The organism is Streptomyces subrutilus (assembly GCF_008704535.1).
Lineage (GTDB): Bacteria > Actinomycetota > Actinomycetes > Streptomycetales > Streptomycetaceae > Streptomyces > Streptomyces subrutilus.
Map to the genome: position 1 here is coordinate 1,247,584 of NZ_CP023701.1, position 56,335 is coordinate 1,303,918.

The 56,335-nt window shown below is 74.1% G+C and carries 49 protein-coding genes and 2 pseudogenes (2 of these 51 running past the window's edge); 22 read left to right on the forward strand and 29 right to left on the reverse strand.

The window, feature by feature from the left end:
- The 3 genes from CP968_RS05350 to CP968_RS05360 form a co-directional block, all read right to left on the reverse strand.
- A protein-coding gene (locus CP968_RS05350; RefSeq protein ID WP_150516888.1) for a lysophospholipid acyltransferase family protein crosses the window boundary here: on the reverse strand, positions 1-159 show its 5' end (the start). It extends 828 nt beyond the left edge of the window; the window shows 159 of its 987 coding nt (coding positions 1-159); the start codon lies at positions 157-159; its stop codon lies off the left edge, out of view.
- Positions 156-1,034 carry a GNAT family N-acetyltransferase gene (locus CP968_RS05355; RefSeq protein WP_208835978.1) on the reverse strand — a complete coding sequence of 293 codons (879 nt, stop codon included), beginning with the start codon at positions 1,032-1,034 and terminating at the stop codon, positions 156-158. Before CP968_RS05355 ends, CP968_RS05350 begins: the two co-directional genes overlap by 4 nt.
- A gap of 120 nt (positions 1,035-1,154) precedes the next feature.
- Positions 1,155-2,417 (reverse strand): extracellular solute-binding protein, encoded by a 1,263-nt coding sequence (locus CP968_RS05360; protein ID WP_189828882.1) that lies wholly within the window; start codon positions 2,415-2,417, stop codon positions 1,155-1,157.
- Between the two features lie 165 nt (positions 2,418-2,582).
- Between CP968_RS05360 and CP968_RS05365 the strand changes: the two genes are divergently transcribed.
- A complete protein-coding gene (locus tag CP968_RS05365; RefSeq protein WP_150516891.1) occupies positions 2,583-2,801 on the forward strand; it encodes a dodecin in 219 nt (72 codons plus the stop codon).
- A 122-nt stretch (positions 2,802-2,923) separates the two neighbouring features.
- Here CP968_RS05365 and CP968_RS05370 read toward each other — a convergent pair whose 3' ends face one another.
- Entirely contained in the window at positions 2,924-3,415 is a 492-nt protein-coding gene (locus CP968_RS05370; RefSeq protein ID WP_150516892.1) for a phosphatase domain-containing protein, read from the reverse strand.
- A 74-nt stretch (positions 3,416-3,489) separates the two neighbouring features.
- On the opposite strand from CP968_RS05370, the gene CP968_RS05375 reads away from it, so the two are divergent.
- Entirely contained in the window at positions 3,490-4,479 is a 990-nt protein-coding gene (locus CP968_RS05375) for an MsnO8 family LLM class oxidoreductase (protein WP_150516893.1), read from the forward strand.
- Between the two features lie 10 nt (positions 4,480-4,489).
- Positions 4,490-6,973 carry an excinuclease ABC subunit UvrA gene (locus tag CP968_RS05380; RefSeq protein WP_150516894.1) on the forward strand — a complete coding sequence of 828 codons (2,484 nt, stop codon included), beginning with the start codon at positions 4,490-4,492 and terminating at the stop codon, positions 6,971-6,973.
- Between the two features lie 134 nt (positions 6,974-7,107).
- On the opposite strand, the gene CP968_RS05385 is transcribed toward CP968_RS05380, so the two are convergent.
- The 5 genes from CP968_RS05385 to CP968_RS05405 all read right to left on the reverse strand — a co-directional run bounded on the left by CP968_RS05385 (position 7,108) and on the right by CP968_RS05405 (position 13,334).
- The gene (locus tag CP968_RS05385) at positions 7,108-7,752 is read right to left on the reverse strand and encodes a hypothetical protein (RefSeq protein WP_229886214.1); all 645 of its coding nucleotides are present in this window, start codon (positions 7,750-7,752) and stop codon (positions 7,108-7,110) included.
- A 62-nt stretch (positions 7,753-7,814) separates the two neighbouring features.
- Positions 7,815-9,683: a stealth family protein gene (locus tag CP968_RS35300; protein ID WP_150516895.1), complete on the reverse strand. Its 1,869-nt coding sequence runs from the start codon at positions 9,681-9,683 to the stop codon at positions 7,815-7,817.
- 239 nt (positions 9,684-9,922) lie between these two features.
- A complete protein-coding gene (locus CP968_RS05395) occupies positions 9,923-10,669 on the reverse strand; it encodes a succinate dehydrogenase/fumarate reductase iron-sulfur subunit (RefSeq protein WP_150516896.1) in 747 nt (248 codons plus the stop codon).
- Entirely contained in the window at positions 10,666-12,627 is a 1,962-nt protein-coding gene (locus CP968_RS05400) for a fumarate reductase/succinate dehydrogenase flavoprotein subunit (RefSeq protein ID WP_150516897.1), read from the reverse strand. Before CP968_RS05400 ends, CP968_RS05395 begins: the two co-directional genes overlap by 4 nt.
- 2 nt (positions 12,628-12,629) lie before the next feature.
- Entirely contained in the window at positions 12,630-13,334 is a 705-nt protein-coding gene (locus CP968_RS05405; RefSeq protein WP_150516898.1) for a succinate dehydrogenase, read from the reverse strand.
- Between the two features lie 95 nt (positions 13,335-13,429).
- On the opposite strand from CP968_RS05405, the gene CP968_RS05410 reads away from it, so the two are divergent.
- On the forward strand, positions 13,430-14,305 hold the full coding sequence (locus CP968_RS05410) for a LysR family transcriptional regulator (RefSeq protein WP_150516899.1): 876 nt from the start codon (positions 13,430-13,432) through the stop codon (positions 14,303-14,305).
- A 14-nt stretch (positions 14,306-14,319) separates the two neighbouring features.
- Here CP968_RS05410 and CP968_RS05415 read toward each other — a convergent pair whose 3' ends face one another.
- A complete protein-coding gene (locus tag CP968_RS05415) occupies positions 14,320-14,964 on the reverse strand; it encodes a TetR/AcrR family transcriptional regulator (RefSeq protein ID WP_150516900.1) in 645 nt (214 codons plus the stop codon).
- A gap of 107 nt (positions 14,965-15,071) precedes the next feature.
- Here CP968_RS05415 and CP968_RS05420 point away from each other — a divergent pair, with 107 nt between their 5' ends.
- On the forward strand, positions 15,072-16,139 hold the full coding sequence (locus CP968_RS05420; protein WP_150516901.1) for an FAD-dependent monooxygenase: 1,068 nt from the start codon (positions 15,072-15,074) through the stop codon (positions 16,137-16,139).
- Positions 16,140-16,298: 159 nt separating this feature from the next.
- Here CP968_RS05420 and CP968_RS05425 read toward each other — a convergent pair whose 3' ends face one another.
- Positions 16,299-18,437, reverse strand: coding sequence for a putative bifunctional diguanylate cyclase/phosphodiesterase (locus CP968_RS05425; RefSeq protein WP_150521737.1), 2,139 nt, complete (start codon positions 18,435-18,437; stop codon positions 16,299-16,301).
- Between the two features lie 113 nt (positions 18,438-18,550).
- Entirely contained in the window at positions 18,551-19,375 is an 825-nt protein-coding gene (locus CP968_RS05430; protein ID WP_150521738.1) for an SAM-dependent methyltransferase, read from the reverse strand.
- Between the two features lie 900 nt (positions 19,376-20,275).
- On the opposite strand from CP968_RS05430, the gene CP968_RS35305 reads away from it, so the two are divergent.
- The 3 genes from CP968_RS35305 (at position 20,276) to CP968_RS05445 (ending at position 22,002) form a co-directional block, all read left to right on the forward strand.
- Complete coding sequence (locus CP968_RS35305; RefSeq protein WP_280116682.1) at positions 20,276-20,401, forward strand: hypothetical protein; 126 nt, start codon at positions 20,276-20,278, stop codon at positions 20,399-20,401.
- Positions 20,402-20,435: 34 nt separating this feature from the next.
- Entirely contained in the window at positions 20,436-21,206 is a 771-nt protein-coding gene (locus tag CP968_RS05440) for a bestrophin-like domain (protein ID WP_150516903.1), read from the forward strand.
- 202 nt (positions 21,207-21,408) lie between these two features.
- Positions 21,409-22,002, forward strand: coding sequence for a hypothetical protein (locus CP968_RS05445; RefSeq protein ID WP_150516904.1), 594 nt, complete (start codon positions 21,409-21,411; stop codon positions 22,000-22,002).
- A 155-nt stretch (positions 22,003-22,157) separates the two neighbouring features.
- On the opposite strand, the gene CP968_RS05450 is transcribed toward CP968_RS05445, so the two are convergent.
- A complete protein-coding gene (locus tag CP968_RS05450) occupies positions 22,158-22,658 on the reverse strand; it encodes a hypothetical protein (RefSeq protein ID WP_150516906.1) in 501 nt (166 codons plus the stop codon).
- Between the two features lie 363 nt (positions 22,659-23,021).
- Between CP968_RS05450 and CP968_RS05455 the strand changes: the two genes are divergently transcribed.
- The gene (locus CP968_RS05455; protein ID WP_150516907.1) at positions 23,022-23,684 is read left to right on the forward strand and encodes a class F sortase; all 663 of its coding nucleotides are present in this window, start codon (positions 23,022-23,024) and stop codon (positions 23,682-23,684) included.
- A gap of 46 nt (positions 23,685-23,730) precedes the next feature.
- Here the strand turns inward: CP968_RS05455 and CP968_RS05460 are convergent, their stop codons facing one another.
- Together CP968_RS05460 and lysX are read right to left on the reverse strand one after the other, a co-directional pair.
- Positions 23,731-24,630, reverse strand: a complete 900-nt coding sequence (locus CP968_RS05460) for a polysaccharide deacetylase family protein (RefSeq protein ID WP_150516908.1) — start codon at positions 24,628-24,630, stop codon at positions 23,731-23,733.
- Positions 24,631-24,766: 136 nt separating this feature from the next.
- The gene (lysX, locus tag CP968_RS05465) at positions 24,767-28,069 is read right to left on the reverse strand and encodes a bifunctional lysylphosphatidylglycerol synthetase/lysine--tRNA ligase LysX (RefSeq protein WP_150516909.1); all 3,303 of its coding nucleotides are present in this window, start codon (positions 28,067-28,069) and stop codon (positions 24,767-24,769) included.
- Between the two features lie 59 nt (positions 28,070-28,128).
- Between lysX and CP968_RS05470 the strand changes: the two genes are divergently transcribed.
- Complete coding sequence (locus CP968_RS05470) at positions 28,129-28,590, forward strand: universal stress protein (protein WP_150516910.1); 462 nt, start codon at positions 28,129-28,131, stop codon at positions 28,588-28,590.
- 61 nt (positions 28,591-28,651) lie between these two features.
- Here the strand turns inward: CP968_RS05470 and CP968_RS05475 are convergent, their stop codons facing one another.
- Positions 28,652-29,845 carry a CapA family protein gene (locus tag CP968_RS05475; RefSeq protein ID WP_150516911.1) on the reverse strand — a complete coding sequence of 398 codons (1,194 nt, stop codon included), beginning with the start codon at positions 29,843-29,845 and terminating at the stop codon, positions 28,652-28,654.
- A 302-nt stretch (positions 29,846-30,147) separates the two neighbouring features.
- Between CP968_RS05475 and CP968_RS05480 the strand changes: the two genes are divergently transcribed.
- On the forward strand, positions 30,148-30,705 hold the full coding sequence (locus tag CP968_RS05480; RefSeq protein WP_150516912.1) for a sigma-70 family RNA polymerase sigma factor: 558 nt from the start codon (positions 30,148-30,150) through the stop codon (positions 30,703-30,705).
- A gap of 215 nt (positions 30,706-30,920) precedes the next feature.
- A complete protein-coding gene (locus tag CP968_RS05485) occupies positions 30,921-31,385 on the forward strand; it encodes a hypothetical protein (protein ID WP_167536914.1) in 465 nt (154 codons plus the stop codon).
- 49 nt (positions 31,386-31,434) lie between these two features.
- Here CP968_RS05485 and CP968_RS05490 read toward each other — a convergent pair whose 3' ends face one another.
- The 4 genes from CP968_RS05490 to CP968_RS05505 all read right to left on the reverse strand — a co-directional run bounded on the left by CP968_RS05490 (position 31,435) and on the right by CP968_RS05505 (position 36,267).
- Positions 31,435-31,836 carry a hypothetical protein gene (locus tag CP968_RS05490; protein ID WP_150516914.1) on the reverse strand — a complete coding sequence of 134 codons (402 nt, stop codon included), beginning with the start codon at positions 31,834-31,836 and terminating at the stop codon, positions 31,435-31,437.
- 26 nt (positions 31,837-31,862) lie between these two features.
- Entirely contained in the window at positions 31,863-32,723 is an 861-nt protein-coding gene (locus tag CP968_RS05495; protein WP_150516915.1) for an Fpg/Nei family DNA glycosylase, read from the reverse strand.
- A gap of 174 nt (positions 32,724-32,897) precedes the next feature.
- Entirely contained in the window at positions 32,898-34,925 is a 2,028-nt protein-coding gene (locus CP968_RS05500; RefSeq protein ID WP_150521739.1) for a SpoIIE family protein phosphatase, read from the reverse strand.
- A 43-nt stretch (positions 34,926-34,968) separates the two neighbouring features.
- Entirely contained in the window at positions 34,969-36,267 is a 1,299-nt protein-coding gene (locus tag CP968_RS05505; protein WP_150516916.1) for a DUF6777 domain-containing protein, read from the reverse strand.
- A 188-nt stretch (positions 36,268-36,455) separates the two neighbouring features.
- On the opposite strand from CP968_RS05505, the gene CP968_RS05510 reads away from it, so the two are divergent.
- A complete protein-coding gene (locus tag CP968_RS05510; protein WP_150516917.1) occupies positions 36,456-37,910 on the forward strand; it encodes a lipase maturation factor family protein in 1,455 nt (484 codons plus the stop codon).
- On the opposite strand, the gene CP968_RS05515 is transcribed toward CP968_RS05510, so the two are convergent.
- Positions 37,896-38,879: an NAD-dependent epimerase/dehydratase family protein gene (locus tag CP968_RS05515; protein WP_150516918.1), complete on the reverse strand. Its 984-nt coding sequence runs from the start codon at positions 38,877-38,879 to the stop codon at positions 37,896-37,898. The genes CP968_RS05510 and CP968_RS05515 overlap by 15 nt on opposite strands.
- A 202-nt stretch (positions 38,880-39,081) precedes the next feature.
- Complete coding sequence (locus tag CP968_RS34015; RefSeq protein ID WP_167536714.1) at positions 39,082-39,255, reverse strand: hypothetical protein; 174 nt, start codon at positions 39,253-39,255, stop codon at positions 39,082-39,084.
- Positions 39,256-39,551: 296 nt separating this feature from the next.
- On the opposite strand from CP968_RS34015, the gene CP968_RS05520 reads away from it, so the two are divergent.
- Complete coding sequence (locus CP968_RS05520) at positions 39,552-40,094, forward strand: metal-dependent phosphohydrolase (protein ID WP_341873728.1); 543 nt, start codon at positions 39,552-39,554, stop codon at positions 40,092-40,094.
- 89 nt (positions 40,095-40,183) lie between these two features.
- On the opposite strand, the gene CP968_RS05525 is transcribed toward CP968_RS05520, so the two are convergent.
- Entirely contained in the window at positions 40,184-41,659 is a 1,476-nt protein-coding gene (locus CP968_RS05525; protein WP_150516919.1) for an SDR family NAD(P)-dependent oxidoreductase, read from the reverse strand.
- A 247-nt stretch (positions 41,660-41,906) separates the two neighbouring features.
- Here CP968_RS05525 and CP968_RS05530 point away from each other — a divergent pair.
- A pseudogene (locus CP968_RS05530) lies at positions 41,907-42,737 on the forward strand (DMT family transporter); the annotation flags it as partial.
- Positions 42,738-42,785: 48 nt separating this feature from the next.
- On the opposite strand, the gene CP968_RS05535 reads toward CP968_RS05530, so the two are convergent.
- Positions 42,786-44,093: a transglycosylase family protein gene (locus tag CP968_RS05535; protein ID WP_150516920.1), complete on the reverse strand. Its 1,308-nt coding sequence runs from the start codon at positions 44,091-44,093 to the stop codon at positions 42,786-42,788.
- A gap of 183 nt (positions 44,094-44,276) precedes the next feature.
- On the opposite strand from CP968_RS05535, the gene gndA reads away from it, so the two are divergent.
- The gene (gene gndA, locus CP968_RS05540; RefSeq protein ID WP_150516921.1) at positions 44,277-45,725 is read left to right on the forward strand and encodes an NADP-dependent phosphogluconate dehydrogenase; all 1,449 of its coding nucleotides are present in this window, start codon (positions 44,277-44,279) and stop codon (positions 45,723-45,725) included.
- 82 nt (positions 45,726-45,807) lie between these two features.
- On the opposite strand, the gene CP968_RS05545 is transcribed toward gndA, so the two are convergent.
- The 5 genes from CP968_RS05545 to CP968_RS05565 all read right to left on the reverse strand — a co-directional run bounded on the left by CP968_RS05545 (position 45,808) and on the right by CP968_RS05565 (position 48,641).
- Complete coding sequence (locus tag CP968_RS05545) at positions 45,808-46,074, reverse strand: hypothetical protein (RefSeq protein WP_150516922.1); 267 nt, start codon at positions 46,072-46,074, stop codon at positions 45,808-45,810.
- A 163-nt stretch (positions 46,075-46,237) separates the two neighbouring features.
- Positions 46,238-46,657 (reverse strand): aspartate 1-decarboxylase, encoded by a 420-nt coding sequence (gene panD / locus CP968_RS05550; protein WP_150516923.1) that lies wholly within the window; start codon positions 46,655-46,657, stop codon positions 46,238-46,240.
- Between the two features lie 64 nt (positions 46,658-46,721).
- Positions 46,722-47,444 carry a 4'-phosphopantetheinyl transferase family protein gene (locus CP968_RS05555; protein WP_150516924.1) on the reverse strand — a complete coding sequence of 241 codons (723 nt, stop codon included), beginning with the start codon at positions 47,442-47,444 and terminating at the stop codon, positions 46,722-46,724.
- A gap of 10 nt (positions 47,445-47,454) precedes the next feature.
- Positions 47,455-47,709, reverse strand: coding sequence for an acyl carrier protein (locus CP968_RS05560; RefSeq protein ID WP_150516925.1), 255 nt, complete (start codon positions 47,707-47,709; stop codon positions 47,455-47,457).
- Between the two features lie 74 nt (positions 47,710-47,783).
- The gene (locus tag CP968_RS05565) at positions 47,784-48,641 is read right to left on the reverse strand and encodes an aminoacyl--tRNA ligase-related protein (RefSeq protein WP_150516926.1); all 858 of its coding nucleotides are present in this window, start codon (positions 48,639-48,641) and stop codon (positions 47,784-47,786) included.
- Between the two features lie 468 nt (positions 48,642-49,109).
- On the opposite strand from CP968_RS05565, the gene CP968_RS05575 reads away from it, so the two are divergent.
- From CP968_RS05575 to CP968_RS05595, 6 genes and pseudogenes are all read left to right on the forward strand, one after another.
- Positions 49,110-50,234 (forward strand): phytanoyl-CoA dioxygenase family protein, encoded by a 1,125-nt coding sequence (locus CP968_RS05575; RefSeq protein ID WP_150516928.1) that lies wholly within the window; start codon positions 49,110-49,112, stop codon positions 50,232-50,234.
- Positions 50,216-51,511: pseudogene (locus tag CP968_RS34380) on the forward strand (DUF6271 family protein); the annotation flags it as partial. The gene CP968_RS05575 and the pseudogene CP968_RS34380, both read left to right, overlap by 19 nt.
- Entirely contained in the window at positions 51,485-53,302 is a 1,818-nt protein-coding gene (locus CP968_RS05580) for a condensation domain-containing protein (RefSeq protein WP_150521741.1), read from the forward strand. The pseudogene CP968_RS34380 and the gene CP968_RS05580, both read left to right, overlap by 27 nt.
- Positions 53,289-54,560, forward strand: coding sequence for an MFS transporter (locus CP968_RS05585; RefSeq protein WP_150516929.1), 1,272 nt, complete (start codon positions 53,289-53,291; stop codon positions 54,558-54,560). Before CP968_RS05580 ends, CP968_RS05585 begins: the two co-directional genes overlap by 14 nt.
- 222 nt (positions 54,561-54,782) lie before the next feature.
- Complete coding sequence (uppS, locus tag CP968_RS05590; RefSeq protein ID WP_268253268.1) at positions 54,783-55,550, forward strand: polyprenyl diphosphate synthase; 768 nt, start codon at positions 54,783-54,785, stop codon at positions 55,548-55,550.
- A protein-coding gene (locus tag CP968_RS05595) for an oxygenase MpaB family protein (RefSeq protein WP_229886216.1) crosses the window boundary here: on the forward strand, positions 55,547-56,335 show its 5' portion. 657 nt of this gene lie beyond the right edge of the window; only the first 789 of its 1,446 coding nucleotides appear in the window; it begins with the start codon at positions 55,547-55,549; its stop codon lies beyond the right edge, outside the window. The genes uppS and CP968_RS05595 overlap by 4 nt, the downstream gene beginning before the upstream one ends.

Sequence of the window (56,335 nt, forward strand, 5' to 3'; positions counted from 1 at the left end):
CGGCAGCAGCCGCACCGGCGGGGCGGCCAGGATGCCGGCCAGGAGCAGGGCGACGGCGGCGCCGAGGCGGAGCACGGCGAGCGGGACGGCCGCGGTGCGGCCCCCGTGGCCGGCGCAGGCCTCGGGGGTGCAGGGAGAGGTGGGCAGCCAGGCGTTCATGCGCCGGGGGCGAGCGCGAGGAAGTGCTTGAGGTAGCGGGGGTTGGTGCGGCGCAGCGAGAGCAGGACGTACAGGTCGGCGCAGCCGAACTCGGCGTCGAGGGCCGGTTCGCCGCAGACCCAGGCGCCCAGGCGCAGGTAGCCGCGGAGCAGCGGGGGGAGTTCCGTGCGGCCGGGGCGCGCCGCGTCGCGGGGTTCCCACGGGAGGTGGGGGGTGACGCGGTACTCGGCCGGGGCGAGGTTGCGGGTGAGGACGGTCTCCCGGGTGGCGGCGGCGAGGGCGCCGCCGTCGGCGAGCGGGATCGAGCAGCAGCCGGCGAGCCAGTTGTGCCCGGTGCGGACCATGTAGCGGGCGAGGCCGGCCCAGATCAGGGCGATGACGGCGCCGTTGCGGTGGTCGGGGTGGACGCAGGAGCGGCCGACCTCGACGAGGTCGGGGCGGATGGGCGCGAGGGCGGAGAGGTCGAACTCGGCCTCGGAGTAGAGGCGTCCGGCGACGGCGGCGCGTTGGGGGGGCAGCAGCCGGTAGGTGCCGACCACCCGGCCGGTCTCCTCGTCGAGGACGAGGAGGTGGTCGCAGTACGCGTCGAAGGCGTCGGCGTCGAGGCCCGGTTCGGGTCCGTCGAGCCGGGCGCCGAGTTCACCGGCGAACACCTGGTGGCGAAGGCGCTGGGCGGCCCGCACCTCGGCCTCGTCGCGGGCGAGGCGGACGGTGTAGCGGGGGCCCTGGCCGGGGGCGGTGCCCGCGGGGCGGGGAGGGGGGACGGGGACAGGGGTGCGATGGTCACGGCGGCTCCTGATCCGGGCACGGGGAGCCGGGTCGACAGGTGTGCGACCCGGCTCCTTACTTCTTCCGTGACCGGCTGGATTCGACATGACCGCGCAGCGGACCGCGGATGTGCGGACGCTGAACTCGCCGGTGGCGCGTCCGGGGCGCCGCTCCGCCGGGTCCGGGCCCCCGGTGTTCCGGCGGGGTCCGGGCCGCGGGCGCGGGGCTCAGCGGTCGGAGCTGAGGACCTTGCTGATGGTGTCGGAGGCCGTCTTGGCCGCCTGCTTGGGGTCTTGGCCGGTGAGCACGGCCGTCATGTACGGCTTGATCGGGTTCTTGCCCTCCAGCTCGGCCCAGCGGCCCGTGGGGGGTGTGGCCCGGCCCTGGGCCGCGCCGACGGCCATCGTGGCCGCGCCGTCGTTGCCCTCGACCAGGTGCGCGAGGGTGGTCTTGTTCGGTACGTAGCTCATCGTGCGGGCGAGTTCGGTCTGCCACTTCTCGCTGATCAGGGCGGTGATGACCTCGACGGCCCGGGCCCGGTGCGGGGTCTTGTCCGGGATGATCAGGTCGGAGCCGCCGGTGAAGACGGCGCCCGGCTTCTCCGCGGTCTTGCCGGGGATCGGGAAGAAGCCGAGCTTGCCCTTGAGGGCGGGGTTGGCCGCCTCGATCTCGGCGGCCTGGCTGGGCGTGCCGATGATCTGGGCGACCTGGCCGCGGGCGAAGACCTGCGCCTGCGGGGGCGTCTCCTCGTCGGCGTCCTTGGGGCCGTCGCCGAGGGCCTGGAGCTGCTTGTAGAACTCCATGCCCGCGAGGCCCTTGTCGTCGCCCAGCGTGCCGACCCACTGGCCGCCGGTCTCGACGGCGAGTTCGCCGCCCTCGTCCCATATGAACCCGGCCAGGACGTACCAGTTCTGGCCGGCGAGGTAGATGCCCTGCTGGCTGCCCTTGTCGAGCTTCTGTGTGGCCGAAATCCACTCCTGCCGGGTCTTGGGGCCGGGCTTCACGCCCGCGTCGTCGAAGAGGTCCTTGTTGTAGATGACCACGCGGTTGGCGGCGTACCAGGGCACGCCGTACTGGGCCCCGTTGATGCTGCCGGGGTCGGAGAGGCCCTTCAGCCAGTCCTTGCTGCCCCAGACGCGCAGGCCCTCCAGCGTGACCTCGGAGAGGCCGCCGGTCTCGATGTACTGGGCCACCTGGGTGTTGCCGACCTCGATGACGTCGGCGCTCTCCTTGCTCTTGCCTGCGAGGACGGCGTTGACCTTCTCGCCGATGCCCGTCCACTCCTGGATCTTGATCTCCAGGTCGATGTCGGGGTGTTCCTGTTCGAACGACGAGGTGAACTTGGTGATGAAGTCCTCCGAAGCGCTGCCCTTCATCAGCCAGAGCGTCACCTTCTGGGGGCCGTCGGCCGAACCGGCCAGCTGGCTGCAGCCCGTGAGGGCGGTCGCGGCGGCAAGGGCGGTACACGCGGCAAGGAAGCGGATCTTCACGAAAGTGTCACCTTCTGGGGATTGACTCAGATGGCTTGAAATTGGCATAGACCAATAGGCGGGTCAAGGGGTTTCGCTTCGAGACTCTTCCGGCAAAGTTCGCGGAGGCGGACGTACTGGGGCACCGTAGAACAAGGCAACTGCCACTCAGTGTCGGGAGACCCCATGTCCAACCACACGTACCGGGTGACCGAGATCGTCGGCACCTCCCCCGAGGGCATCGATCAGGCCATCCGCAACGCGATCGCCCGGGCGGGCCGGCACCTGCGCAACCTCGACTGGTTCGAAGTCGTCCAGGTGCGCGGGCACGTCGAGGACGGCGAGGTGGCGCACTACCAGGTGGGCCTCAAGGTCGGCTTCCGCCTCGACGACGAAACGCAGTAGTCGCAGCGCGGCACCCACGGCACCCACGGCACCCACAGCACTCGCGCAGCACGCCGGCGGGAGCGGCGGACGCGGCGCGGCAGGGCGGGCGGAGGGGCGGGCGCGGGCCCCCGGGGAGCCGCTCAGGTGCGGCCCTCGTCCTCCTGGGCGGACGTGAGCTCGGGCGCCTGCGCGGCCCAGTCCGCCAGGACCACCCGGAAGCCGGCCGCGCGCGCCGCCCGGCACACCAGCTCGTCGTCGTCCACCAGCATCCGCACCTCGCGGCCCTTCGCGATCCTCCGGAGCACCTCCAGCTTCGTCGTCCGGGCCGGCCGGCGGTCCTGGTCGCCGCGCATCCACACCCGCCCCTCGGGCAGGCCGTTGCGGTCGAGCCAGTCCGCCGTGTCGGCCCGGCAGCGCTCGGGGCGGCCCGTCAGGTAGACCACCTCGCAGTCGGCCGCGCTCGCCACCGCCAGCGCCACCCCGCGCGGCAGCGGCGGATCGGCCGGGGCCGCGCCGAAGAAGCCGTTCCAGTCGCGGGGCCGGCGCTCCAGGAAGTGCTGGCGGTGCGCGGTGTCGGCCAGCGTGTTGTCGATGTCGAAGACGGCCAGCGGTCTCGGGGTGCTCTCGCTCATCCGGCCAGCGTAGGCCGTGTCCGCGAAGCTGCCCGGCCCGGGAATCCCCGGCGCCGTACGGTGTTGACACCGGTGTGATCCGCACCGTCTCCGTCCTCGACCGCTCCCGCACCCTGGAGGGCCGGTCCGCCGCGTCCGCCCTGCGCGACACCGTCGGACTCGCCCGGGTGGCCGAGGACCTCGGCTACCACCGCTTCTGGGTGTCTGAGCACCACAGCGTCCCCGGCGTCGCGGGCTCCGCGCCCACCGTGCTGGCCGCCGCGGTCGCCGGCGCGACGCGGCGGATCCGCGTGGGCACCGGCGGCGTCATGCTGCCCAACCACCAGCCGATGGTGGTCGCGGAGCAGTTCGGCGTGCTGGAGGCGCTCTTCCCCGGCCGGATCGACATGGGGCTCGGCCGCTCGGTCGGCTTCACCGACGGCATCCGGCGCGCCCTGGGCCGCGGCGCCGGGGACGCCGACCGGTTCGAGGAGCAGCTCACCGAGCTGCTGGGCTGGTTCGACGGCGGCCAGACGGCCCACCCCGGGGTGCACGCCCGGCCCGCCGAGGGACTGGACGTACCGGCCTTCGTCCTGGCCACCGGCGCGGGCGCCGCCATCGCCGCCCGCGCCGGACTGCCCGTGGTCCTGGGCGACCTGCGCGACCGGGAGCGGCTCGCGGGGGCCGCGGACGCGTACCGCGCCGCGTTCCGGCCGTCCGCCCGCGCCGCGGAGCCGTACGTGGTCGTCTCCGGGACCGTGGCCGTCGCCGCGACCTCCCACGAGGCCCGCAGGATCCTCGTCCCGGAGGCGTGGGCCCTGGCCCGCTCGCGGACCCGGGGCAGCTTCCCCCCGCTGCGCCCCGCCGAGGAGGTGGAGGCCCTGGAGATGTCCCCCAAGGAGCGCGAGCTGTACGAGGGGGCGCTCGCCGGGCACGTCCACGGCACCGAGGAGGAGGTGGCCGCGCAGCTGTCCGAGGTCGCCGCCCTGACCGGCGCCGACGAGCTGCTGGTCACCGCCTCGACGTACGACCGGACGGCCCTGCTGGACTCCTACGGCAGGCTGGCCCGGATCACCGGCCTCTAAAATAGGACGAATGCACCAGCCCGCGGTTCAGCCGCCCGCACCCGGCCCGCACGCCCCGGGCCCCCGCCCCCACGATCCCTACGTCCGGGTCCGGGGCGCGCGGGAGCACAATCTGCGCGGGGTGGACGTCGACGTCCCGCGCGACGCGCTGACCGTCTTCACCGGCGTGTCCGGCTCCGGGAAGAGCTCCCTGGCCTTCGGCACGCTCTACGCGGAGGCCCAGCGGCGGTACTTCGAGTCGGTCGCTCCGTACGCCCGCCGCCTGATCCACCAGGTCGGCGCCCCGAAGGTCGACTCCGTCACCGGGCTGCCGCCGGCCGTGTCGCTGGAGCAGCGGCGCTCCTCCCCCGGCTCGCGCTCCTCCGTGGGGACGGTGACCCTGCTGTCGAACTCCCTGCGGATGCTGTACTCCCGGGCCGGCACCTATCCGCCGGGAGCGGAGCGGCTCGACTCGGACGCGTTCTCGCCCAACACCGCCGCCGGAGCCTGCCCTTCGTGCCAGGGGCTCGGCCGCATCCACCGCACCACCGAACACCTCATGGTCCCCGAGCCCGGACTGTCGATCCGTCAGGGTGCCATCGCGGCCTGGCCCGGAGCCTGGCAGGGCAAGAACCTGCGGGACGTGCTGGAGGCGCTCGGCCACGACGTGGACCGGCCGTGGCGGGAGCTGCCCGCGAAGGACCGCGAGTGGATCCTGTTCACCGACGAGCAGCCGGTGGTGACCGTGCACCCGGTCCGCGACGCCGACCGCATCCAACGGCCCTACCAGGGCACCTACATGAGCGCCCGGCGCTACGTCATGCGCACCTACGCGGACAGCAAGAGCGCGACCCTGCGGGCCCGCGCCGAGACGTTCCTCACCGACTCGCCGTGCCCCGCGTGCGCGGGGCGCCGGCTGCGGCCGGAGGCGCTGGCCGTGACCTTCGCCGGCTACGGGATCGCGGACCTGGCGGCTATGGCGCTGACCGACCTGGACGCCGTACTCGCCGAGGCACCGCCGTCCGGCGAGGCCGGACGGGTGCTGGCCGAGGACCTGCGGTCGCGGATCGGACCCGTCGTCGAGCTCGGGCTGGGCTACCTCGGCCTCGACCGCACCGCGCCCACCCTCTCCGCGGGCGAGTTGCAGCGGCTGCGGCTGGCGACGCAGCTGCGGTCGGGGCTGTTCGGGGTGGTGTACGTCCTGGACGAGCCGTCGGCGGGGCTGCACCCGGCCGACGCCGAGGCCCTGCTCGGAGTGCTGGACCGGCTCAAGGAGGCCGGGAACACGGTGTTCGTGGTGGAACACCACCTGGACGTGGTGCGGCACGCGGACTGGGTGGTGGACGTGGGGCCGCTGGCCGGGGAACACGGTGGTGAGGTGCTGTACAGCGGCCCCCCGGCCGGGCTGGCCGGGGTCGCGCGGTCGGCCACGGCCCGGCACCTGTTCGGGTCGGACGGCGCCGGAGGCGCAGCCGAGGACGGGCCGGCCCCCGGGGCGCGGCCGGTGCGGGAGGCGACCGGGTACGTACAACTGGTCGGGGCCGACCGGCACAACCTGCGCGACGTGGACGTGCGCTTCCCGCTCGGGGTCTTCACGGCCGTGACCGGAGTGTCGGGCTCCGGCAAGTCCACGCTCGTGGGCGAGGTGCTGGCGCGGGAGGTCGGCGAGCGGCTGACGGAGCCCGGCTTCCCCGTACGGCGGCTCGTGGAGGTGGACCAGAAGCCGATCGGCCGGACGCCCCGCTCCAACCTGGCCACGTACACCGGGTTGTTCGACGTGGTGCGCCGGCTCTTCGCGGCGACGCCCCGGGCGCGGGAGCGGGGCTGGAAGGCGGGACGGTTCTCCTTCAACGTGCCGGGCGGCCGGTGCGAGACCTGCCAGGGCGAGGGCTTCGTCTCGGTGGAGCTGCTGTTCCTGCCCAGTACGTACGCGCCCTGTCCGGACTGCGGCGGCGCCCGGTACAACGCGTCCACCCTGGAGGTCCGGTACGCCGGCCTGGACATCGCCGAGGTGCTCGCGCTGACGGTGGAGTCGGCGGCCGGCTTCTTCGCGGAGGTGCCCGCGGCGGCGCGCAGCCTGCGGGCGCTGGAGGAGATCGGGCTGGGCTACCTGCGCCTCGGGCAGCCGGCCACGGAGCTGTCGGGCGGCGAGGCGCAGCGGATCAAACTGGCCACGGAGCTCCAGCGGCTGCGCCGGGACCACACGCTGTACGTACTGGACGAGCCGACGACGGGGCTGCACCCGGCCGACGTACGGGTGCTGCTGCGGCAGTTGCACGGCCTGGTGGACGCCGGGCACACGGTGGTCGTGGTGGAGCACGACATGGACGTGGTGGCGGGGGCGGACCGGGTCGTCGACCTGGGGCCGGGCGGCGGCACGGCGGGCGGCAGGATCGTGGCGGAGGGCACCCCGGCCGAGGTGGCCGCCTCGGGCGCCGGCCGCACGGCGGCCTACCTGGCACGGGCGCTGGCGGCCCGCGGCGGTCCGGCGGCGCGGGCCGACGGTCGGGACTAGGGAGTGCCGTCGACGTCGTGTCGTCCGCCCGCCCGTCGGCCGGCCGCCGGCGGCCGGCCGGCCGGACAGGACTTCGACGACACGACCCAGGCCGCGGGCAGGCCGCATGCCCCCGGGCGGGGACTCCTCGGGCTTCAGGCGTCGCCCGGCAGCAGGTGCTGCGAGAGCTCGCGGAAGCTCCAGCGGCCTTGGCGGCGGGTGAACATCCAGACGAGGTCGTAACGGTCCGGCCAGGCGGCGGGGACCCCGACGAGCCGGTGGGCGCCGAGGGCGCGCACCAGCCGGGGGATGCCGTTCGGCTCCCAGCAGACGAGCACGGGGGTCGGGGCGGCCAGCACGGCCTTGGCGAGGTCCCGTTCCGCGCCGGCGGCGAACTCGGCGCGCACGGGCGTGTGCAGCGCGGCGGCCAGGGGCGCCACGGTCTGCCGGCACCGTTCGGCGGCCGCCTTGCCGCCGGCCGCGAAGACGGTGGCGGGACGGGGCAGCGAGGCACTGGCCGCGGGCGGGAACAGGCGGGCCAGCTCCTCCGCGCGGCGCTGGCCGCGGCCGGCGAGGGTGCCGGGGTGCTCGTTGCCGTCCTCGTCCTCGCCGGTGTCGCCGGGGTACGGCTTCTCCGCATGCCGGATCACCATGACCAGGGCGTCCTGGGGGCCGGCCGCGGGGCCGGCGGCCGGGCGGGTGTCCTCCTGCGCCGAGCAGCCGGCCACGGCCAGCGGGGCGAGGGCGGCGGCCAGTACGGACCGGCGGCGCGGTCCCGACCCGGTGGAGGCATGGGGCATGGGGCCACTGTGTCCCATGGCCGGCCGCGCACCGGGCCGCGGCGCGGCGGGGGCGCCCCGGGTCAGCCGATCGGCGCAGGAGGCCGGCGGGCGGCGTCCGGAGCGGGCTGCCTCTCGTACGGGGAGGGCACCGGGAAGTACGCCTCCAGGAAGGCGGCGACCGCGCGCTGCTGGGCCTGCGGGGAGAGCTCGGTTCCGGCGTCGTCGGCCAGGCAGAAGGCGTCGAGGTCGCGGTGGTGGACCAGGTGGCCGAAGCGCTCGATCTCGCCGGCGTGGTCGGTGGAGACGTACTCGGCGGCCAGCTCCCCCTCCACCGCGTGGCCCTCGGCCAGGGCCAGGTGGACGGCCAGGGTGACGGGGGCGACGTCGGTGGCGCTGCGGAACACGGAGCGGCTGGTGGCGGTGAGCGCGCCGGGCACGCGCTCTTCGAGGTGGTCGAAGAGGGAACGGCTGAGGGGGTAGGGGGTGTGGGCCAGGATGCGCGGATAGGTGCGGCCGACGGCCGCTTCGACGGCGCGGCGGGTGGCCCGCTGGGAGGCCGTGAACACGTCGTCCGCCTCCGCCGACTCGGGAGAGCTGGGCGGCACGGCGCGGGTGTCGTGGAAGACCTTGGGCAGGCCGGAGGGGAGGAAGAAGTTCTGGGGGCGTTGGGGGCGGCCGAGGAAGATGTCGTCGTTGAAGTAGACGTAGTGCTCGGCCAGTCCGGGTATGCGGTGCAGCTGGGTCTCGATGGCGTGCGAGTTGAACACCGGGAGGGTGTCGGGCTCGGCGAACAGGTCGCGGTGGTGGACCACCGTGAGCCCGGGGTGCTCGTCGGCGAGCCAGTCGGGGACCTGGTCGTCGGTGACGAGGAAGACCTGCCGGACCCAGGGGGCGTGGGCGGCGATGGAGCGCAGGCAGTAGCGGAGTTCGCCGCGGTCGCGGTAGCGGTGCTCTCCCCGGTCGACGGCGGACGGTCCCGGGGACCCGTCCGGGGCCGTGGCGGCGGAGACGGCCTCCTCGCGGCGGCGGCGCCAGCGCGGATCGGAGGCGTCGACCCAGGTGACGACGGCGTCGATGGGGAAGTCGATGTCCTCGGGGAAGCGGCGGGCGAGGGCGTCGAGGACGGGGTAGTCGCGGTCGCCGATGCGGCGGGTGCCGGTGGCTGCCAGGGAGGGCACCCACCAGCCGAAGGGGGTTTCGCGCAGGGAGGCGACGCCGCCGGCGCCGGAGTCCGAGGCGTCCCAGAATTCGAGGTCGCAGCCGTGGTCGGAACCGAGGTGCAGGGTGCGCCCGGAGGTCACGACGGGCTGGTGGAGCCGGATGCCCTTGACCCGGGGTCCCGGTTCCGCGCTCCCGTCCTCGCGGACGGCCCCGCCGCCCTCCCCTCCGTCGCGGCCGTCCGCGTCCCCGACCGGACCCGCGTCGGTCCCGGCCGCGCCGGGGGGCCGCTCGGTGGCGGCGACGGCCGCGGGGAGGGATTCGGCGAGGACGGTGGAGAGGACCCCGCCGTCCCCGAGGAGTTCGGCGTAGACGGGACGGCCGCCGAAGGCTCCGGCGCAGGCCTTGAGGGCCGCGTCCCGGAAGCCGGGGGTGATCGCGATCCGGTGCACCAGGCCGCCGTCGGGGACCAGGCCGTAGTCGACGTCCGCCGCTTCGAGGGCCTCGGCGGCCGACCGCAGGTTCAGCGCCCGCAGGTCCGCGGGCAGCAGGTCGTCCCGTACGACGGTCAGCCGGCCCCGGTAGCGGACGACACCCTCGGTGGCGGCCAGTACGGTCAGCAGCTCGTCCTCGCGGCTCGGCGGCCGGGGAACGGTGGTGGTCGGAACGGCGGGACCGGCTCCCCTTCCCCGGCCGGGCCCGGGCTGGCGGGGGATGCCGGCCACCGGGCCCAGTACGCGGGCGAGGCGACGGAGGCCCGTCCAGTTCAGGCACCGTTTCAAGCCACTCATGCACACACCTCGGGCACCTCGGGATTTGCGGACGCGACAGGCCTCCTGCCGTTCCCGGCAGTCCCCCAAGAGCCAACGTCAGCATAAGCCGCGGTGAATGGGTGATGGCCGGGACTTACCTCTTCCTGCCCTTTCTCATCCGACTTTCACCTCATCCCAGCTCACGGGCCCGGCGGGGACCCGGCGGGGGCGGCGGACGGGGACGGGGACGGGCCGGCCCGGCCGGATGTGTCGACGCATCAGCGCGGGCCCTTGCGGAGGGCCCGGAGCCATTCCTTGTTCATCGCGGCGATCGAGGGCAGCGGGATGCCCTTGGGACAGGCGGTGGCGCACTCGCCGGTCAGGGTGCAGCCGCCGAACCCCTCCTCGTCCATGGCCGCCACCATGTCCAGGACCCGGGTCTCCCGCTCCGGCGAGCCCTGCGGGAGCACGTTCAGGTGGTTGACCTTGGCCGCGGTGAAGAGCATCGCGGAGCCGTTGGGGCAGGCCGCCACGCACGCCCCGCAGCCGATGCACTCGGCGTGCTCGAAGGCGTGGTCGGCGTCGGCCTTGGGCACGGCGGTGGCGTGCGCTTCCGGCGCGGCGCCGGTGGGGGCGGTGATGTAGCCGCCGGACTGGATGATCCGGTCGAAGGCGCCCCGGTCGACGACGAGGTCCTTGACCACCGGGAAGGCGGCCGCCCGCCAGGGCTCGACGTCGATCGTGTCGCCGTCCGCGAAGGACCGCATGTGCAGCTGGCAGGTGGTGGTGCGCTCCGGGCCGTGGGCGTCGCCGTTGATGACGAGGCTGCAGGCGCCGCAGATGCCCTCGCGGCAGTCGTGGTCGAAGGCGACCGGGTCCTCGCCGCGCAGGATGAGGTCCTCGTTGAGGGTGTCGAGCATCTCCAGGAAGGACATGTCCTGCGAGATGCCGTCGACCTCGTAGGAGGCCATGGCGCCGGGGGCGTCGGGGTTGCGCTGGCGCCAGACGCGCAGGTTGAGCTTCATGCGTAGCTCCGCTGGGTGGGGTGGACGTACTCGAAGACGAGGTCTTCCTTGTGCAGGACGGGGGCCGCGCCGGTGCGGCTGAACTCCCATGCCGCGGCGTACGAGAACTCCTCGTCGCGCCGCTCGGCCTCGCCGTCCGGTGTCTGTGACTCCTCGCGGAAGTGGCCGCCGCAGGATTCGGTGCGGTGGAGGGCGTCGAGGCACATCAGCTCGGCGAGCTCCAGGTAGTCGACGACGCGGTTGGCCTTCTCCAGCGACTGGTTGAACTCCTCGCCGCTTCCGGGGACCTTGATGCGGCGCCAGAACTCCGCGCGGATCTCCGGGAGCCGCTGGAGCGCCTTTCGCAGGCCGGGAGCGGTGCGGGCCATGCCGCAGTACTCCCACATGAGCTCGCCGATCTCGCGGTGGAAGGAGTCGGGGGTGCGGTCGCCGTCGACGGCGAGCAGCCGCGCGAGGCGCTCGCGGGTCTCGGCGACGGCGGCGACGGTCTCGGGGTGGTCGTCGCCGACGGCTTCGTGGTGGGGGTGGCGGGCCAGGTAGTCGTTGATGGTGGAGGGGAGCACGAAGTAGCCGTCGGCCAGGCCCTGCATCAGGGCGGAGGCGCCGAGGCGGTTGGCCCCGTGGTCGGAGAAGTTGGCCTCGCCGATGGCGAAGAGTCCCGGGACGGTGGTCTGGAGGTCGTAGTCGACCCACAGTCCGCCCATCGTGTAGTGGACGGCGGGATAGATCCTCATGGGGACCTCGTACGGGTTCTCCGCGGTGATCCGCTCGTACATGTCGAAGAGGTTGCCGTACTTCTCGGCGACCTTGTCCCGGCCCATGCGCCGGATGGCGTCGGCGAAGTCGAGGTAGACGCCCTGCCCGCCGGGGCCGACGCCGCGGCCCTCGTCGCACACGTTCTTGGCGGCGCGGGAGGCGATGTCGCGGGGGACGAGGTTGCCGAAGGACGGGTAGATCCGCTCCAGGTAGTAGTCCCGTTCGGCCTCGGGGATCTCGGCGGGCGGGCGGGTGTCTCCGTGGGCCTTGGGCACCCAGATGCGGCCGTCGTTGCGCAGGGACTCGCTCATCAGCGTGAGCTTGGACTGGTGGTCGCCGGTGCGCGGGATGCACGTGGGGTGGATCTGGGTGAAGCAGGGGTTCGCGAAGTAGGCGCCCCGGCGGTGGGCCCGCCAGACGGCGGTCGCGTTGGAGTTCATGGCGTTGGTGGAGAGGTAGAAGACGTTGCCGTAGCCGCCGCTGGCCAGCACCACCGCGTCGGCGAAGTGGCTGGAGATCTCGCCGGTGACCAGGTCGCGGGCGACGATGCCGCGGGCCACCCCGCCTACCACGATCAGGTCGAGCATCTCGGTGCGGGCGTGCATCTCCACGGCGCCGGCCGCGATCTGGCGGGACAGCGCCTGGTAGGCGCCGAGGAGCAGCTGCTGGCCGGTCTGACCGCGGGCGTAGAAGGTGCGGGAGACCTGGACGCCGCCGAAGGAGCGGGTGTCGAGCAGGCCGCCGTACTCGCGGGCGAAGGGGACGCCCTGGGCCACGCACTGGTCGATGATCTCGACGGAGATCTGTGCCAGGCGGTGGACGTTGGACTCGCGGGCTCGGAAGTCGCCGCCCTTGACGGTGTCGTAGAAGAGGCGGTGCACGGAGTCGCCGTCGTTGCGGTAGTTCTTGGCCGCGTTGATGCCGCCCTGGGCCGCGATGGAGTGGGCCCGGCGCGGGGAGTCGGAGAAGCAGAACTGGACGACGTGGTAGCCCTGTTCGGCCAGGGTGGCGCCGGCCGCGCCGCCCGCGAGGCCGGTGCCGACGACGATGACGGTGTGCTTGCGGCGGTTGGCCGGGTTGACCAGCCTGGCCTCGAACCGGCGGCGGTCCCAGCGGTCCGCGACGGGCCCGTCGGGTGCCTTGGTGTCGGTGAGGGGTGCGCCGGTGGTGTAGTCGGCGAAGGGGGCGTCGTTGGGGCTCACGGTCAGCTCACCACTCCGGTCATGACGGCGACGGGGACGGACACGAAGCCCGCGAAGAGGACGAGGGCCAGCGCGTTGGCCAGGAACTTCAGCACACGGTCGCGTCGGGCACTGCCCGCGCCGAGGGTCTGGGCGGCGCTCCAGAAGCCGTGCCGGACGTGCAGGCCGAGGGCTGCCATGGCGACGATGTAGATCGTGTTGCCGTACCAGGTGGAGAAGGTGGCGAGGACGTTCTCGTAGGGATGGCCGGCCCAGGCACGCTCGTTGACGGTGAGGGTGGTGAGGTCGAGCAGGTGCCAGACGATGAACAGGGCGAGGATGATGCCGCCCCAGCGCATGGTGCGGGTGGCGTAGCTCGCGCGGCGGCGCTTGTGCGCGTACTTCACGGGGCGCGCCTTGATGTCGCGGCGACTGAGCTGGTAGGCGGAGACGGCATGGGCGACGACCGCGGCGAGCAGTACGACGCGCACGATCCACAGGGCCCACTCGTGGTGCAGGAAGGGCGAGCCGAGGGTGCGCAGCCAGTGGGCGTATCCGTTGAACTCGGCCGCCCCGAAGAAGATCTTGAGGTTGCCGAGCATGTGCACGACCAGATAGCCGAGCATGATCAGGCCGGAGACGGCCATCACCGTTTTCTTGCCGACCGACGAGTCCCAGAGTGTGCGCGTGGTGGACGGCCGTCGGTCCGTCCGGGTTGCCAAAGCCATGCCACCGACCGTAGGGACCTAGGTACCGAAAGGTCCAAGACATGATGGAGCTCATATCGATAGTCCTTCCCTATGAGTGGGCGTAACCTGGGCTGATGCAGTTCCAGCAGCTCTTGTACTTCGTGGCCGTCGCCGAGACCCGGCACTTCACCCGGGCCGCGGAGCGGGTACACGTGGCCCAGCCCTCCCTCTCCCAGCAGATCAAGGCGTTGGAGCGCGAGCTGGGTGCGGAGCTCTTCAGCCGGGCCCGGGGCAACATCGCGCTCACCGACGCGGGCGAGGCGCTGCTGCCGCTGGCGCGACGGATCCTGGCCGACGCGGACACGGCACGCCAGGAGGTGCAGGAGCTGGCGCAGCTGCGGCGGGGCCGGGTCCGGCTGGGAGCCACCCCCAGCATGTGCACGGGCCTGCTGCCGGACGTGCTGCGCGCCTTCCATGCCGCACATCCGGGTATCGAGCTGCTCATCGAGGAGAGCGGCTCCCTCGACCTCGTACGGGAACTGGCCCGCGGGGCGCTGGACCTGGCCCTGATCGTGCTGCCCCTGCCGCCGTCGGCTCCGGCGCTGACCACGGTGGAGTTGTTGACGGAGGACCTGGTGGTGGTGTCCTCCGCCGAGCTGCCGGCGCCCGGCGAGGGCGGCGAGCTGACGGTCTCCGCACTGCGCGACGAGCCGATGGTGATGTTCCGGCACGGCTACGACCTGCGGGAACTCACGGTGGCGGCCTGCCGTGCGGAGGGCTTCGAGCCGGCGTTCACCGTGGAGGGCGGAGAGATGGACGCGGTACTCGGCTTCGTCCGCGCCGGGCTGGGCGTCGCGGTGGTCCCGGCGATGGTGGGCCACGGGCGCCCTGGCCTGCGGACGACCCCCCTGGCCGGCTCCCCGCTGCGCCGCACGATCGCGCTGGCGCACCGGACGGACGTGGCTCCCCCGCGCGCGGCCCGCGAGCTGAAGCGCATTCTGGTCGGCTGACCGGCCTGCGCGGCTCAGGTCGCGCGTATGGGCAGCGCCCCGTCGAGCCCTCCGGCCAGCATGCCGAAGGCCCGGTCCGCATCGGCCACGGCCGCGGGGTGGGCCTCGTCGGCACTCTGGCCGGCCTCGATCCGGCGCCAGTTCGTCCGGCCCAGCTCCTGGCGGGTGGCCACCAGGTGTCGGGAGGCCAGCCTGGCGGTGAGGGGCGGTACGGATTCGGCCTCCAGCACGGCGGCGAGCAGCTCCACCTCGCGTGCGCCGTAGTGCGCGATGCGCGTCTGCAGGCCGGCGGTCGAGTAGAGCAGCCGCTGGAAGGCCAGCACGTCGGGATGGTCGCAGAGCCCGGTGATCGGATCCCTCTCACCGAGGGCGGCGACGAAGTGCTCGTGCACGGCGCCGACCGGTTTGCGCCCCGGCGAGCGGTCCCGGACGATGCGGGCGGCCTCGTCCTGGTGATCGGCGAACCGGTCCAGCACCAGGTCCTCCTTGCTCGGGAAGTACCGGAACAGCGTGGGCTTGGAGACTTCGGCGGCCGCGGCGACATCCGCCACCGACACGGCGTCGAAGCCACGTTCCAGGAAGAGTTCGAGCGCCGTGGCCGCCAGTTGGCGGCGCGTGCGCAGTTTCTTGTTCTCGCGCAGACCCGTCGTGTTGTCCATGCGTCCACCGTACCACAGATTTATGACTCGGTAAGTTTTTTAACCGGGTTGCTTTTCGTCGTCCGAACCGCTTTCCTTGAACCACGAACGCGACGAGGAGGCCTTCCATGACCGACGTACTGATCGCGGGCTCCGGCCCCACCGGCCTGACCCTGGCCTGCGACCTGGCCCTCCGGGGGCTCGCGGTGCGGGTCGTCGAGCAGCGCTCCGCTCCCCACCGCGCATCCAGGGGCAAGGGCCTCACCGGGCCCAGCCTGGAGGTCTTCACCCGCCTGGGGGCCGTGGAGAAGATGTCCGCCACCGGCCGCCGGGGCGTGGTGCTGCGCAAGTACTTCGACCGCGTCCACGTCCGGGACACCCCGACCGACGACGGGCTCCTGATCGGGCAGTGGCAGGTCGAGGAGGCCCTGCGCGAGCGGCTCGCGGCCCTCGGTGTCGAGGTCGAGTACGGAGCCGGGGTCACCGCGATCACCCAGGGCCCGGCGGGCGTCACGGCCCGGCTGGCGGACGGCCGCGCGGTGTCCGCGCGCTACGCCGCCGGCTGCGACGGCGGCCGCAGCGCGGTCCGCCGCCTCCTCGGCATCCCCTTCGAGGGGCATACGGAGGAGCGGGACACGATGGTCCTGGGGGACGTGGCGGCGCCGGGGCTGAGCCGGGACTTCTGGCACCAGTGGTTCAGCTCGGACGGCACCGGCCTGATGCTCTGTCCGATGCCGGGCACGGACACCTTCCAGCTCCAGGCCGCCCCCGAGCTGGACGGCCACGGCGAGCCGATGCCCGCCTCGTTGGAAGGGTTCCAGCGGCTCTTCGACCGGCACGCCGCACTGCCGGGCATCCGGCTGGCGGAGGCGGGATGGACGGCGTCCTGGCGCTCCGGCGCCCGGATGGCGGCCCGGCTGAGGGAGGGCCGCGTCCTGCTCGCCGGAGACGCCGCGCACGTCCACCCCATAGCCGGCGGACTCGGGCTGAACACCGGCGTCCAGGACGCCGTCGCCCTCGGACGGGCCGTGGCCGCCGCCCTCTCCGGGCCGGACGGGCAGCACGCCCTCGACGGTTACGAGGCGCAGCGGCTCACTGCGGCCGCCGAGCTCCTGAGCGACACCGCGCAGCGCATGCGGCAGGTCATGGCGGCCGTCCGCGAGCCGGGGCGCGGCACGGAAGCGGGCCTGCGATGACCCCGACGATCACGCACGGCCCACCCCCGCGATCCGTCGGCGGCCGCACGGGCGGGGCCGCCCCCTTCCCCGTGCCGTCACCAGACCGAAGCCACGGGCACCCGAACGGACGGGGCGCGCAGCCGACGGTCCGGGCTGCGGACGCGGTGCGGGGCTGCGTCAGGAGGGAGCCGGCACGGCGTCCGACAGGCACAGGGTGTGGATGCGGTCGGGCGCGCCGGGGCGGGCGTAGTACCAGCCCTGGGCCGTGTCACAGCCCAATTCGCGCAACTGGGCAGCCTGGGCGCCCGTTTCCACGCCCTCGACCGTGACGGCCAGTTCGAGGCTGTGGGCCAGGGCCACGATGCCCTCCACGATCTTGACGTCGACCGGGTTGGCCGGGCTCTGCTGCATCCCCTGGGTGAACGAGCGGTCCAGCTTCAGGACGCTCACCGGGAGGCGGCGGAGGTTGGCCAGGTTGGAATAGCCCGTGCCGAAGTCGTCGAGGGCGATGTCCACGCCCAGCGCCGCGAGCCGGCGCAGCGGTTCCAGGAGTTCGTCGTCCGCCCCGATCAGGGCGGATTCGGTGACCTCCAGGCACAGCGCCCCCGGCGCCAGGCCCGACTGCTCCAGAACCGCCACCGTGTCGGCGACCAGGCCGGGGTGGTGCAGCTGGGTCGGCGAGAGGTTGACGTTGATGCGCAGGGCGGCGCCGCCCAGTTGGCTCTGCCAGTTGCGGGCCTGGCGCACGGACTCCTCCAGGACCCAGCGGCCGAGCGGCACGATCAGTCCGGTCCGCTCGGCGAGCGGGATGAAGCGGTCCGGTCCCAGCACCCCGTACTGGGGGTGCGACCAGCGCACCAGCGCCTCGGCCCCGTGCACGCTGCCGTCGTGCATGTGGACCAGCGGCTGGTACTCGATGAAGAACTCGCCGCGCTCCAGGGCGGCCGGCAGGGCGTTGGTCAGTCCGTGCCGGGTGATGGCGCGGGCGTCGGCCTCGGCGTCGGCGAACTCGAAGCGGTTGCCGCCGGCCGCCTTGGCCCGGTACATGGTGATGTCGGCGCTGCGCAGCACCTCCGCCGGGGTCCGTTCCCTGGCCCGGCCCTCCACGATGCCGATGCTGCCCCGGACCGTCAGCTCCCGCCCTTCCAGCCGGATCGGCGTGGACAGCGCGGACAGGATGCGGACCGCCAGTTCCGCCGCCTTCTCCTCGCTGTCGGATCCGGTGGTGAGGGCCACGAACTCGTCGCCGCCGAGCCGGGCGACGACCTCGCCGGGGCCGGTCGCGCAGCTCTGCAGCCGGTCGGCGACCTCCACCAGGAGCCGGTCCCCCGCCGAGTGGCCGAGACTGTCGTTGACCGCCTTGAACCCGTCCAGGTCCAGGTAGCAGAGGCCGAAGTGGGTTCCGCCGGCGCCGGCGAGGGCCTTCTCCAGCCGTTCGAAGAACAGCGTCCGGTTGGGCAGCCCGGTCAGGGCGTCATGGGTGGCCTCGTAGCGCAGGCGCAGGTTCAGCAGCCGCCGCTCGGTGGTGTCCTCCATCAGCGCCAGCTGGTACTGCGGCACCCCGTCGGTGTCGCGCAGCAGCGACACCGTCAGGTTGGTCCACAGGACGGTGCCGTCGTGGCGGTAGTAGGGCTTCTCCACGCGATAGCTCTCGCGTTCGCCGCGGACCAGTTCGCCGTACATCCGCCAGACGTGCGGGGTGTCGTCGGGGTGGCCCCACTCGCTGACCTTGCGGCCGCGCACGTGGCCTTCCAGGCCGCCGAACATCTGCAGCAGGGTGTCGTTGACCTCGAGGATGTTCCCCTCCAGGTCGGCGATGCCGATCCCGACGGCCGCGCCCTCGAAGACCGCCCGGAAGCGCGCCTCGCTCGCGTGCAGAGCCTGCTGCGCGTCGATGCGGGCGGTCAGTGCGGAGCGTGCGATGGCCTCCTGCTCCTTGAGCGTGCGCTCGCGCAGGGCCCTCGCGAAGCCCGCCGCGATGCCGTGCTGGAGGCGTGCGCAGCGCGACCGGTACTCCTCCGCGCCGTCCGCGCCGGATCCGCCGGCGGCCGAAGGGCCCTCGGGGCCGCAGTAGAGCACCAGGTAGGACTCGATCACTCCGAGTGTGCCCGCCAGCGCCTCGGGGTCGGTGCAGTGGACCGCGACGAGTTCGGCCCCGACCCGCTGGGCGACGCCGGCGTCGAAGGGCCGGGCGTGCAGGGCTTCGGCGAGGGTGCGGGTGAGCGGGAGGAGGTGGCGTTCGAACTCGGGGCGGGTGAGCGAGGTCGCCGTGACCGGGAAGATCGCCCGGCCCCAGATGGTCGCGAACCGGGCGATCCGGTCCTCCGAACCCCCCTGCGGTGCTGCGGTGGAGGTGCCGGGAGCCGCCGGGGCCCCGCCCGCGGGTGCCGCTGCCGCGGCCGGCCCGCCCGCCGTCTGTGCCGGGACTCTCACGCCTTGCGTCCCACTCCGGCGAAGCCCGAGAAGGCGTACGGGTCCTCCTCGGCCTCGCTCCCCCGGGCGGTGCGCTCCGGCCGCCAGTCGGGCATCGAGACCAGACCGGGCTCCAGCAGGTCGAAGCCGGTGAAGAAGCGTTCGATCTGCGGCCCGCTGCGCATGACGAGGGGGCTGCGGATGTCCCGGTAGACGCCCACGGTCCCGCCGGCCACCTCCTCCGTGAGCGGGATGCCTTCGTAGGAGGCGTGCGTGAGGATCAGCAGGCTGCCCGCGGGCAGCGCGTCGCGCAGTTCGGCGACGGCGGCATAGGGCTGGTCCTCCTCCTCCAGGAAGTGCAGGACCGCCACGAGCAGGAGCGCCACGGGACGGTCGAGGTCGAGCAGCCGGCCGACCTCGGGGGCGGCCAGGATGTCCTTCGGCTTGCGCAGGTCGGCGGCGGCGACGCCGGCGCGGTCGTTCCCGGCGAGGACGGCCTGGCTGTGCGCCACGGCCACCGGGTCGTGGTCGACGTACACCACGCGGGACCCGGGGTCGGCGGCCTGGGCGATCTCGTGGACATTGCCGAAGGTGGGGATGCCGGAACCGATGTCGAGGAACTGGGTGATGCCCTGGTCGACGGCGTGGCGCACGGCCCTGCGCATGAATGCCCGGTTGGCCTGCATGATCTTGGGCAGGCCCGGCATGAATTCCATGGCCCGGCGGGCCGCCTGGCGGTCGACCTCGAAATTGTGCGAGCCGCCCAGGTAGTAATCGTAGATGCGGGACACGCTCGGCACCGATATGTCGATGCCCGGCGGGGCCCAGGCGGGGCGCTCCATCGAGGTCTCCAAGCCTTGTTCCTGCGGTGGTCGGTCCGGAGTCGGACTCCTGTCCGAGCCGAATCTACTGATCATTGCCCAACAGAGCGAGCAAAAGCGGAAATTGACGATCCGTTCTTCGTCACACACCAAAGGCCTGCGGCGGGCCCCTCGGGGGCATTGACCGATACCGACAAATCCCTTTTGGGAATTGATCAGCGGTCGATCGGACCGGCTACCCGATCAGCCCGAAGCTGGCTCAAACCTCGCCGGTCAAGACACCACCCGTTCAGGCGAATCATCGCCGAGCGCCTCCTGCGCGGGCGCGCGCGGGCCCATGCTCCCCGGGTGAACAGAGCCTGTGCCCGGCGCCTGCTGGCGGTCCCGGTCCTGCTGTGGGCGGCCCTGGCCGTCACACCGGCCGTGGCTGATAGCAGCGCCTCCGTGACGATCGAATCCGGTGACGGCACGCACGTGGCCACCGTGGTCGCGGCGGTCCTCGGCGGCGGCGACGGCAGCGGCCGGGGTGGCGGACATCACGGATGCCACCACGACCCGGACCACGGCAGGGACCGGCACGGCGGGCACCACTGCCCGCCCCCGCCACCCCCGCCGTGCCCTCCCAAGCCGCCGAAGCCGACGCCCACCCCCACGCCGACCCCCACGCCCTCGCCGACTCCCACGCCGACCCCGCCGCCCAAGCCCACACCGCCCCCGAGCCCGACACCGCCGCCGCCTCCCCCGCCGCCCAAGCCGGCTCCGAAGCCGGTGCCCAAGCCGGTGCCGCCACCGCCCGCGCCGCCCGAACCGGCGCCCGCACCTCCCCCGGTCCGCAAGGCCCCCGCTCCCGCTCCCGCGCCCCCGACGCCGGCCCCGGCCCCAACCCCGCCGGCCCCCGTGGTGACGCCGCCGCTCAAGCCGGTGGCCCGTCCCAGCTACCACGCCCCGTCCCGTAAACCGGCGGAGCACCACGTCTCGCCGGTGACCTTCACCCTCATGACGGCCGCTCCCGCCGTGCTCGCGATCGTCGCGCTGCGCCCCCGGTAGCCCGCCCGTCCCCCGCAACCGATTGGGAGTCATCTTGTCGGAATGGCTCGTCCTGTCCCTGGCGATGGCCGCGGCCTGCGCCGTGGTGCTGTCCATCGCCTTCTTCAACAGCCGCAGAATCCGCGACGACGACGATCCGAGCGAAACTCCGGACGTCATCGAGTACATGACGATGATGATCGGAGTGATCTACGCGATCGTGCTGGGCCTGGCGATCGCCGGTGTCTGGGAGGGCCGCGGCGCCGCCCAGGAGTACGTCCGCCAGGAGGCGCAGGCGCTGCACGAGATCAACGTCCGCTCCGAGGTCTACCCGGCCGACGTGCGCACGAGGATCCGGTCCGACGTGGACGCGTACGTGACGTACGTGGTCGACACGGAATGGAAGGAGATGGCCGACCACGGCAACCTCACCGCGCGCGGCGGCGAACTGCTGGAGCGCATCCGCCGGGACGTCACCGACTACGAACCGCGGACCGACCACGAGGGGCAGGCGTACCAGCCGCTGGTGGACCAGGTCGCGGCCGTGGACGACGCCCGCAGCTCACGCGGTGACAGCGCCGGGGCCACCATGCCGGGGGTGGTGTGGTTCGGGCTGATCGCCGGGGCCCTGGTGACGGTGGGTCTGATCTTCACCCTGCAGATCCGGCGGTCCTTCCGGGAGATGCTGCTGGCCGGGCTGTTCAGCGCGCTCATCGCGTTCCTGCTGTTCCTCATCTGGGACTTCGACGCGCCCTTCGGCCGGGGCATCTCCGCCACGGCCGAACCGTTCCTCAACCAGTTCCCGCACCTGGGCCTCGGCGACTGAGGCGAACGGACTGAGGCGGGCGGTGACCCGCAAACCGGGGACGGGGCTCCCGTCCCCGGTTCGGCCCAACGCCGTGCCCCATTCGCCCGCTCCTGATCGCGGGCCGCGCCGCCCGCGCCTAGCGTGGCGGACATCGAGGCGCACGACCCCCCACGTGCGGAAACCGTTCCGCGCCTGCTCCTCGGGGACCGGGAGATCACCCATGGGTGCGATACGTACCTCCGCCACAGCCCTGCTGAGCGCCGGCGCCACGGGCGCGGTCCTCGCGCTCGGCGCCTTCGGCGTGCCCGCCGCGAGTGCGGCGGAGGCGGCGCCCGTCACGTCGTTCGGCTTCAGCCTCACGCCGTCCACGGTCGCCCCGGGCGGCCAGGTGGTGGTCGCGGTCACCGGCTGCGCCTCCGCCTTCGCGACGGTCTCCTCCGGTGTCTTCGACACCGTCAGCATCGCGCGCGGCCAGACCGCGCGGGTCACCGTGGACCGGGACGCCCGGCGCGGGGCCCGGTACTCCGTCACCTTCACCTGCAACGGCGAGAACGGTTCGGCCGATCTGACCATCGCCGGCGGTACGACCGCGCCCACCACCAGTTCCACCACGGGGGCCCGAACCGGAGTCACCGGGGTCACCGGGGTCACTCCCGGCTCGGCCCTGGGTGTCCGCGGCGGGCTCGGCGGCAGTGTGGCCGGGCTGGACCCGGTGGAGCTCGGCGTGGGCGCCGCGCTCTTCCTCGCCGCTGCCGGCGGCGCCGTGTACGCGGTGCGCCGCCGGGGCGCCGGGCGCCCCCGCGGTAGCCACTGAGGCCGTCCGCCGGGCCCGTCCCGCGGTGCCGACGCACGGGTCGACGCGGACCACGCCGACCACGGAGACCGCCGGTCGCCGCGGGTCCCGGGCGGGACCCGCGGCGACCGGCGGTCGGGGGCGGCCCCCCGGGCCCGACCGGGGAGGCCGGCCCGTCAGACCCGGCCGCCGAGCGGGCGGCGACGGCGCATCAGGTGGACGCCCGCGCCCAGGGCCGCGGCGCCGACGAGGCCCACGCCCATCGCGGTCTCGGCGGTGGACGGGCCGATGGAGCCGCCGATGCCGCCCTGGGAGGGCCGGCCCTCCAGGATGGTGAAGCGGTGGGTGGCCACCAGGCTGCTGTCGTTGCACTTGACGGACAGCGTGTGGTGGCCCGGAGAGGCGTGGTTGAAGACCCGGACGGTGGCGAACCCGATCGAACCGGCGGACAGGTTGGCCGGCGGAAAGTTGCCGTGCGAGGTGACGGTACCGCCGTGTCCACAGCCCGACGCGCTCACCTGCATCGTGGAGCCCTGGTGCACGGAGTACGGGTTCACCGAGATGTTGCTCGGGCCGCCACCCCCGCCCTGAGGCGGGTTCGCAGAGGCGAACGGGGCACTGAGAGCGATGGCGGCACAGGCCGTCGCCGCCACGGTCAGAGCGCGGAAAGCACGCATGGTGGAACCTCCAGCGGGAAGCGCCCCGGAGCGTCGGCCCCGGATGATCGACGAGAACGCCTCCCACACGAACCCTCCGATCCGCCCGCAACCTCCGCACGTCCACCTTTGGGCCGCCCGGTTGACCGACACGCCGACGAGCGGGACGTCCGGCTGACGGATCCGCAGGTCACGACCCGTCAGTCATTTATGTGACGATTACCTGGATGGGCGCACCCCTTCCGGCCCCCTCCGGCGTGCGCCACCCGTTCGCACCTCCCCCCTCGCCGTCCCGCCGGACCGGCCTTAGCGTGCGTGAAGTAGGGCGTACGGGGGCGGGAACGGGATCGCGGGTCGGGACCCCCGCGTCGGGAAGGGAGAACGATGGGCGAGGACGAGACCGGGCAGTCACGCAAACGCTCACCGTGGGGCGTGCTCGCCCTGGTCATGCTCACCGGCCTCGCGATGGTGCGGAACGGTGTGAACATCGACGACGGGCCGCCGCAGCCCACCGCGGCCTCGGCCGTCGCGGTGACGGCCGGCCGGGTGCCGGTGAATCCGCCGACCCCACCCGCGGACATGGAGGAACTGGAACACTCCTCGGTGCAGCGCATCCGGATCCCCACGATCAACGTGGACGCACCGGTGATGACGGTCGGGCTGGACGCGGAGGGCTGGATCGACGCGCCGCCGCCGCAGGACCGCAACCTGGCGGGCTGGTACCTCAACGGCATCTCGCCGGGCCAGCGGGGTTCGGCGGTGGTCGTGGGCCACGTGGACAACGCGCAGGGTCCGGCGGTCTTCTACGGGCTGGGTTCCGTCAAGCCCGGCAGCCAGATCGAGGTGGAGCGCTACGACGGGCGCACGGCGGTCTTCGAGGTCTACGGCGTGGAGGTGTTCTCCAAGGACGCCTTCCCCGGAGCGCGGGTGTACGGCGACACCGGTCACGCGGAGCTCCGGGTGATCACGTGCGGCGGCGGCTACTCGAAGTCCCGCGGCTACGAGGGCAACGTGGTCGTCTTCGCCCGGATGGTCGAGGCCCGCTGACGGCGGGGCCCGCGCGGAAGCCCGCGCCCCGCCGGGGAGCACCTCCTCAGCGGGGCTGCGGTGCGGGCAGGGTCGGGAGCGTCATCCGGTAGCCGCGTGCGAGGAGTTGGGGCAGGTACGCCTGGAGGGCCCGCACGCTCTGGGAGCGGTCGCCGCCCGCGTCGTGGTTGAGGACGATCACGCCGGGCGCGGCGCCCTTGAGGACGCGCGAGACGATCGCGGTCGTGCCCGGCTCGGTCCAGTCGAGGCTGTCCACCGTCCAGGCCAGCGGCTCCATGCCGAGCTCGGCCCCGATCTCGAAGGCGGCCCGGTTCCAGGCGCCGTACGGGGCGCGGAACCACGTGGGCGCCTCGCCCACGGTCTGCTGGACGACGTCGCTGGTGCGGCCGATCTCGGAGACGAGGGCGGGGCGGCTCAGTTTGGGGATCTGGGGGTGCGTCCAGGTGTGGTTGCCGATGACGTGCCCCTCGGCGACCATGCGGCGCAGCAGGTCGCGGTTCTCGTCGGCCATCTCCCCGCAGACGAAGAAGACGGCGCGCACCCCGTACCGGGCGAGGGTGTCGAGGATGCCGGGGGTGTAGCGGGGGTCCGGGCCGTCGTCGAAGGTGAGGAGCATGGCGTCGGTGGGGCCGGTGCCCGGCGGGAGTTCGAGGATGGGGCGGGTGCGGACCGCCGGTTTCACGACGGGTGGGCGGGCGGGTGCCTCGGCGGTCATGGGGGTCAGCCGGTACGACTTCTCGGGCAGCCCGCGGGCGACGGTGCCGGGGGCGCCGGCCGCTGGGTCGGCACCCGGTCCGGCGGCGGGGCCGGTGGAGCCCGGGCCGCCCGGCGCGCCGGGGGCGTCCTCGCCGGCCCTGGTGACCAGGCCGGCGGCGGCCGCGACTCCGAGGAAGACGGCGGAGCGCAGGAGCAGGCGCCGCCCTACTGTCGGCTCGTCATTTTTCATTATTACTACGTATCAACGACACCGCCGCAGATGTCGAGAGGCGCGGACACGCCCCGTCGCGGTCACCCGCACGGACCAGGGGTCGCACCCGGTGCCGGCCGCGCCGCACCCGGTGTCGGGCCCGCCGCACCGGGTTTCAGCCGCGCCGCACCAGCGGGAAGGGCAGCGTCTCGCGGATCGTCAGCCCGGTCAGGAACATCACGAGGCGGTCCACGCCGATCCCCAGGCCGCCCGTCGGCGGCATCGCGTACTCCAGGGCGTCGAGGAAGTCCTCGTCGAGTTCCATCGCCTCCGGGTCGCCGCCCGCCGCGAGCAGGGACTGGGCGGTGAGGCGGCGGCGCTGTTCGACGGGGTCGGTCAGCTCCGAGTAGGCGGTGCCCAGTTCGGTGCCGAAGGCCACGAGGTCCCAGCGCTCGGCGAGCCGCGGGTCGCGGCGGTGCTGGCGGGTGAGCGGGGAGACCTCGGTCGGGAAGTCCTTGTAGAAGGTGGGCGGCCCGGTCCGTTCCTCGACCAGCCGCTCGTACATCTCCAGGACCACGTCGCCGCGCGTGTTCTCGGGGGTGTGCGGGACCCCGGCCCGGTCGCACAGCCTGCGCAGGGCGTGTTCGGGGGTGTCGGCGTCGACCTCCTCGCCGAGGGCCTCGCCGATCGCCCCGTACACCGTCTTCACCGGCCAGGCGCCGGAGATGTCGTGGACGGCGAGCCTGCCGTCCGGCCCGGCCCTGTGGGCGACGGGCGAGCCGTACGCGGCGGTGGCGGCGCCCTGGATCAGCTCGCGGGTGAGGTCGAGCATGACGTCGTAGTCGGCGAAGGCCTGGTACGCCTCCAACATCGTGAACTCGGGGTTGTGCTTGTAGGAGACGCCCTCGTTGCGGAAGGTCCGGCCCATCTCGAAGACCTTCTCCATGCCGCCGACGCACAGCCGCTTGAGGTACAGCTCGGGGGCGATGCGCAGGTACAGGTCGAGGTCGTAGGCGTTGATGTGGGTGCGGAAGGGCCGGGCGTTGGCGCCGCCGTGGATCTGCTGGAGCATCGGGGTCTCGACCTCCAGGTAGCCGCGCTCCAGCAGCCCCTGGCGCAGGGCCTGCACGGCGGCCGACCGGGCCCGCACGACGTCCCGGGCCGCGGGGCTGGCGACGAGGTCGAGGTAGCGGCGCCGGACGCGGGCCTCCGGGTCGGCGAGGCCCTTGCGCTTGTCGGGCAGGGGGCGCAGGCACTTGCCGGTGAGCTGCCAGGTCCGGACGACGAGCGACGGTTCGCCGGTCCTGCTGGCGCCGGGCTCGCCGGTCGCGACCACGTGGTCGCCGAAGTCGACCTGGGAGGTGAAGGAGGCCAGCGCGTCCGCGCCGGACTCGTCGCGGGTGAACATCAGCTGGACGTCCCCGGACCAGTCCCGCAGGACGGCGAAGACCACGCCGCCGAGGTCGCGCACGAGCATCACGCGTCCGGCGAGGGTGGCCCGCCCGCCGGTGCGGCTGCCCGGCGGGTGGACCGGGTGGGCGGCCTTCAGCTCGGCCGCGGTGTGGGTGCGCCGCGGGATGCCGACGGGGTAGGGGTCGGTACCGGCGGCCCGGATCCGCTCCAGCTTGTCGTGGCGTACGCGGACCTGCTCGGGCAGGCGTTCGGCCGTGCGGGTCCGCCCCTCCTCGCCGACGGCGTCGAGGTTCATGGAGGCGATGGAGGGCAGGCCCTCGGTGGTGGCGGGGTTGGTGAGGCCCTTGGGGTGGCCCTTGCCCCACAGGGTGCGCAGGCTGGGGACCGAGACGAAGCCCTCGGCGATGCCGGAGGCGAGGCTGACCCGGGCGAGGGAGCCGGCGTCCTGGTAGCAGAGGAAGCGCGGGTACCACTCGGGGCCGTATTTGACGTTCGAGCGGTACAGGGCCTCCAGCTGCCACCAGCGGGAGAAGAACAGCAGCAGTTTGCGCCACAGCTTGAGGACGGGGCCGGCGCCGATCCGGCCGCCCTCCTCGAAGGCGGAGCGGAAGACGGCGAAGTTGAGGGAGATCCGGCGCACGCCGAGGGACGGGGCGGCGGCACAGAGCTCGGCGACCATGAACTCCATGACCCCGTTGGGCGCGGCGCGGTCGCGGCGCATCAGGTCCAGGGAGATGCCGTCCTTGCCCCAGGGGACGAAGGAGAGCAGGGCGATCAGCTCGTCCTCGTCGTCGAAGGCCTCGACGAGCAGGCAGTCGCCGTCGGCGGCGTCGCCGAGCCGGTCCAGGGCCATGGAGAAGCCCCGCTCGGTCTCGGTGTCGCGCCAGCTGTCGGCCCGGTCCACGATCATCTGCATCTCGTCCTCGGAGAGGGCGGAGTGCCGGCGGATGACGGTGGTGGCCCCGGTGCGGCGGACCCGGTTGACGGCCTGGCGGGTGACGCGCATCTCGCGGCCGTCGAGGTCGAAGCGGGCGACGTGCAGGATGGCCTCGTCACCGAGCTGGAGGGCGCCGAGGCCGGAGCGGGCGTAGGCGGTGGCCCCGTCCTCGGAGGCCCCCATGACGGCGGGCTGCCAGCCGTATCGGCCGGCGAGGGCGAGCCAGGCGTCGATGGCGGGGGTCCAGGCGGCTGGGTCTCCCACCGGGTCGCCGCTGGCGAGGCAGACGCCGGCCTCGACGCGGTAGGTGACGGCGGCCTTGCCGTTCGGGGCGAAGACGACGGCCTTGTCACGGCGGGTGGCGAAGTAGCCGAGGGAGTCGGCCCGGCCGTAGGCGCCGAGGAGCGCGCGGATGCGGGGTTCCTCGTCCCCGTGCAGGGCGGCGGTGAGCCGCTGGGAGCGGAAGAGGGTGGCGGCGGCGTTCAGCAGGGCGAGGGCGCCGAAGAGGCCGAGCAGGAAGTAGAGGGGGCGGGGCGGGCGGCCTTCGAACTGGCGGGCGGAGAAGAGGCCGCCGAAGACCTGCTTGGCGGCCCAGTCCAGCCATTGCCCCCTGGGCAGGGTCCCCGGGAAGAGGGCGACGAGGCCCCAGCCGACGAGGACGGCGGCGAGCAGTCCGAGGCCGAGCACGAGCAGGGCGCGCCACAGGGCTCCGGGGCGGGAGGCGGCGTAGAACTCGGCGCGGGCGGCGATCAGCAGGACGAGTGCGGCGACCGCGATGGCCATGGAGGGGATGCCGGTCCCGTACTCGTCGGCGGCCATGTCCACGACGTCGTTGAGGATCAGCAGGGCCAGGTAGGTGACGACGATCCACCAGGCGACCTTCTTGCGGGCGCCGAGGGCCGCGGCGAGGAGGAAGAGGAAGACGGCGTAGGCGAGGTTGGCGCTGACCGGGACGACGATGACGTCGAGGAAGCGCACGACGGGCCGCAGCAGCCGCCGCAGGCCCGGGGAGAGCGACAGCAGCGCGCAGAGCAGACCGAGGGTGGCGAAGAACGCCCCGAACCCGTCCGGCACCCGGTTCAGGAAGCGGCTGCGGGTCCCTCGCGTCTGCTGCACGGTGCCACTCATGGTTCGCACTGTAGGGAGGGCGAGCCCGGTCCGCGCGGTGAGCCGGATAGCCTCCGGGGGTGACTGAGCACGTGAACACGGGATTCGAACGCGGAACCGACGGGCCGAAGGTGATCCTCGCGGGGGTCGACGGGTCGGACTCCTCGCTGCGGGCGGCCGCCTACGCCGCCGGGCTGGCCCGCCGGCAGAACGCGCTGCTGGCGTTGGTGTACGTCCAGCCGGTGCTGCCGGCCGGGGCCTCTCTGGGCGCGCCGGTGGCCGACACCACCGGAGAGGTCGCGGAGGGGCTGGTGGCCGAGATCCGGGAGTCGGCGGAGCGGCTCAAGGGCGTCTACGACGTGCGCTGGCAGTTCCACACGTTCCGCGGCGACCCGTACGCGGGCCTGGTGAGCGCGGCGGAGGAGCTGACGGCGGACGCGGTGGTGGTCGGCGCCTCGGAGCAGGCCGGCCATCGCATCGTGGGCTCGGTGGCGATCCGGCTGGTGAAGGCGGGCCGCTGGCCGGTGACCGTCGTCCCGTAGGCCGCCCTCCCGGCTCCCTCCGCTGGCGTCCCGGCCCGGGCCGCGATCCGAAGGCGACGCCCTAGCGGCCCTCGGTGAGGCCGTCCTTGGCCGCGCCCCGGCCGAGGACGGCCTCGGAGACGGTGTCCCGTGCGTCCTCGTAGTCCTCGCGGCCCGGGTGTTCGGCGAGGCTCGCGGGCAGGTTGACGACCCTGCCGCCCGGCAGGTCCATCATCTGCGGCACGAACTCGGCCTTGACCACCTGCCAGCGCGCGCCCGGCGCGGCGGGCGGGGCGAAGGTGAAGCGGCCGATCGAACCGTAGTTGCCGCGCATGTCCCGGGCGCCGGAGGGGTTGAACATCTCCCCGGCCACCTGGTCGCCCATGCCGTAGACGACCCAGGTCCCGTTGACCTTCTCGTAGGCCTGCGGGACGTGCGCGTGGGTGCCCAGGATCATGTCGATGTCCGGGCGGCCGCCGGTCTGCGAGGCGGTGAGCTCCTTGCCGAGCGTCAGCTGCGTCTCGTCGGGCTCGGTCTGCCACTCGGTGCCCCAGTGCAGGCTGACCAGGACCACGTCGGCGCCCGCCTTCCGGGCCGCCCGCGCGTCCTTGACGATGGTCTCCCGGTCCATCAGGTTGACGGCCCAGGGCTGGCCGTCGGGCAGCGGGTAGCCGTTGGTGTCGTAGGTGTACGCGAGGTGGGCGACCTTGGCGGAGCCCGCCGTGTACGTCGTCGTCGTCGCCGTCGCCGCCTCGGTGGCGGTGCGGGCGGAGCCGGCGTGCTTCAGGCCGGCCTTGTCGAAACGGTCCAGCGTGCGGCGGACGCCGTCGGCGCCGTCGTCCAGGGTGTGGTTCGAGGCGGTGGAGCAGCCGTCGTACCCGGCGTCCTTGAGCCCGTCGGCGACGGCGGGCGGCGAGACGAAGGCCGGGTAGCCGCTGAACGGGCCGTCCTCCTCCCCGTAGATCGTCTCCATGTGGCACAGGGCCAGGTCGGCGGCCGAGACCAACGGCTTGACCTGGGAGAACATGGGCCGGAAGTCGTAGCCGTCGCCGTCCGCGTCGCGGGCGGCCTGCCGGATGACCGAGGTGTGGGGCAGGACGTCGCCGCTGGCGACCAGGGTGAACCCCTTGGCCGCGGCCGGTCCGGCGGCGCCGGTCGGCGCGGAGGCGCCGGAGAGGCGGGCCGGTGCGGGGCCCGGGGCGGCCGAGCAGCCTGCCGCGGCGGACAGCAGGACGGCCGACAGGAGGGCGGCCGCGTGCCGGGTGCGCTTGGTCATCAGTCCCAGCTCTCGTTCGGTATGACTATCCGATCACCTGCAATCCATAGAAAGTGACGCCCCAAGTCAAGGAACGGATCCGTCCGCTCGCGGCCGCTCACTCCGATGGCCGCCACGGCCGGGCCGTGGGCGCCGTTCGCCGCGCCGTTCGACCGTTCACCGTCCGGCGCGGCCGCCCACCGGACCGCCGGGGTGGTTGGGCGCACCGCACGGGCCGGACGGTTCCCGGGTGGCCCGGTGCAGGTCAGGGTGGATTTCGCCGCCCCGTTCAGGGCCCCGCACACCCCCGGAAGGAGCCCCCCGTGCCGCTCTCCCCCACCCTCCGGCGCACGCACCCCGAAGCGCTGGCCGCGCTCCAGCGCGACCACGGGCGGGCCCTGTTCGGCTTCCTGCTCGCTCTCACCGCCGGGGACGCCCAGCGTGCCGAGGACCTCGTCCAGGAGACCCTGGTACGGGTCTGGCAGCACCCCGAGGCCCTCGCGAGCGGTCACGAGTCCCTGCGGCCCTGGCTCTTCACGGTCGCCCGGCGGCTCGCCATCGACGCGCGCCGGGCCCGGCTGTCGCGGCCGCGGGAGGTGGCCCCGGAGGAGCTGGAGCAGGCGCCGTCCCCCGTGGACGCGGTGGCCGGCTCGGTCACCGCGATCGATGTCCGGCGGGCCGTGGGCTCCCTCGGCGCGGAGCACCGCGAGGTGCTGCTCCAGGTGTACTTCCGGGACCGCTCGGTCGCCGAGGCCGCCGCCGAACTGGGCATTCCGGCCGGCACCGTCAAGTCCCGCACGCACTACGCCCTGCGCGCGCTGCGCGCGGACCTCCAGGGATACGGGTACGGCCTGGGCGCGCGAGGGCGGTCCGCCGTGTGAAGAACGGACCGGAACGCCCCGCAACCCTTGCGGATCGGCCGCAAAGCACGTCGAATTCGACATCAGACCGTTCAAGTTGAGCAAACATCCCCCGCACCTCGACCGGCAGGGGGAAGGCTCAGGGCTGACGGCGGGACGCTCGACGCGCGGGAGAAGGTGGAACGGTGCAGCCCGAGGGCACGAACGGCATCGGCGGGGGCGGGCTGGCGGTGCCCATGGCCTGGCTCTACGCCGAGTACATCGCGGACGAACTGCTGCGCACGGGACGGCTGATCCCCGTCAGCACGCTGGAGTTCCGGGCCGGCCGCGACACGCTCGCGCTGACGATCTACCTGTCGGACGCGGCCGGGGAGCTCTCGGGGATCCGGGTGGTCTCGCAGCTCGACGAGTGGATGTCGCTGACGGCCTACGGCCACCCGTGGCGGGACTGGGTGCACACCCGGTTCCTCGCGCTCGGGGAGCACGCCCGGGAGCTCGGCCGCGGCGAGGACCCGGACCTCGAACTGGCCCGGGCGGCCTGGCGCTGGCTGGACGGCACCGAGCTGTTCGCCACCAACCTCGACCCCGGCCGCCACGAGCCCGCGGACACCCCCGCGGGCCTGGACGAGAACGCCCGGGTGTGGACCCCGGCCTGGCAACTGGGGCTTCCACTGGGCCACTTGGCGATGCACCTGTTCTGACGGCCCGGTCCGCCGGCCCCGGGCGCTCGAGCCCGGGCGCCCGCACGGCCTACCGCCGGCGGTGCGCCGCCGGAGCCTCCGCCGGGTCCGTCACCAGGCCGGTGAAATCGGCCTCGTTGCGCTCGGCCCGGGTGACGTACCAGCGGGCGATCAGCCACATCACCGGATACGCCAGCAGTCCGAGCACCGCCCACACCAGCGGTCCGGACGCGACCCGCGGCAGCAGGAACAGCAGGGGCAGCGCCCCCACGAGCAGCGCGAGCGCGGCCAACGCGGCCGAGGCGGCCCGCAGCTGACTGCGCATCAGTGCTCGTACGTAGGTCGCGCCGAGGCTGGTGTGCTCGGAGATCTCCGAGCGGGCCGGGGTGTGCGCGGGCGCCCTGCGGCGCACCGCCCGGGGCACCCCGGTGACGATCTCGCGCCGCGGCGCCGGCGGCTGGTCCTCGGCCATGGTGCCGCAGTCTATGCGGCGCCCCGCTATTTGAGGAGGCGGGAGAGCCGCCGGTCGGCGAGGGCCTTGCCGCCCGTCTGGCAGGTGGGGCAGTACTGGAGCGAGGAGTCCGCGAAGGACACCGAGCGGACGGTGTCCCCGCAGACGGGGCAGGGTTCGCCGGCCCGTCCGTGCACCCGCAGCGCGCTCTTCTTCTCGGCCTTGAGCGCGCCGGCGGCCACCCCGTGGGCGCGGGCGACCGCCTCGCCCAGGGTGTCCAGCACGGCCCGGTGCAGCCGGGCCGCCTGCTGCGCGTCGAAGGACGAGGCCAGTTTGAACGGCGAGACCTTCGCCCGGTGCAGGATCTCGTCGCTGTACGCGTTGCCGATGCCGGCGATGACGCTCTGGTCCCGCAGCACGCCCTTGATCTGCCGCCGCTCCCCTGCGAGCAGCGCGGTGAAGGCCTCCCGGTCGAAGGACCCGGCGAGCGGGTCCGGGCCGAGCCGCGCGATGCCCGGCACCTCCCGGGGGTCGCGCACGACGTACACCGCGAGCCGCTTCTGGGTTCCGGCCTCGGTGAGGTCGAAGCCGCCGCCGCCTTCGAGCGCGACGCGCAGCGCGAGCGGCCCCTTGCCGGGGCGCGGGGGCTGCGCGGGCAGGGTTTCGCGCCAGTGCAGCCAGCCGGCCCGGGCCAGGTGGGTGACGAGGTGGAGCTCGCCGATCCGCAGGTCCAGGAACTTCCCGTGGCGGGTGGTGGGGCCGGCCGTCCGCCCTTCGAGCGCGGACGGCGGCGGGTCGTACGTCTTCAGCACGCTCACGGCCAGCGGGAGGACGCGCTCCACCACCCGCCCGGTGAGGTGCGCGTCGAGGAACTCCCGCAGGGCCTCGACCTCGGGCAGCTCGGGCATGCCTCCAGCCTGCGGCCGCCGCGGCCGAACCGCGAGCCGGACCCGCCGGGCGGCCGCACCCTCCCGCCGCCGACGCACCGGCCGCCGACCCGCCCGTCCGGCCCCCGGCCCCCGTCCGCCGACGCCGGCACGGACGCGGAGGCGGAGGCGGAGGCGGAGGCGGACACGAACGCGTCAGGCCACCACGAACTCGCACCAGACGCACTTGCCGCTCCCCCGCGACTCCACCCCCCACACGTCCGCCAGCCGGTCCACCAGCATCAGGCCCCGTCCCGAGACCCCCGCCTCGCCCGCTTCCCGGCGCCGGGGCAGGGCGCTGGAGCGGTCCTCCACCTCCACCCGCAGCCGCCGCTGCGGGCCCTGCAGGACCCGCAGGGTGACGATCGCCGGGCCGTCCGTGTGCATCAGGGCGTTGACGATCAGCTCGTCCGCGACCAGCTCGATCTCGTCCGTGCGTTCCCGCGCGCCCCACGCCCGGACCGCCGTCCCGATCATGTGGCGGGCCGCCACCAGTGCCTCCGGGTCGCCGGGCGCGACGTGCTGCTGGAGCCGGCCGCCGCCCTGCGGTGCGTCCGCGATCTCGCGGCGCAGCAGCAGCAGCGCCATGTCGTCGTCCCCGCCGCGTTCGTCGACGACCCCGCACAGCAGGTCCGCCAGCGGCCCCAGCTCCGCCGGACCGCCGCGGATCAGCGAGCCGAGCAGCTCGATGCCGTCGTCGAGGTCCGCGCCGGGCTGTTCCACCAGCCCGTCCGTGCACAGCAGGAGCGTTTCCCCCGGGTCCAGTTCCACCGTGGTCACCGGGTACTCCAGCCGGCCGAACTCCGCCGACAGGCCCAGCGGCATCCCGCCGCTCACGCGCACCCGGCGGCAGTCGCCGTCCCGGCTGCGGATCAGCGGGTCGATGTGCCCGGCCCGGACGAGCTGGAGCACGCCGGTCGAGAGGTCGGCCTCGACGTAGGTGCAGGTGGCGAAGCGCTCGGTGTCGAGCTCGTGCAGGAAGACCGAGGCCCGGGCCATCACCGTGGCCGGCGCGTGCCCTTCGGCGGCGTAGGCCCGCAGTACGATCCGCAGCTGGCCCATCACGGCGGCGGCGTGCGTGTCGTGGCCCTGGACGTCGCCGATGACCGCCCCGACGCGTCCGCCCGGCAGCGGGACGACGTCGTACCAGTCGCCGCCGATGTCCTGGCCCATGCGGGCGGAGCGGTAGCGGACCTCGATCTCGGCGCCGGGGACCGAGGGGATGCGGCGGGGCAGCATGGCCTGCTGGAGGCCCTCCGCGAGGTCGTGCTCCTGCTCCAGCAGCATGGCCCGTTGCAGGCTCTGGGCGATGCTGCTGCCGAGCGCGACCAGCAGGTTGCGCTCCTCCTGGGCGAAGCCGTCCTTGTCCTGGTAGAGCAGTCCGAGGGCGCCGATGGGGCGGGCCTGGGCGATCAGCGGCAGGTAGGCGGCGGCCGAGACCCGCATGTAGGAGATCTTGGACCAGAGGTCGGGGTAGGCCCCGGCGAACTCCTCGGCCGATTCGATGAAGAGCGGCTGGAGCGAGCGGACGACCTCGCTCATCGGGTACTGCTCGTCGATGCGCGTGTAGCGGGTGCCGGGGACGAAGCTCTCCGCCGGGCCCTCGGCGACGAGGTGGATGCGGCCGGCCTCGACGAGGCCCATCACCATGCCCATCGAGCCGAGGCGTTCGAGGCCGTGCGCGTCGCCCAGGGCGTCGATGACGTCCCTGACCGTCCGGGCGTGGGCGAGCGCGGCGGTGGTGCTCTCGACCACGGACGTCTGGCGGCGCCGTTCCTCGTCGAGGCCGAGCCGTTCCGCCGAGTGGCTGAGCTCCTCGGTGGCGTCCCGGACGATGCCGATGATGCGGAACGGGCGCCCGTCGGGGCCGCGCATGACCCGGCCCTGGGTGTGCGTCCAGCGCAGGGTCCCGTCGCGGCAGCGGATGCGGAAGTAGGCGCCGTAGTTGCGGACCTCGCTCTTGAGGGCGTTGGAGACCAGGGCGTCGAGCCGGGTGGCCTCGGCGGGCGGGACGCGGGGGGCGAGGGATGCGGGCCGGCCGTCGTAGTCGCCGGGGTCCGTGTCGAGGACGTCGAGGGCCGCCTCGTCCAGGTGCATCAGTCCGGTGACGAGGTCCCAGTCGAAGCTGCCCATGCGGTTGAGCTGGAGCGAGCGGTCCGGGTGTGCGGGCCAGTCGTCCGGCATCGATACGGTGGTCGGCACCGGTCCACCATGACACACGGGCCGGTCAGGCGCTCTCCAGCGAGTGGCCCGGGTCCGCGGGCGTACGGGGCTCGTCGGGCACGGCGTACGGGTCCGCGTACGGGTCGTTCGGGTCGGGGCTCGGGGCGTACGGATCGGCGTACGGATCGCTCGGCTGCGGGGTCGCGCCGTCGGGGTCCGGGGACGTCTGCGGGTCGGCCGGCACCGACGGCGTGCCCTCCGGTGCCGTGTCGGACGGGGCCTCGGAGGGCGTGTCGTACGGGGCCTGCGAGGACGGCTCCCCCGGGCGGGACGGCGGCCGCTGCTGCGGGCTGTCCGGCGGGGTGGGGACCTTCGGGGCGGTTTCGGTGCTGCCGGTCGGCGGGCAGTCGGTCGTTCCGGGCGCGGGCACGTCCTGCGGGACGCCGGCGCCGCCGCCGGGGGTGGGGGGCGCGGTGCGGGCGAGGCCGTTCGCGACGGGGCTCGGGCAGGGGTCGCCGGGCCTACTGGGCGTCACGGGCCCGTCGGGGATGCCCTCGGCGGGGTCGAAGGGCGGCGGTACGGCCGGAGTGCGGTCCTGGGCGCCGTCGTCGCCGGTCTTCCGCTCGATCCAGGTGTTGTCGGCGATGTTGACGATCACCAGGTTGTCGATCTCCTGGATGGTGGGCTCGATGACGACGACCTGGTTGCGCTGGTAGCCGTCCCACGGCTCGCCCTTGTCCACCGGTGAGCCCTTGGGGGCGCGCGGCGCCAGCAGCGGGTTTCCGCAGGCGCAGCGGACGCGGGGCATGCCGTGCCCGTCGACCAGGACGGCGGTCCCGGCCTGGAGGACGGACTGGAAGCTCTCGCCGCGGCCGTCGCGGAAGCCGTGGCTGGTGACCCGGGTGTCGGCGCGCAGCACGACGGGGGTGAGGCCGCGCAGGAAGTCCGGGATCTTCTCCTGTGCGATGCCGGAGGCCTGGGCGAAGGCGCGGGCCTTGGCGTCGTCGGCGGTGAGGAAGCCGACCTGCTGTTCGACGTCGCAGCTGCCGAGGCGCTGGGTGCCGCCGTACAGGCCGGGGGTGGCCGCGTTGACGGTACGGATGCCCTGCCCGGTCGGGTTGGGCAGCGGGGGCTGCACCGGGGCGGATTCGCGGGTGGCGGAGGAGGCAGTGAAGGGGTCCGGGCCCGCGGCGACGACGGGCTGGAGGTGGACCTCCTGGCTCTCGGCGCCGGCGGCGGCCGGGGGCGCGTCGGAGCCGCCGCAGCCGGCGGCGAGGAGGCCGAGGACCGCGAAGAGGGCGGCGCCGGCGGTTGCGTGACGACGCGGCGCCTGACGAGGTGTCGGAGGTGTCGGTGCGTGCACGTGTGTCTCCCTTGTCGCCCCGGTTGCTCCCTCTTGTCTGCCGCATCGGCGGCGGGGCCGCAACCGGAGCGGCGCCGCCCGGGTACGGGCGCGGCGCGGCCGGAGTACCGCGCCCGGAGTACCGCGCCGGCGGCCCGGGCCCGGTGGCGCCCGGGCGTGCCGGGGCGGGCGGGCCGATACTGGAGGCGATGGACTGGTTCACCGCGCCCGGCTACTGGCTGGGCCGGCTGGTCTTCCAGCGGGCCCTCGCCGGGGTCTACCTGTTCGCCTTCGTCGGGGCCGCCCTGCAGTTCCGGGCCCTGATCGGGGAACGGGGCATGCTGCCCGTGCCGCGGTACGTGCGGCGCGTGCCCTTCCGGCGCGCCCCGAGCCTGTTCGGGCTGCGCTACTCGGACCGGCTGTTCGCCGGCTCCGCGTGGACCGGCGCCGCGCTCGCCGGGGCGCTGGCCGCGGGGGCCGGGGACGCGATGCCGACGGGGGCGGCGATGGGGCTGTGGGCGGTGGTGTGGGCGCTGTACCTGTCGATCGTGAACGTGGGGCAGACCTGGTACGCCTTCGGCTGGGAGTCGCTGCTGCTGGAGGCGGGCTTCCTCGCCGTCTTCCTGGGCAACGCCCGGACCGGGCCGCCCGTGCTGGTGCTGTGGCTGCTGCGCTGGCTGCTGTTCCGGGTGGAGTTCGGGGCCGGGCTGATCAAGATGCGCGGGGACCCCTGCTGGCGGAAGCTGACCTGCCTGTACTTCCACCACGAGACGCAGCCGATGCCGGGACCGCTGAGCTGGTTCTTCCACCACCTCCCGAAGCCGCTGCACCGGGTGGAGTGCGCGGCCGGCCACTTCACCCAGCTGTGCGTTCCGGTCCTGCTGTTCGCCCCGCAGCCGGTGGCCTCGTACGCGGCCGGTGCGATCGTCGCGACGCAGCTGTGGCTGGTCCTGTCGGGGAACTTCGCCTGGCTGAACTGGCTGACGGTCGCGCTCGCCCTGTCCGCCGTGGACTTCACCGGGCTCGCGGGCGCTCCGCCGGCCGCCGCCTCGCGGCCGCCCCCGGTGTGGTTCGCGGTGGCGGTCTGCGCGGTGACGGTGCTGGTGCTCGTGCTGAGCCGGCACCCCGTGCGGAACATGCTCTCCCGCCGCCAGGCCATGAACCGCTCGTTCGACCCGCTCCACCTGGTGAACACCTACGGGGCCTTCGGCTCCGTGGGCCGCGCGCGCGAGGAGGTGGTGGTGGAGGGGACCGCCGATCCGGTGCCGCGCCCGGACGGGGCGTGGCGGGAGTACGGGTTCAGGGGCAAGCCGGGGCGGCCGGGCCGGCTGCCGCGCCAGTTCGCCCCGTACCACCTGCGGCTCGACTGGCTGATGTGGTTCGCCGCCCTGTCCCCCGGCTACGCCCGCGACTGGTTCGGGCCGTTCGTGGAGCGGCTGCTGGCGGGCGACCGGGACACGCTGCGGCTACTGGGCGACAATCCGTTCCCGGACGCCCCGCCCGTGTACGTGCGGGCACGGGTGTACCGCTACCGGTTCACCACCTGGCGGGAGCTGCGCGCGACGGGTGACTGGTGGCACCGCACCCCGGTGCGCGCCTACCTCCCGCCCACCCGGCTCGCGGGCGCCGCGCCGGGCGGCCCGGCGCGGTCAGAGCCCGAGTAGCGCGGCCTCCCGGGCCGGGTCGAGGCCCTTGGCCGACCGGTCGGGGCGCAGCGGGGGCGGTCCGTCCAGGCTTCGGAGCCACGCCCAGGTGTCGGCCACGGTCTCCTCGACCGGCCGGCAGCGCAGGCCCGCCGCGAGGGCCTTGGACACGTCGCCGCGGTGCATGAAGTCGTGGCCCTCGCCGGGCGGTGTCCAGACCGGCAGGTCGGTCCAGGGCTCTATGCCGGCCGCCTCGATCGCCGCCGGATCGGTCCAGCGGAGTTCGGCGCGACCGCCGGTGGCCGCGGCGCAGGCCTCCAGGAAGCTGCCCATGGTGGCGTGTCCGGACGGGGAGACCACGTTGTGCGCGCCGCCGCGGCCGGCGGCCGAGGCGTCCAGGGTCCAGCGGGCGAGGTCCCGCACGTCGACGTACTGGATCGGGAGGTCGCGGGGGCCGGGGGCCGCCACGGGGCCGCCGCGCGCGCTCCGCTCCAGCCACCAGGGGAGGCGGCCGACGTTCTCGTACGGGCCCAGGACCAGCCCGGCGCGCACCAGCAGGGCGCGGTCGCCGAACGCGTCGAGGGCGGCCAGCTCGCCGCCCCGCTTGTCCGCGGCGTAGTCGGTGGCCTGCGCGTCGGGCGAGCCGTCGACCACCGGCCAGTCCTCGTCGTGCCCGGCGGGGGCCGGGTAGGCGTAGACGGAGCAGCTGGAGACGTAGGCGTAGTGCCCGGCCCGGTCGCGGAGCAGGCGGGCGGTGTCGCGGACGGCGGCGGGGGCGCCGCTCCAGGTGTCGACGACGAGGTCCCACTCCCCCTCGGCGAGCGCGTCCAGACCGCCGGGGGCGGTGCGGTCCCCGTGCGCGGCGGCCGCGCCGGGCGGCGGCGCGTGCCGCCCGCGGTGGAAGACGGTCACGTCCCAACCCCGGGCGAGGGCGTCCTCGGTGACGGCGCGTCCGACGAATTCGGTGCCGCCGAGCATCAGCAGTTTCATGCGGTCCAGCGTGCCCGGGCGGGTCGGGGTCGGGGAAGCCGTGATCGCTCTCGGCGATGACGCCGACGGCGTAGGCCCCACGGGAACTCCCGGGTCCCGCCGGACGATCGGCGGTCCCCGGTCCGCGGGGCACCGTGCGGGCGGAGGACGGAGCGGCGCCCCCGGCGCGGGTTCGCGCGGGGGGCGTTCGCTGCGGTACCGGCTAGTCGATGCCGCGCAGGATGTGGGATTCCGCCGGATCGTCCTCGTAGCCCGCCAGTTGGACGGGGGCGGACAGGGCCCAGACTTCGAGGTTCTTGAGCTCGCCGGTGCGGGTGGTGGCCCGCCAACCCGTACGCTCCAGGACCATCGGTTCGGGCTTCGTGATGTCAGTCACCGCGCACTCCTTTGTGTCGCGTTACCCGGCATGCGGACCGCGCGCCGGGCAGGGATCAAGGGTTTCCGGACGCGGTGGCGCCTTGGTGGAGCGCGGCCCGGGTGGGGGCCGACTTGTTGTCCCTCAGGGTACACATATGAGCGCACCCCCGCTCGATGGAAAGGCAAAATCCGCTCCGTCCGCTCGTTTTCGCCCCGAGTTCAGGAAAGTGTGGGCCGATCGGCCCATGACGGATGGTCTGCTCGACGCCGGATGCCGGTGGTACGACGGAGGGAGCGACGGTGGCGAGGTCCGGGGTGCCGGAATTCCCCCTGCCCCGCGTCACTACCGTGCGGGAGCTGATGGACCTCCTGCTCGCCTGTCGCGACGGGGATCCGGTCGGTCTGCTCGATCATGCGCTCCAGACGGCGGCGCTGCTGCGCAGATCCCACCCGTTCGACAAGGAACTCCAGATCGCGGGCCTGGTACACGGTCTGGACCGGCTGCTCCGTCCGGGTGAGGGCGGGCGCCGCTCCGGGCCCGCCGGGGAGGCGGTCGGGGCCCTGCTGGGCGACCGGGTGGCCCGCCTGCTCCGGCTGCACGCCCGGGCCCCCGCCGTCGGCGGCCAGGGCGGCGGGCCGGCCTGTGGGCCGGACGGCGACTCCCGCGTCGGCCGCGGGCCCGGCCCGCGGCAGGGCTCCGACGACGGGCCCGACACCGAGGCGGCGCTGGCTCTGGGCCGGGCGCACGCGGCGGCCGCGGCGGGCGCCCTCGACGCGGGCGTCCTGGAGGACTGGCGGCCGGTACTGGAGCTGGTGGCGGCCGGGGCCTACCGGTCGCCGGAGCACCCGCCGCGCTGACGCTGCGGCCCGCCCGGCCCCGGACGCGCGCGTGCCCTCCCCGGCGGGCCGGGGAGGGCACGGGCGCGGACGCGGACGCGTCGGGGCGGCTACCAGTTGGCGGGGGCGTAGTCCTTCAGGAAGACGCCGAACAGGTCCTCGCCCTCCTCGCCGCGCACGATCGGGTCGTAGACCCGCGCCGCGCCGTCGACCAGGTCGAGCGGGGCGTGGAAGCCCTCCTCGGCCAGCCGCATCTTGTCGGGGTGCGGGCGCTCGTCCGTGATCCAGCCGGTGTCCACGGCCGTCATCAGGATCCGGTCCGTCTGGAACATCTCCTGGGCGCTGGTGCGCGTGAGCATGTTCAGCGCGGCCTTGGCCATGTTGGTGTGCGGGTGGCCCGCGCCCTTGTAGCCGCGGCTGAAGACGCCTTCCATGGCGGAGACGTTGACCACGTACCGGCGGCCGGCCTCGGCCGCCGCCATCGCCGGGCGGAGCCTGCTGATCAGGATGAACGGCGCCGTGGAGTTGCACAGCTGCACTTCGAGGAGCTCGATCGGGTCCACCTCGGACACGGTCTGGATCCAACTGTTGGTGTCGTGCAGGTCGGGGACCAGGCCGCCGGCGTCGATCGCGGTGCCGGCCGCGATCCGCTCCAGCGAGGCCGAGCCGGAGACCAGGGCGAGCTCGGTGATGTCCTGGGCGCTGAGCTTCTCGCCCTTGCCGGTGGGCAGGGCCGCGACCCGGTCGACGGTGCCGCTGCCGAAGGTGCCGATGACCTCGGAGGCGGGCAGCTCACCGGCCGGGAGCGGGGCGTTCTCGGCGGCGACGAGCTCGCTGTAGGCGCCCGGGGAGCGGCGCACCGTCTGCGCGGCGTTGTTGATGAGGATGTCGAGCGGGCCCTCGGCGGCCACCGAGTCGGCGAGCGCGACGACCTGGGCCGGGTCGCGCAGGTCGATGCCGACGATCTTCAGTCGGTGCAGCCACTCGGAGCTGTCGGGCATGGCCTTGAAGCGGCGGATCGCGTCGCTCGGGAAGCGGGTGGTGAGGGTGGTGTGCGCGCCGTCGCGCAGCAGCCGCAGCGCGATGTACATGCCGATCTTGGCGCGGCCGCCGGTGAGCAGGGCGCGGCGCCCGGTCAGGTCCGTCCGGGCGTCGCGGCGCGCGCGGTTGAAGGCGGCGCAGTCCTGGCAGAGCTGGTGGTAGAACGCGTCGACCTCGACGTAGCGGGTCTTGCAGATGTAGCAGGAGCGCGGGCGCTGCAGGATGCCGGCGATCGGGCCCTTGGTGGCGGCCGTGAGGGCGTTGCCCTGGGTCTCGTCGTCGATGCGCTCGGCGGAACCGGTCGCGGTGGCCTCGGTCACGGCCTTGTCGTTGGCGGTCTTGGCGGCGCGCCGCTCCTGGCGGCGGCGCTGCTTGACCGTGCGGTAGAGGCCGGCGGTGGCGCGGCGCACGGTGACGGCGTCCGGGTGGTCGACGTCCAGCTTGTCCAGCTCGTCGAGCACGGCCAGGCAGAGGGCCAGCCGCTCGGGGTCGATCCCCGGTCCGTACGCGTGCCCCTGGTCCAGGCTGTCTTCGGTCACCGTCATGGCCGCTGCCGTTCCTTGCTCACTCGTCCGCATCCGCCTGCTGCGGAAGTCCCCAAAACGGAAACTGTACGGAGGCCACGCGCCGGGCACCAAACCCGATCTACGGCGCCTCACGCACCGCGACGGCGCCACTACCCGGCGGAGCGTCCGCGCCGACCGCACGTACTCCCGTACTACGCCCGGAGTACGGACCGTGACCGCCCGTGGGCCGAGGAATAGGGGGTACGGGTCGGGCATTGTGGAGTTCATGAGTGCACTGGCCCTGTCGGTCCTGGTCTGCCTGGTGTCGGCCGTCGCGTACGCGGCCGGCGCGATCCTCCAGGAGCGGGTGGCCGAGCGCATCCCGGACCGCCCGTACGCGCCCCTGCGCGTCGGCGGCTGGTGGCTCGCGGTGGCCCTGAACGGCCTGGGGGCCCTGCTGCACGTGGTGGCGCTGGCCTACGGTCCGCTCAGTCTGGTCCAGCCGCTCGGCGCGCTCACCATCGTCTTCGCCCTGCCGATGGCGGCCGTCTTCGCGGGGCGCCGGGCGGGCGCCGCGGCCTGGCGCGGGGCGGTGCTGGCCACCGCGGGCCTGGCCGGGCTGCTGGCCCTGACGGGCGGCGGCGGCCGGGCCGAGCCGTCCCTCGCCCGCGGCGAGGGCGAGCTGCTGCTCGTCGCCACGGGTGCGGCGGTGGCGGTGCTGTTCGTGGCGGCGCACCGCTCGCACCGCGCGGTCCTGCACGGGGTGCTGCTGGCGGCGGCCGCCGGTACGGCCTTCGGGATGGCCTCGGTGTTCACCAAGTCCGTGGCCGACGCCTTCGTCTCGGACCCGGCCGGGATAGCGGGCTCCCTCGGCGGGCTGTGGCCCGGGCTCGCGGCCGTCGCCGCGCTGGCGGCGGCCGGGCTGCTGCTGTCGCAGGCGGCCTACCGGGGCGCGGGGCTGACCGCGCCGCTGGCCACGGTCACCGTGGTCAACCCGGTGGTCGCGGCGACGGTCGGGCTCGCGCTCTTCGGCGAGGGCTTCCGCCACGGCGCCGCGGGCACGGCCGCCGCGGTGGCGTGCGCCGTGCTGGCGGCGGCCGGCCTGGTCCTGCTCACGGCCGCGCCGCCGCACGTGCGCGGGTCGGATGGCGGGGCGGATGCCGGGTCAGATGCGCACCCCGTGGCCCCTGAGGTACTTGAGGGGGTCGATGTCGGTGCCGTAGCCGGGGCCCGTGCGCATCTCGAAGTGCAGGTGGGGACCGCTGCTGTTGCCGGTCGAGCCGGAGCGGCCGATGCGCTGGCCCCCGGACACCTGCTGGCCCGCCTTGACGCCGACGGCCGAGAGGTGGGCGTACTGCGAGTACCGGCCGTCGGAGTGCCGGATGACGACCTGGTAGCCGTACGCCCCGGCCCAGCCGGCGGAGAGGACCTGGCCGGGACCGACGGACTTCACGGTGGTGCCGGTGGCGACGGGGAAGTCGACCCCGGTGTGGTAGCCGCTGGACCAGGAGGAGCCGGCGACCCGGTACGCGGTGCCCAGGCCGGCGTCGACGGGGGCGGAGAACCCGCTCCCGGCCGGCTGCTCCTGCGCTGAGGCCGGCTCCGCGGCGGGCTTCTCCGCGGGCTTGGGCGCGGGCTTCTCGGCGGGCTTCGGCGCGGCCTGCTCGGTCGGCTTCGGCGCGGGTTTCGCCGCGGGCTTCTCGGCCGGCTTCTTCGCGGCCGGCTCCACGGGCTTGACCGGTTCGGCCGTCCGCGGCGGCTTCTCCGGGTTCTGCGCGGGCGGTGCGGCGGTGATCCGCAGGGTGAGCCGCTGCCCGGGGAAGATCAGGTCCGGGTCGCCGCCCACGGTGGCCCGGTTGGTCTCGTACAGCGCCTGCCAGCCGCCTTCGACGCGCTGGCGGGTGGCGATGGCCGAGAGGGAGTCCCCCGCGGCCACCACGTACGGGTTGGCCGCGACCGGGTTTCCGGCCGGGCGGGGCGCGCCGCTCGGCTGCGCCGGGGCCTTGACGCCCTGGCCGCCCTGCGCGTGCGCCTGCGCGGCCTGCTGCTTCGGCGCGGCCGTGGGGGCCTTGGGGACGCCGGCGGGCGCGGGGCCGCTGCGGCTCAGCCCGGCGGACCCGCCGCACTGCGGCCAGGCCTGCGGGCCCTGGCCCCTGAGGACCTTCTCGGCGACCGCGATCTGCTGGTCCCTGGTGGCCAGGTCGGCGCGGGCGGCGTACGCGGTCCCGCCGAAGGCCCGCCAGGTGCTCTGGCTGAACTGGAGTCCGCCGTAGTAGCCGTTGCCGGTGTTGATCTGCCAGTTGCCGGTCGACTCGCAGGCGGCGACCTTGTTCCAGGTGTCCACCGAAGCCCCGTGCGCCGCTCCGGCGCCGACGAGGGGGAGGGCCAGTCCGGCGCCGCCCGCGGTGACGACGAGCGAGGCCCGGTTGATGCTGCTCGGCTGATACCGGCGGTGCCGGCCCCGTACACCCATGGGAGCCCCCATCGAAGACATCAGGAACGGCACAACCTAACGTCACGACACGCGCGTGACAAGGGGCGCAACGGGGGGCGCGCGCAAGGGAATTGACCGCGACTCGACCGTCAGGAGATCTGTGGGCATCTGTGCCGATGTAGCGTCGGCACTCCCCGCACATCGAAGCACGCAGGAGCACTCATGAGCACCAGCACAGCCCAGATCGGCGTGACCGGCCTCGCGGTCATGGGCAGCAACCTCGCCCGCAATTTCGCGCGCAACGGCTTCGCCGTCGCCGTCCACAACCGCACCGCCTCGAAGACCGAGGCCCTGGTGTCGGAATTCGGCCACGAGGGCACCTTCGTGGCGGCCGCCTCCGCGAAGGAGTTCGTCGACGCGCTGGAGCGTCCCCGCCGCCTCGTGATCATGGTGAAGGCGGGTGATCCCACCGACGCCGTCATCCGCGAGTTCGCCCCGCTCCTGGAGGAGGGGGACGTGATCATCGACGGCGGGAACGCGCACTTCGAGGACACCCGGCGCCGCGAGCGGGAGCTGCGCGAGCAGGGCATCCACTTCGTGGGCGTGGGCATCTCGGGCGGCGAGGAGGGCGCCCTGCTCGGGCCGAGCATCATGCCGGGCGGCTCGAAGGAGTCGTACGAGTCCCTCGGACCGCTGCTGGAGAAGATCGCCGCGAAGGCGGCCGACGGCACGCCGTGCACCTCGCACGTGGGTCCCGACGGCGCCGGGCACTTCGTGAAGATGGTGCACAACGGCATCGAGTACGCCGACATGCAGCTGATCGCCGAGGCCTACCACCTGCTGCGCGCGGTCGCCGGCTACTCCCCCGCCCAGATCGCGGACACCTTCCGCACCTGGAACCGGGGTCGGCTGGACTCGTACCTGATCGAGATCACGGCCGAGGTCCTCGCCCACACGGACGCGGCCACCGGCCGGCCGTTCGTCGACGTCGTGGCCGACGCCGCCGAGCAGAAGGGCACCGGCCGCTGGACCGTACAGATCGCGCTGGACCTCGGGGTGCCGGTGTCGGGGATCGCCGAGGCGGTCTTCGCCCGCTCGGTCTCGGGCCACGCCGACCTGCGGGAAGCCGCGCGCGGCCTCGGCGGGCCGGAGCCGACGGCCCTCGCCCCCGCGGAGGCGGAGGCGTTCGCCGCACGGGTCGAGGAGGCGCTGTACGCGTCGAAGATCGTCGCCTACACGCAGGGCTTCCACCAGATCCGGGCCGGCAGCCAGGAGTACGGCTGGGACGTGGACCTGGGGGCCATGGCCTCGCTGTGGCGCGGCGGCTGCATCATCCGGGCCGCGTTCCTCGACCGCATCCTGGCCGCCTACGACGCCGAGCCCGGCCTGGTGAGCCTGCTGGCGGACGCGGACTTCGCGGCGGAGATCGGCGCGGCCCAGGACGGGTGGCGGTCCGTGATCGCGACCGCGGTGACCCAGGGCGTTCCGGTGCCGGCGTTCTCGGCCTCGCTGGCCTACTACGACGCGCTGCGCGCGGAGCGGCTGCCGGCGGCGCTGACCCAGGGCCAGCGGGACTTCTTCGGGGCGCACACCTATCGGCGCACGGACCGCGAGGGCTCGTTCCACACCCTCTGGAGCGGCGACCGCTCGGAGGTCCGCACGGACGGCTGATCCGCTCGCCGGCCGGGGCCCCGCCCCGCACGGGCCGGGGCCCCGGCCGCTGGGGGCGGGCCCGCGGGCCCGCCCCCAGCGGTCAGCCGAGCGGTCCGGGCTGCGGGATCGGCGCGGGTCCCGGCGGCGGCGGGACCGGGTCCGGCTCGGGGACCGGCGCGGGGACGGGCGGCGGTCCGGGGACGGGCGCGGGTCCGGGGGCCGGGGGCCCCGGGACGGGCGGCGCGGGCTGCGGGGTCGGCTCCGGGTCCGGGAACGGGCCGGGACCCGGCGTCGGGTCGGGTCCGGGGACCGGCGGCCGGGGGTCGGCGGGTACGGGCGGCTGGGTCAGTTCGGGTTCTCGCACCATGCGTCCCACCTTCCCCCGATGCCACCGGGTACGCGCTCCGGCCGCAACACGGTCCCGCAGGGCGTCGGAGACCGGGACGTGGACGGCGGAGGTGTGCGGCAGCGTCGGGCGGGAGCCGTCCGCCGGCCGCTCCCCCACCGCCCCGCCCACGCTCCCCGGCCCCTCAGACGGCCACGGCGTGGGGGCTGCGCCGCTGGTCCGTGCCCGGGACCGGGGCGGACGGGTCGGCGCCCAGTTCGACGATCCGGTTGGCGCCGTCGACGTGCACGACGCGCGGCCGGAAGGTCCGCGCCTCCGCGTCGTCGACGGCGGCGTAGCTGATGAGGATGACCAGGTCGCCGGGGTGCACGAGGTGCGCCGCGGCCCCGTTGATCCCGATGACGCCGGAGCCGCGTTCGCCCTCGATGACGTAGGTCTCCAGCCGGGCGCCGTTGGTGATGTCGACGATGTGGACGAGTTCCCCGGGGAGGAGGTCCGCGGCGTCGAGCAGGTCGGCGTCGACGGTCACCGAGCCCACGTAGTGCAGGTCGGCCTGGGTGACCGTGGCCCGGTGGATCTTCGACTTGAACAGGGTGCGCATCATGGAGTAACTCCCGTTTTGTCTGCTCCCTGCCTGCTTATTGCAGGTCAAGGGCGGTCTCCACAGATTACAACCCCACCCGGTCCCGATCGGCTGGACCGGCCCTTTCCGGACCCGCAGCGACGCGTTTGCGACCCTCCGGCGGAGCGGCGGCCGGTGACGGTTCGCGGGTGACGCGGAACACCGCGGCGGGGGCGGCGCTGGCGACCGCCACCACGCCCGCCCGCCCGCGGTCCGTCCACTCCAGCAGCGCCAGGTCGTCCCGGCCCGCCTTCAGCAGGGCTTCCCGGCGGACCCACAGCCGCAGCAGCGCCGCGTCCGGGTCCGGGCCGGCGGCGGCCTCCCGCAGGTCGGCTTCGGGCAGCAGCCGGGCCAAGGCGCCCCGCGGGCCGGGCCGGCGCGTGGCGGGCTCGACGTCCACCCCGACCGGGCCGGGGCCGGCGGCGGCCGCGACGAGGCCGTCGGCATGGCTCAGGCTGATGCCCGTCTCCGGGCTGCCTGGCAGGTAGGGGCGGCCGTGGCCGGACCGCCCGCACTCCGGGCAGAGCTGCGCCGGGGCCGATGCGGCCGGGGTGCGGCCGGTGAACCGGGCGACGCACAGCCGCAGCAGCAGCCGGGCCGCCAGCACGTCGTCGCGGCGGGCCGGCACGCGGATCGCCGCCAGCCGCCGCCGCTCCCAGGGCGCGAGCAGGCCCTCGTGCAGCTCCGGGTGGGCCAGCACCTCGCCGGTGGTCGCCACCACGGCCAGGGCCCCGCGGCCTCCCGGAGCCGGTCCGGGGTCGGCTGTCACGGACGCCGGCTCAGGCCTGGGCCGCGTGGGACGCCAGGCCGGAGCCGCTCAGGAAGCGCTGCCGCACGCGGTCGAGGGTGCGGAAGTCGTCGATGGTGACCTCCTGGAGGTCGATGGTGGTGCCGGAGATCTCCTCCAGCAGGTCCACGAACTCCAGGAAGTCCATGGAGTCGATGAGACGGGCCTCGATGAGGTCCTCGTCGGGCTCGATCGAGCCCTGGAGGCCGGGGTTCTTCTCGTGGAGCCAGGCGGATACGGGGTCCATGGGGGGGGTGCTCCTTGTTCGTACCGGGTGGTGGGGCCCCGAGGGGCCGGGGTGCGGCGGGCGGCGGGGCGGGCTCAGGCCCGCGCGTCGCGCAGGACGTCGAGCGCCCGCTCGGGCGTGCCGTGGGCGAGGATCATCGCGTGGACCCAGCGTTCGAGGCCGAAGGCGACGCAGGCGCTGTACACGGGGCCGTGCGAGCCCGCGCGGATGTCCAGGCGCTCGCCGAAGAAGTTGCGGTGCCGGTTCACGGAGGCGATGGCGGTGCCGTCGGGGGCGTTGAACTCGTGCTTGACCGGATCCAGTGCCATCAACCGCGCCCGGGAGCCGCCCTTGTCGTAGAAGGGGTCGTCGGCCACGGCCCGGGTCAGGGTCAGGCCCAGCCGGCCGGCCAGTTCCTGGACGAACGAGGCGCCGCCGTCGAGGTGCTCGACCGAGCCCTCCCGGGTGCCGAGGTAGAGCACCTCGCGCATGTGGAAGCCCCAGAGGCGGCGCAGCCCGTCGTAGTGGGTCTCGTTGCGGAAGCAGCGGCCGGTCGCGGACAGGCGCAGTCCGTCCTCGCCGACGTCCCGGCCCTCCAGGGACATGAGCAGTCCGTAGCAGGTCGCGGACGGCAGCAGGTGGCCGGTGGGCCGCAGGGACAGCTCTCCGGGCGCCTCGCCGGCCGCCAGGCCGTCGAACGCCTCCGGGGCGAACCGCCCGGCCGAGACGCCGAGGTGGGGGAAGTTGCGGAAGTAGTCCAGCCGCGCCAGCGTGTCCGCGGCCAGCAGCGGGGGGCCCATCACCTCGGGGGCGCCCAGCCGTGCGGCCAGACCGGTGAGCAGTCCGTCCAGGCCGTGCAGCAGGGCGGTGTGGACCGGGTCCAGCGTGATCAGGCCCGGACCGGGGTTCTTCAGACCGCCGTCCGGCAGGGCGGTCGTGCCGGGTGTGCTCATGGAATCCGCTTCCTCTGGGCGTGGGTGAACAGTCGTCAAGGGCACGGCGGAATGGGCAGGACGAACCCACTGCGGCGTGATCGCGACGGTGCGACGGCCGTGAATGCGGCAACGGTCGTCGTCGACGCGGCGGGGGGAAAGCGGCTGACGCGCCGTCATGAACCGGAGCTGCGCTACCGGGACACTAAGCCAGTCCCTCCCGTAATGTCTAGACCAAAGCCGACATGTTGATGATCATCGCCGAGTGCCCGCCGCAGGATCGAAACCTGCGTAATGAGCTTATTGAGACGGCACTTGACACCGGCTATGGTCTAAACCAATCCTGCTGACGACCGCTGTTTTCCGGACCCTGCCGCGGCGCAGCCGACCATCCGCGCCGTCCGCCCCCGGCCCTGTGCCGGGGGGCGGTTCCGCACGCCCCGCGCCGGGCGCCGGACCGCCGCCGACCCCCGTTCCTGGAGGGACCCCATGACGACGTCCGCCGCCGACAGCCGTCCGCCCCGACCCCGACCCCGTCTGCACCGGGCGCCGTCCGACCGCCCGTACTTCAGCACGGACGGCGAGTCCTACCTGGCCCAGACCACCCTGCGCGAACTGGAGAAGTCGCGTCCGCTGCGGGTGCTGTCCGAGGAGGACTTCGCGCACTGGCAGACCTACGGGTACGTCATCGTCCGCGAGGCGGTCCCGGCCGCGGTGGCGGGGCAACTGCTCGACTTCACCTGGGAGTTCCAGGGCCTCGACCCGGACCGGCCGGACAGCTGGTACGAGGACCGGCCGTTCCGCTCCGCGCTGGACCGCCAGCTCCACGTCTACGGCTTCGTGGAGGCGTACCACCACCAGCTGCTCTGGGACAACCGCCAGTCACAGCGGGTCTACGACGCCTTCGTCGACGTGTGGGACTGCGAAGAGCTGTGGGTGACCCTGGACCGGCTCAACCTCAACCCGCCCAACGTGAAGAACCGCGACCGGGCCCTCATCGACCCCACGGACCGGGGCTTCGACATCGAGCTGCACTGGGACATCGACACCACGCTCGGCGTCCCGCCGCAGCGGGTGCAGGGCATCATCGCGCTCAACGACACCCGACCGGAGCTGGGCGGGTTCCAGTGCTGCCCCGAGCTGTTCCGGCGCTTCGAGGAGTGGAAGCCCGGGCAGCCGGCCGACCGGGACCCGCTGCGGCCCGACGCCGACCGGGCGGCGTTCCCCGTCGTCCGTCCCGAACTGCACCCCGGCGACCTGCTGATCTGGAACGGCCTGCTCGCCCACGGCGTGGCCCGCAACACCTCGAAGGACGGCGTGCGGGCGGTCCAGTACCTGTCCATGATGCCGGCGCTGGAGGAGCACGAGCGGCTGCGGCGCTCCCGCGTCGACTCCTGGCGCCACCTGCGCACCCCGCGCTGGAACCGCACCCTGGTCGGCGACCCGGTGCTGCACGAGTCGCAGCGCTACCCCACGGCCTCCCTGAACGGGCTCGGCGAGCGGCTCCTCGGCCTCGCCTCCTGGACGGACCGGGGCACGGGCACCGCCGCCGGCGGGGACGCGGCAGCGGCCGGCGGCCAGAGCGGAGAGCCCTCGTGCGCCGTGTCTGCCTGACCCTCCCCACCAACCGCGCCTGCGCCGAGACCATCACCGCGGTCGCCGAGGAGGCCGCGTACGGCGCCCGCCGCTTCGACGCCGAGGTGCACCTGCTGGTCCTGGACTCCTCCGACGCCCCCGTGCTCGCCGAGCACCGCCGGGCCGTGGCCGCCCTGCCCGCGGTCGAGGGCGTGGTCGTCCACCACCTCGACGAAGCCGAGCAGCGGGCCTTCCTGCGGCAGGTGATCACCCGCTCCGGTGCCCCCGAGCCGGACCGGGTGCTCGACCTGATGCTGCCGTCCGGCGTGTCCTACGGAGCCTGCACCAACCGCGCCTTCCTGTTCGCCGAGGCCCTGGGCTGCACGTCGGTGCACCGCCGGGACTCCGACAGCCGCTACCAGTCCCTGGACGGCGAGACGGTCTTCCCCCTCCACCACGAACTCGCCCACCTGGGACGGCCGGCCGCCGACGTGGCGGGGCAGGTGACCAAGAGCCGGCTCGCGCCCGCGTTCGCGCAGCGGCCGGTGGCCATGGTCGGCGCCTCCTTCGTCGGCGAGATGTCCGTGGACGTCGAGGAGATCCGCCGGCTCGACCCGGGCATCTACCACGAGATCATCGGCCTGTCCGTGCCGGCCGGCTACGCGGACCTGTGGCGCGACAACCTCGTCGAGCAGTCCTTCCGCGGCGCAGGGACCACCCCGTTCACCGCGGACCACACCACGCTCACCCACGTCAGCCCGCTGCGCGTGGACATGTGCAACATCGCCTTCGGCAACGAGGTCTACGGCCGGGTACCGCTGCCGCCGGCCACCGACACCATCGGCAGCGACTACTTCCTCGTCCACCTGGTCGACGGAGCCCGGCTGCCCGGCGTGCTGCACAACCGGCACATCGTCAACTACCACACCGGCGAACGCCGCTCCGACAGCGGCTTCCTCGCCTACCAGGTGCGGATCGCGAAGTACCTGCTGGCGACCCGGTACTTCAACGAGGTGTACGCCCGGATGGCCGCGGCCGGCGAGGCGCTGCTCGACGACCGGGGCGGTGTCGACGCCGCCGCCGTGGCCGGGTTCGTCCGGGACGGCGCGCGGCTGGACCGGACCGAGGACGCCGAACGCCTCGACCTCCTCGACCGCTCCTACCGCAAACTGGGCGGCCGCTACACCGCGGTCGCGGACGAGCTCGCCGCGCGCCGCGCCCGGCTCCTGCACGCGGCCCGCGCGGACATGGCGGACTTCGCCCTCCTCGTCGACGTGTGGGAGCGCCTGATGCGGACGAGCGCCGTGACCGGGTTCCCGTACGTCCGGCCGGCCGCGGACCCGTCCGGCCGGCCGTCGGGCACCCGCACCCGCACGCTCACCGTCGCGTACGCGGGCGGCGAGGCCCGCCGGGGTCCCGTCACGATGGGCCAGGCCAACATGATCCGCTGCATCCTGCGGGACGACCCGGCGCACATCAACATCCACGACGTGTGGCCGGTACCCGCGGGAACCACCCTGGACGCGGCGGTCGACGCGCTGCGTACCCTGGTCGTACGGCACGAGGCGCTGCGCACCACCTTCCCCGACGCCTCCGCCGCCGCCGACGGCGAGCAGGTGGTGGCGGCCGAGGGCACGTTCACGGTGACCGTGCTGGACCACGAGGAGCTCCCCCGGGACGCGGCCGGGTACGCCGAGTCGCTGGCCCGGCGGGCCCGCTCCGGCCGCTTCCGGCTGGACCGGGAGTTCCCCCTGCGGACCTCCCTCGTCGCGCGGGACGGCGCCCCCGTCTTCGTCGCCCTGGTGTCCAGCCACGCCGCGGCGGACGGCAGCGCCCTCGCGGTCCTGCGGGAGGAGTGGCTCGCGCTGCTGGACGGCGCGGACCTGCCTCCCCTGACGGGCCTCACCCCGCTGGAACTGGCCGCCGAGGAGGCGGCCCCGGCCGGACTGCGGAAGTCGGAGGCCTCCCTCGCCTACTGGGAGACGATCCTGCGCACCGGCCCGCAGGCCATGTTCGCGGAACCCCGGGCGACCGGCACCGACATCCGGATGCCGCAGCTCACCCTGCGGTCGGCGCGGGGCGGCCGGGCGCTGGGCCGCATCGTGGAACGGACCGGCAGCCTTCCGTCCACCGTGCTGCTGACGGCCTGGTGCGCGCTGGTCGCCCACCGGGCCGGCCAGAGCACGTGCGTCACCGCCGTCCCGACCTCCAACCGGTTCCGCACCCGGCTGGCCCGCTCGGTGACCACCCTGTCCCAGGACGCCCTGCTCGCCCTCGACGTGACGGCCCCGTCCTTCGACGCGCTCCTGCGCAAGACCTGGGGAGCGGCCCTCAACGCCTACCGGCACAGCCGGTTCGACTCGGTCGGCCTGTGGGAGATGATCGGGCGGGTCACCTTCGAGCGGGGCAGCCTGTTCGCGCGCGACGTCGTGTTCAACGACGTGAGCACCCTCGCCTCCACCCCGGCCTCCACCACCCCGCAGGCGGACGACGAGGACGGTCCGGAGCTCTCCTGGGGGCCGGACCAGGTGCTGCCGACCCGCGTCCTGGCCTTCGCCTACCAGACGACGCCCCTGCTCCACCTCGCCCTGTGGGCCGACCCCGCCCTCTTCCCCCGCCAGGAGGCGGAGGGCTTCCTCACCGGTCTCGTGCGCCTCCTGGAGGCTGCTGCCGACGCGGACGTGCCACTCGCGTCGCTCACCGCGGTGACGGGGGTCCGCGCCGTCGAACGCGGGCCGGACTGGGAGCGGGTGGACGGCTCCTGGGTGTCCCCGTCCGCCGTGGCGGGGGCCCTGGGGCGGGCACTGGGCGGCGTGCCCGTGCACGTCGCCGCGGACGTGCCCGACCCGGACGGCGCCGACCCCGACCGCGCCGGGCCGGGCCTCACCGCGTTCATCGCCGCCGCGGACGCCGCGCTGACCCCGGCCGCGGCGCACGCCGCGCTGATGGACGCCCTCCCCGGCCGTCCGGGGGTCCTGGCCCCGCGCCGGTACGTGATCGTCCGGGAACCACCGGCACAGGCCGACCGGAGCGACGCGTGGCTCCGGCAGCAGATCCTCAGCGAAGGGAACGGCCGGGAACGGCGGATGTCACATGACGATGGATGAGGTAACCGTCCCGAAGGACGGCCAGGCGCTCCCCAGCCCGTGGCGGTCGAGCCGGTTCCGGCTGTTCTTCACCGCCCGCAGCACCTCGCTGCTGGCCGACGGCATGCTGATGGTCTCGCTCACGACCGCGGTGCTGGGGGCGGGCTACGGGGCGAGCGGCGTGGGGTACGCGCTGGCCGCGTGGATGACGCCGATCGTGCTGCTGGTGCTCTTCGGCGGCGTGCTGGCCGACCGGTTCACCCCGCAGGTGATGATGGTCGGCGCCGACGTGGTGCGGATGGTGGCCATGTGCGCGCTGGCGGCGCTGCTGGTCGGCGACGACGTGCGGCTGTGGCAGATCATGGCGTTGCTGGCGCTCAGCGGCGCCGCGACCGCGATGTTCCAGCCGGGCCTGGCGAGCATGGTCCCCCGGGTCGCCGAGGACATCCAGCGGGCCAACGCCCTGCTGCGGATATCCGAGGCGATCTGCACCCTGCTCGGCCCCGGCCTGGCCGGCCTCCTGGTGGCGTACTGGAGCGTCGCCGGGTCCTTCCTGGTCATCGCGGCGGCCTACGCCCTCAGCGCGCTGGGCCTGGCCCCGCTGCGCGCGCTCGGCACCGCCCGGGACGACAGCGACGAGCCGATGTCGCGCCGGCTGATCACGGGCTGGCACGAGTTCCGCTCCCGTGCCTGGCTGTGGGGGGTCATCTCCGTCTGGGCCCTCTACGGCCTGTTCGTCTTCGGCCCGGCCCTGCCGCTCGGCGCGGCGCTGCTCACCGAACAGCACGGGGCCAGCGGATACGGCTGGATCGCCTCCGCCGACGGCGCGGGCACGATCATCGGCGGACTCCTCGGCATGCGGGTCCGGCCGCGCCGCCCGCTCGTCGCGGGGGCCTGCGCCATGTTCTTCTTCTCCCTCAACCCGCTCGCGCCCGCCCTGGGCTGGTCCTTCACCGTCACGGCGCTCACCGGCGTCCTGGCCGGCTGCGGCTTCGCGTTCTGGGGCGTCATGTGGGCGACCAGCGTGCAGTCCCACATCCCGCTGAACGTACTGAGCCGCGTCTCCGCCTACGACGTGGCCGGCTCCATCATGGTCATCCCGCTCGGCCGGGCCCTGGCCGGACCGGCGGCCGAGTCCTTCGGAGCCGACCGGGTGCTCCTCTTCTCCTCCGTCGTGGGCGTCCTCGGCATCGGCGTCATGCTCTGCCTGCCCGCCGTCCGCGGGCTGGGCCGGACACCGGAGGCCTCCCCCGGGACGGTCGGCGCCGCGGCCCGGTGAGCCGCACGGCCGCGGCCGGCCCGGTCCACCCGTAGGAGTGAACGGGCGGGAAGGCCCGGGCCGGGCCGGCCGGAGTCCGGCAGTCTGCTCGGTGTCGACCAGGGGCTGCCGCCCACCGGGACGGGCCGTACCGGGCCCGGGAGACCGGGGGGAGCCGGGCACTGGTCGCGCCGGGGCGACGGAAGGCTGCGCGTGCAGGGTGGAGGAGGGGCCGGTGTCCGGCTGCCGTCGCAGGGACGGGCACCGGACGCGGCCGACGGGGGCGGGCGCCGGGAGGTGCCGCGCCACGTCGCGTGCGTGATGGACGGGAACGGCCGGTGGGCGGCGCACCGCTCGCTGCCCCGGACCGCGGGTCACCGTGCGGCCGAGACGACGGTGATCGAGGTCATCGAGGCGGCCCGGTCGGCCGGCGTGCGCTGGCTGAGCCTGTACGCCTTCTCCACGGAGAACTGGGGACGCCCGCGCGGCGAGGTCGACTTCCTCATGCACCTGGTGCGCAGCGTCGTGCGCAAGCACGCGCCGCTGTTGCACGCCCGGGGCATCCGCTGCCGCTTCCTGGGCGTGTCGGACTCCCGGATCCCGGCGCCGCTGGCGCGGGACTTCGAGGACCTGACGACGCTGACCGGGGCCAACCGGGGCATGACCCTGACCGTGGCGTTCGACCACGGGGGCCGCCGGGACATCGTCGAGGCGGCCCGCTCGCTCATCAGGAGCGGGGCTCCGGCCGACGCGCTGACCGAGGAGGCCTTCGCGGCCCACCTCCCCTTCCCCGACACCCCCGACGTGGACCTCGTCATCCGGACCTCCGGGGAGCAGCGCATCTCCAACTTCATGCTGTGGCAGGTCGCCTACGCCGAGTGGATCTTCCCCGAGGTCCTGTGGCCCGACTTCCGCGCGACGCACTTCGTGGAGTGCCTGCACGCCTATCGACAGCGCGACCGCCGGTTCGGCGGCGTCACACCGGCCGTGAACGGAGCACCCGTAGCGTGAACACCACCGATCCCCGACCCGACGTCCCGCCGCTGTTCGGCCCGGGTTCGGAGTTCCACGGCTTCTTCAACGACCCGCGCTGGGCCCTGGCCATGGTCCGGGCCACCGTGCTGGAGGCGGCCCATCCGCAGATCGGCGCCGCGCTGATCGACAACTCCACCTTCGTGGCGCACCCGTGGCGGCGGCTGCACAACACGCTGGTGAGCCTCCGGCGCATGTTCGGCACCGACGACGCGGTGCGGGAACGGGAAGCGGCCCGCCTCAACCGGCTGCACGCGCGCCTGAGCGGCACCGATGCCCGGGACCGGCCGTACGACGCGATGGACCCGCGGGTGCGGGCGTGGGTGGTGGCCACCCTCTTCGAGAGCTCGGTCACCATGTGCCGGCTGAGCGGACAGCCCCTCGACCAGACCACCATGGAGCGCCTGTACGCCGAGTTCCAGGCGTTCCTGGCGGCCCTGGACGACGGGGCGGGCCGCCTTCCGCCCACGCTGCAGGAGTTCTGGCCGTACTACGACCGCGTGGTCGACGAGGAGTTGGAGAACACCGAGGCGCTGCGCATCATCCTCTACAAGCTGTTCGACCACCTGCCCGCACCTGCGGTGCTGGAGGGCATGCCGACCGTGTGGGCCGCCGGCCGGGCCCTGGCGGGGCCGGTCATCGGAGCCGTCACCGTCGCCTCCCTCCCGGAGTCCCTGCGCCGCAAGGCCGGGCTGCCGGACATCCCGGGGGCCCGGACGCTGACGCAGGGCGCCTACCTGACCGTCGGTCTCGCCCGCTTCCTG

Bases quoted from the DNA above. Each gene is read 5' to 3' on its own strand.
- CP968_RS05410 (WP_150516899.1), top strand. From the start codon at position 13,430: ATGCAGTTCCAGCAGCTCTTGTACTTCGTGGCCGTCGCCGAGACCCGG.
- CP968_RS05415 (WP_150516900.1), bottom strand. From the start codon at position 14,964: ATGGACAACACGACGGGTCTGCGCGAGAACAAGAAACTGCGCACGCGC.
- CP968_RS35300 (WP_150516895.1), bottom strand. From the start codon at position 9,683: ATGAGTGGCTTGAAACGGTGCCTGAACTGGACGGGCCTCCGTCGCCTC.
- CP968_RS05525 (WP_150516919.1), bottom strand. From the start codon at position 41,659: ATGACGGTGACCGAAGACAGCCTGGACCAGGGGCACGCGTACGGACCG.
- CP968_RS05395 (WP_150516896.1), bottom strand. From the start codon at position 10,669: ATGAAGCTCAACCTGCGCGTCTGGCGCCAGCGCAACCCCGACGCCCCC.
- CP968_RS05475 (WP_150516911.1), bottom strand. From the start codon at position 29,845: ATGACCAAGCGCACCCGGCACGCGGCCGCCCTCCTGTCGGCCGTCCTG.
- CP968_RS05500 (WP_150521739.1), bottom strand. From the start codon at position 34,925: ATGCCGGACGACTGGCCCGCACACCCGGACCGCTCGCTCCAGCTCAAC.
- CP968_RS05380 (WP_150516894.1), top strand. From the start codon at position 4,490: ATGCACCAGCCCGCGGTTCAGCCGCCCGCACCCGGCCCGCACGCCCCG.
- CP968_RS05430 (WP_150521738.1), bottom strand. From the start codon at position 19,375: ATGGAGCGCCCCGCCTGGGCCCCGCCGGGCATCGACATATCGGTGCCG.
- CP968_RS05560 (WP_150516925.1), bottom strand. From the start codon at position 47,709: ATGGACCCCGTATCCGCCTGGCTCCACGAGAAGAACCCCGGCCTCCAG.
- CP968_RS05445 (WP_150516904.1), top strand. From the start codon at position 21,409: ATGGGTGCGATACGTACCTCCGCCACAGCCCTGCTGAGCGCCGGCGCC.
- CP968_RS05515 (WP_150516918.1), bottom strand. From the start codon at position 38,879: ATGAAACTGCTGATGCTCGGCGGCACCGAATTCGTCGGACGCGCCGTC.
- CP968_RS05510 (WP_150516917.1), top strand. From the start codon at position 36,456: ATGGACTGGTTCACCGCGCCCGGCTACTGGCTGGGCCGGCTGGTCTTC.
- CP968_RS05495 (WP_150516915.1), bottom strand. From the start codon at position 32,723: ATGCCCGAGCTGCCCGAGGTCGAGGCCCTGCGGGAGTTCCTCGACGCG.
- CP968_RS05355 (WP_208835978.1), bottom strand. From the start codon at position 1,034: ATGTCGAATCCAGCCGGTCACGGAAGAAGTAAGGAGCCGGGTCGCACA.
- CP968_RS05460 (WP_150516908.1), bottom strand. From the start codon at position 24,630: ATGAAAAATGACGAGCCGACAGTAGGGCGGCGCCTGCTCCTGCGCTCC.
- CP968_RS05580 (WP_150521741.1), top strand. From the start codon at position 51,485: ATGCGGACGAGCGCCGTGACCGGGTTCCCGTACGTCCGGCCGGCCGCG.
- CP968_RS05455 (WP_150516907.1), top strand. From the start codon at position 23,022: ATGGGCGAGGACGAGACCGGGCAGTCACGCAAACGCTCACCGTGGGGC.
- CP968_RS05490 (WP_150516914.1), bottom strand. From the start codon at position 31,836: ATGGCCGAGGACCAGCCGCCGGCGCCGCGGCGCGAGATCGTCACCGGG.
- CP968_RS05575 (WP_150516928.1), top strand. From the start codon at position 49,110: ATGACGACGTCCGCCGCCGACAGCCGTCCGCCCCGACCCCGACCCCGT.
- gndA (WP_150516921.1), top strand. From the start codon at position 44,277: ATGAGCACCAGCACAGCCCAGATCGGCGTGACCGGCCTCGCGGTCATG.
- CP968_RS05405 (WP_150516898.1), bottom strand. From the start codon at position 13,334: ATGGCTTTGGCAACCCGGACGGACCGACGGCCGTCCACCACGCGCACA.
- CP968_RS05565 (WP_150516926.1), bottom strand. From the start codon at position 48,641: ATGAGCACACCCGGCACGACCGCCCTGCCGGACGGCGGTCTGAAGAAC.
- CP968_RS05585 (WP_150516929.1), top strand. From the start codon at position 53,289: ATGACGATGGATGAGGTAACCGTCCCGAAGGACGGCCAGGCGCTCCCC.
- CP968_RS05450 (WP_150516906.1), bottom strand. From the start codon at position 22,658: ATGCGTGCTTTCCGCGCTCTGACCGTGGCGGCGACGGCCTGTGCCGCC.
- CP968_RS05385 (WP_229886214.1), bottom strand. From the start codon at position 7,752: ATGCCCCATGCCTCCACCGGGTCGGGACCGCGCCGCCGGTCCGTACTG.
- CP968_RS05365 (WP_150516891.1), top strand. From the start codon at position 2,583: ATGTCCAACCACACGTACCGGGTGACCGAGATCGTCGGCACCTCCCCC.
- CP968_RS05420 (WP_150516901.1), top strand. From the start codon at position 15,072: ATGACCGACGTACTGATCGCGGGCTCCGGCCCCACCGGCCTGACCCTG.
- panD (WP_150516923.1), bottom strand. From the start codon at position 46,657: ATGATGCGCACCCTGTTCAAGTCGAAGATCCACCGGGCCACGGTCACC.
- CP968_RS05545 (WP_150516922.1), bottom strand. From the start codon at position 46,074: ATGGTGCGAGAACCCGAACTGACCCAGCCGCCCGTACCCGCCGACCCC.
- lysX (WP_150516909.1), bottom strand. From the start codon at position 28,069: ATGAGTGGCACCGTGCAGCAGACGCGAGGGACCCGCAGCCGCTTCCTG.
- CP968_RS05485 (WP_167536914.1), top strand. From the start codon at position 30,921: ATGGCCTGGCTCTACGCCGAGTACATCGCGGACGAACTGCTGCGCACG.
- CP968_RS05535 (WP_150516920.1), bottom strand. From the start codon at position 44,093: ATGGGTGTACGGGGCCGGCACCGCCGGTATCAGCCGAGCAGCATCAAC.
- CP968_RS05370 (WP_150516892.1), bottom strand. From the start codon at position 3,415: ATGAGCGAGAGCACCCCGAGACCGCTGGCCGTCTTCGACATCGACAAC.